Raw genomic sequence first — 57671 nt, 5'->3', positions numbered from 1 at the left:
GTTCTGGCTTTTCCAGCTTTTCATTTCCAGCACAACTTTCTTAAACTCGTTGGTATTCAGGCCACCGCAAAGACCGCGATCGGTTGAAATAATAATGTAGCCAACCCGTTTCACGTCACGCTCCGATAAATACGGATGACGATACTCGATGTTGCCCTGAGCAATATTACCGATAACTTTGCGCATACCTTCAGCGTATGGGCGTGTTGCAGCTACGCGCTCCTGCGCTTTGCGCATTTTGCTGACCGCAACTTTTTCCATAGCACTGGTGATCTTGCGAGTATTATTAATACTCCCGATCTTACTTTTTATCTCTTTACCACCGGCCATGACTGTATCTCCGTTTCATTCAACGAACGGGGTGGTCGTAACCACCCGCGTAATTTACCAAGTCTGAGTTGCTTTAAACTTCTCAATGGCCGCTTTTAGCGACGACTCGATTTGATCGTTGTAGTTACCGGTTTTCGCGATATCAGCCATCAGCTCGGCATGTTCGGCTTTCATATAGCTGATTAAAGCAGATTCAAAATCTAAGATTTTGGCTACTTCAATATCTTTCAGAAAACCTTTTTCAATAGCGAAAATTGACACACCCATTTCGCCAACGCTCATTGGGCTATACTGCAGCTGTTTCATCAGCTCAGTAACCTTCTGACCGTGCTCTAACTGGGCGCGGGTTGCTTCATCTAAGTCAGACGCGAACTGCGCGAACGCGGCAAGTTCAGAGTACTGAGCTAATGCCAGACGAATACCACCACCTAATTTCTTGATGATTTTAGTTTGCGCTGCACCACCAACCCGCGATACTGAAATACCGGCGTTAACCGCTGGGCGGATACCGGCGTTAAATAAATCAGATTCTAAGAAGATCTGACCATCAGTAATCGAGATTACGTTAGTTGGTACGAACGCAGATACGTCACCAGCCTGGGTTTCGATAATAGGCAGTGCGGTTAAAGAACCGGTTTTACCTTTTACTTCACCATTGGTTAAACGCTCAACATAGTCAGCATTAACCCGTGATGCGCGTTCCAGCAGACGTGAGTGAAGATAAAATACGTCACCCGGGTACGCTTCACGACCTGGCGGACGGCGTAACAGCAACGAGATTTGACGATAAGCAACAGCTTGCTTGGACAAATCATCGTATACAATCAGCGCATCTTCACCGCGGTCACGGAAGTATTCACCCATGGTACAGCCAGAATACGGTGCCAGGAACTGCAGGGCAGCCGCTTCAGAAGCGGAAGCAACCACGACGATGGTATTGGCCAGGGCGCCGTGTTCTTCCAGCTTGCGTACTACGTTGGCAATGGTAGAAGCTTTCTGACCAATGGCGACATAAACACATTTAATACCGGTGTTTTTCTGGTTGATAATGGCATCAATGGCTAATGCGGTTTTACCGGTCTGACGGTCACCGATTAACAATTCACGCTGGCCACGACCGATAGGGATCATGGCATCAACCGATTTATAACCGGTTTGCATTGGCTGGTCGACTGATTGACGGTCGATTACACCCGGCGCAATTTTTTCTACTGGCGCGTAGCCTGCAGCTTCAATCGGGCCTTTACCATCAATTGGCGCACCTAAGGTATTTACCACACGGCCTAACAGCTGTGGGCCTACCGGTACTTCTAAAATACGGCCGGTACTTTTTACTTTAGTGCCTTCGGTTAAGTCCGCATACGGACCCATTACTACGGCACCTACCGAGTTGCGCTCTAAGTTCAACGCGATAGCATAACGATTGCCAGGAAGCTCGATCATCTCACCTTGCATACAATCAGCAAGGCCATTAATCCGGATAATACCGTCAGTTACCTGAACAATAGTACCTTCGTTACGAGCTTCACTGACCACTTCAAACTGAGCAATACGACTTTTGATCAGTTCTGAGATTTCAGTGGAATTCAGTTGCATACTCTATTCCCCAATTACGACTGCAGCGCAGTTGCTAAACGATCCAGCTTACCGCGGACCGAGCCATCAATTACCATGTCACCTGCTTTGATCAGCATGCCGCCGACCATGTCAGGATTGACGCTACAGTTCAATTTAACTTTGCGTGCCAAACGTTGCGATAATGCAGCTATCAGCTTTTCTTGTTGAGCTTTATCCAGGGCAGTAGCAGAAATTACGTCTACGGTAATTTCCTTTTCATACGCCGCTTTATGTTCAACAAAAGCAACCAATACTTCAGGCAACGCCAACAAGCGGTGATTTTCTGCCAGTACTTTTATAAAGTTCTGGCCCTGCTCATTGAGTTGCTCACCACATACCTGAAGAAACAGGTCGGCTTGCTTTTCAGCAATACCAGAAGTACGCAGTAGTGCTGCAACCTGGTCGTTTTCTGCTACTTGCGCAGCAAACGCCAGCATTTGCAGCCAGGCATCTAACGCTTTTTGCTCTACAGCAAAATCGAAAGCCGCCTTAGCGTACGGACGAGCGATATTCGTCAAATCAGACATAGCTCATCCCCATTACAGTTCTTGTACCAGTTTTTCCAGAATGTCGCTGTGAGCAGCTTCGTCGATAGAACGTTGCAGAATACGTTCTGCACCGGCTACCGCCAAGGCAGCTACCTGCTTGCGTAAATCTTCACGTAAACGGTTTCGTTCCGCTTCAATTTCGGCTTTGGTCTGCGCCAGGATAGTATCCCGCTCAGCATTCGCTTTCTGGGCCGCTTCTTCAATCATTTTTGCTTCGCGTTTTCTCGCTTGCTCTATAATCTCAGCAGCTTGCGCTTTAGCATCTTTTAACTGATCTTTAGCTTTATCCTGGGCGAGAGCCAGGTCTTTTTCAGCCCGATCAGATGCTGCTAAACCGTCAGCAATTTTTTGCTGGCGCGCTTCGATGGCATTCATCAGTGGCGGCCATACAAACTTCATACAAAAAAGTACGAAGACGGTAAAAGCGATTAATTCACCTAACAGAGTGGCGTTTAAGTTCACGTCCGCTCCTCCTTATTTAGTTGTTCGACGATTAAAACCTTCAATTACAGAACGAACAACAATACCATCGCAATACCTACGCCAATCATAGCTACGGCATCGATAAGACCAGCAAGGATAAACATTTTAACTTGCAGTGAAGGGGCCAGTTCCGGTTGACGGGCACAAGCTTCTAAAAATTTACCACCCATGTTGCCGAAACCTACTGCAGTGCCGATAGCACCAAAACCGATTAACAGAGCAACTGCGATATATTTAAGGCCTAATACTAGTTCCATTTTTATCTCCGATATTTCTATAGTTAAAGTTAAAGTTAAAGTAAAAAATTAATGGTTGTCCGAACTGGCCATACTTAAGTACACAATGGTCAGCATCATAAACACGAACGCCTGCAACACAATGACCAGAATATGGAATACGGCCCAGACAAAGTGCAACGGCAGTTGCGCCAGACCAATCGCACCAATCAGGATGAAAATCAGCTCACCGGCATACAGGTTACCGAATAACCGCAGCGCCAGTGAAAATGGCTTAGAAACTAATGCAATAGTTTCCAACAGTAAATTAAACGGGATTAGTAAAATCTGTACAACGATATTTGATGAGTTAAAAGGGTGCAACGTCAGCTCTTTAATAAAGCCCAGTACACCTTTAATCCGGATAGAGTAACCGATCATCAAAATAAACACGCCAATAGCCAACGCTGCGGTCATATTGATATCAGTGGTGGGTACAATTTTCATGTAAACGTTGTGCGGATCCATACCAAAAAAGGTCGCGCCAACCCAACCAGCAAAAGCGGGCAGGAAATCAACCGGCACTAAGTCCATCAGGTTCATTAAAAACACCCAGACAAAAATAGTTAATGCCAGTGGTGCGATTAATTTACTTTTACCGTGGTAAGTGTCTCTGACGTTGGCCGCCACAAACTCGACCACCATTTCTACAAAGCATTGTAACTTGCCAGGTACGCCAACAGAGGCTTTTTTCGCCACACTGCGGAATATCCACAAGAATAAAATGCCAAGGCCAATAGACCACGCTAAGGTATCGACATGCCATGTCCAGAACCCGGCCTCGCTACACGCTTTATTAAAAACGACACTGCCATCGACAGTACACATTTTTGCGTTAGTAAGGTGGTGCTGAATATGGCCAGACAGTGTTAACTCTTCACCTGCAGCCATGTTTCATCCCAATAGTTTAAAGTTTAAAGAAAAACGGTGCTGTCCATTGTGTCAGCAGGGTGATCAGGAAACCAGTAATAAACGCTTCTGGTATTAAATGCTCCTGTTGTAACACTACTGCACACAATATAACAGTTAACAATACTTTTAAGCTGTGGCCGCGCATCAGCGCCGCCGATATTCTTTCAGCCTGTTCTGCGCCGCTGTAACGAAACGCAAAGAAAGCGAAAACAAAATTTGGTACCGCTGCCGCTAAGCCACCTTTAAAGGCTGATTTAGCCCCGGCACTGTCAGCCAGCAAAAAAAACGCCAGTGCAATACAACCGGCGACTATCACCTGAGCCAGCACGGCGAAATATGCTGATTTTCTGGCCTGGGTTGCGATATTTTCTGCCACTGTACCCCTCATTGTAATAGCCCATGCAGGGGTAGAAAAAACTTGCGAAAGTATACTTATTTGCCCCTGATTTGCAACAAAAAGCGGTTTTAGTCGCATGTTGTCCTTATCTTGGCGAAATAAAATGCTTAATCGTGCTCGGCTAATTGCATTTTGGCTAAAATACCATCCAGTTCCGCCAGACTGCTGTAATTAATTATCAGGTTACCTTTTCCTTTTTTGTTGTACATTATTTGCACCGGGGCGGCAAAACGTTCACTTAAACGTTGCTCTAATGCATCAACATCTGGGTCTTTAGCTTTACTTGCGGCCGGTGCTTTCGGCTCGAGAATGCGCCGCACCAGGCTTTCGGTTTCGCGCACCGTTAATTGTTTATGCGCTACCAGCCTTGCCGTTTCAGACTGGCTGTCATCGGTTAATGCCAGTAACGCCCGGGCATGACCCATTTCAATATCGCCGTGTTCCAGCAATACCTTAACATCGTCATTCAGGGCATTTAAGCGCAATAAATTGGTTACCGTAGTTCTGGATTTACCTACCGCATCCGCCACTTGCTGATGGGTCAGTTCAAATTCGGTTAGTAGTCTATCCAGTGCTACGGCTTCTTCCATTGCATTCAGATCTTCACGCTGAATGTTTTCAATCAATGCTATCGCCACTGCTGCTTCATCAGGCACATTTTTAATCAGACAGGGTACTTCGGCCAGACGAGCCAGCTGCGCCGCGCGCCAACGCCGTTCACCGGCAATAATTTCATAACTGTTATCGCTTACCAGGCGCACCACAATTGGCTGAATAACGCCCTGGGCTCTGATTGAACTGGCTAAATCTTCCAATCCATCCTGCGACATGTCCTTGCGCGGCTGATATTTACCAGGTCGTAAAAATTCAACGGGTAATTTTTGCAGTTCAGCCGACTGCTGATTGACACTGTTTTGCTCCGTCGTTTTATTCGACGTAAGTAAAGCATCTAAGCCCCGGCCTAAACCGCGTTTTTTTACCGACATGCGCAAAAATATCCTTTAGCTATGTGTGGCTATACTGAGGTTGCCTGACCACTGGTTTTTTTTTCTGAGCGGCGCAGAATTTCGCCGGCTAATGCCAGGTAAGCTTTTGCGCCGGTTGAATTTTTATCGTAATACATGACCGGCGTACCAAAACTTGGCGCTTCGGCAAGACGGACATTACGGGGGATCACAGCCCGGTACACTTTGTCACCAAAATGTTGTTTTAACTGCTCCGACACATCGTTTGCCAGGCGATTACGTGGGTCGTACATCGTTCGCAAAATACCTTCAATTTTTAAATCAGCGTTGATTACCGCCGCCAATTTATTGATGGTATCAACCAACGCCGTCAGGCCTTCCAGGGCAAAGTACTCACACTGCATCGGCACCAATACGGTATCAGCAGCGGCCATGGCGTTAACGGTTAACATATTCAGAGAAGGCGGGCAGTCGATGAAAATAAAATCATAGCTACTGCGGTAGTCTTTTAACGCGGTACGTAAACGCAGCTCCCGGGCAAATACGTCCATCAACCGCACTTCTGCGGCAGTAACGTCAGAATTAGCCGCGACCAGGTGATAACCACCAGTGGTTTCTTTAACCACGACTTCGACCAGCGGTTTTTGTTCGATCAGTAATTCGTAGGCGGTGGCATGTACTTCATACTTATCAACCCCGCTACCCATGGTCGCATTGCCTTGCGGATCCAAATCTATTAACAACACTTTTCGCTTGGTAGCCGCCATTGACGCCGCTAAGTTAACAGCGGTGGTGGTTTTTCCTACCCCACCTTTCTGATTGGCAATGGCGATTATTTTACCCACAAGGCTCCCTCATTATGGTTAAGTGCTGGTAAGGATAACCAAATGCCGGCTGGCATCAAGTTCAGGTACCTGCAATGGTATAACTGCGCTTACTTTAACAAAATCCGGCAAAGCTGCAATTTCTTCTTGCACTGCCGCGCCCTTCATTGCGTAAAAACGACCTGTTGGCGCCGGTAAATGGCGGCACCATTGCAGCATATCGGCAGTGGAAGCAAACGCCCGGCTTATTACGCCATCATAGTGCTGCGTGGGCTGGTGATCTTCAACCCGGCTTTGCAACGGCTGAATATTGGTTAAGCCAAGCTGCAATTTTACCTGATTTAAAAAACGGATCCGTTTGCCCAGACTATCAAGCAGAGTGAAGTTTTTCTGTGGGTAATAAATTGCCAGCAGCACACCAGGTAACCCCGGGCCTGTGCCAACATCAATAAAGTGATCGCCCTGCAAATGAGGGGCAATCACCAGACTATCCATCACATGCTTCACCAGCATATCTTCAGGGTCACGCACCGAGGTTAAATTATATGCACTGTTCCATTTATGCAGTAACTGTACATACTCAATACACTGTTGCAGCTGACTGACGCTTAGTTGCAAGCTGGTTTGTGCTACCAGCTGGCGCAGTTTATCAAGCATAGTGATCCTTTCAGGCTTATTTATGGCGGGTTAAGCAGATTTTCTTAGTAAACCCTGCTTTTTCAGATAAACCAACAGCAACGAAATTGCCGCCGGGGTAATGCCCGATATCCGTGATGCCTGGCCCACGGTAGCCGGCTGGTGTTGATTTAACTTCATAATGACTTCATTCGACAAGCCTTTTACCGAACTGTAATCAAATGCAGCGGGCAATTTTGTCGCTTCATTGCGCTGTTGTTTGGCAATTTCATCCTGCTGGCGGTTAATATAACCTTCGTACTTAATTTGAATTTCTACCTGTTCGGCAGCGATAGGATCCGCTAATGCTGGCCCCAAATCAGTAATATTGACCAATTGCTGATAGGTCATTTCCGGCCGGCGTACCAATTCTTCTAAACTGGCTTCGCGACTTAATGGTTTTTTAAGCAGCTGATTTACCGCCTCTAATGCGGGATGCTGCAGATTGATCCAACTTTGGCGCAAGCGTTGCCGCTCCAGCTCAATTTTTTCCATTTTTTCGTTAAACGCCTGCCAACGCTGATCATCTACTAAGCCAAACTCCCGGCCTTTTGCTGTTAATCGGGCATCAGCATTATCTTCACGCAACATTAATCGGTATTCGGCCCTGCTGGTAAACATCCGGTAGGGTTCTTTCGTGCCCTGAGTGGTTAAATCATCAACCAGTACGCCTAAATAGGCCTGATCGCGGCTTGGTGCCCAGGCTTCACGTTCAGTGGCAAATAACCCGGCATTCAGACCGGCCAGTAATCCCTGGGCGCCGGCTTCTTCGTAACCGGTAGTACCATTAATTTGACCGGCAAAAAACAGGCCTTTAATAAATTTAGTTTGTAAAGAACTGGTGAGATCCCGCGGATCAAAAAAGTCGTACTCGATAGCATAACCCGGCCGTGTTATATGGGCATTTTCCATGCCTTTGATTGAGCGAACTATTGATAACTGAACATCAAAAGGCAGACTGGTGGAAATACCGTTTGGATATAGTTCGTGCGTTGTCAGACCTTCTGGTTCAATAAAGATCTGATGTTTATCTTTGTCAGCAAAGCGCATGACTTTGTCTTCGATCGACGGGCAATATCGCGGCCCAATCCCTTCAATAACTCCGGTATACATCGGCGATCGATCCAGATTATCGCGGATAACCTGATGGGTATTCTCATTGGTATAGGTTATGTAACAAGGAATTTGCGGCGGATGATCACTATGGCGCCCTAAAAATGAAAATACCGGGGTTGGGTTATCACCAGGTTGGGCTTGCATAACTGAAAAATCAACCGTTCTGGCATCTATACGCGGTGGTGTGCCGGTTTTTAATCGGTCAACCCGAAATGGTAGTTCACGTAAACGTTTTGCTAAGGCGATTGAAGGTGGATCGCCTGCTCTGCCACCAGAAAACTGTTCTAAACCAATATGAATCTGACCACCTAAGAAGGTTCCTACCGTTAGCACCACAGATTTAGCACTAAATTTTAAGCCCATTTGAGTGACGACACCTTTCACCTGGTCGTTTTCTACTATCAGATCATCACACGCTTGTTGAAAAATCCGCAAATTAGGCTGGTTTTCCAGGGTTTGCCGAATTGCTGCCCGATATAACTGGCGATCAGCTTGTGCTCTGGTTGCACGTACCGCAGGGCCTTTTGAACTGTTCAGGGTTCGGAATTGAATACCCCCTTTGTCGGCCGCTATTGCCATTGCACCACCAAGGGCATCAATTTCTTTAACCAGGTGGCCTTTGCCAATACCACCAATTGCCGGATTACACGACATCTGTCCCAGCGTTTCAACGTTATGGGTTAATAATAATGTCTGTAACCCCATACGTGCAGCAGCTAAAGCAGCTTCGGTGCCAGCATGGCCTCCACCGACAACGATCACATCAAAGGATTCTTGATACAACATATCTGCCTCAACTCTGGCTGAAAAGCCGCTTAAAAATAGGGCACGTATTGTAGCGCGATCCGGCCATTTGTGAAACGCCTAAAACGGATCTGGATCGCACTTATATATATAAGATCTTTTTAAAGATCTTTTACTACTACTACTATTAAGCAGCCTGTTTTCAGTGGATAAGCAATTATAACGATATGGGATCAATAGCTTAATTAAGATCAGATCCTGTGATCAAGGTTGGATCAACTCTCTCTGAACAGGTGGACAACATGGCTACTTATGCACAGCGTCGGCTGATATTTTTTTTATTAAGGGTATAAGTACAGGTTAATAACCGGATAAACCTATAGTTATACACATTTTAAATTATTAATTTTAAACATTGTTGATAACATGGGGGTAAGGATCTCAGCTGAACAGGCCCAGATCTGGTTGATAACCTATTTTATCAACGCTTTATCAGGGAATTGTTAAGTCAATAACGGCATGGTGAGGTAGAGTAGCTGCTGGTTGGTTTTATTGCTGAGGTCAACCGGGAGCAGTAATAAGTTATCTGTTCTTCCTGAGATACTTGTGTTTTGGCGAGTGGTAATCACTCGCCTTTTTTTATGCTGTTAAGTAATTTCGGTAACCAGACCAGCGCCTGATCTTCAGGTAAATCAGCGGTAAGTACGTCTATTTCCAGGTTTGCCAACAAGGGTTTTGCGCCGTGTTGCTGTATCAATTGGCTTAGTGTTTTGCCCGCCTGACAAAAAGTATCGTAACTGGAGTCACCTAAAGTGATCACGGCGAAAGAAAGTGTGGTAAGATCACGCCGATCTTGTGCTAATTGATCCGCAAAGGGTTGAATATTATCAGGCAGATCTCCTGCGCCATAGGTGGATGTGATCACTAACCAGATGCAAGTCGGGTTTAGCTGATCCAAATCGGGTTGAAGATGAAGTTTAGTTTCATATCCCGCTTGTACCAGTGTTTCAGCAACTTGTTCTGCCACATATTCCGCTGCGCCCATTTGGCTGCCAACGAGGATTTCTATCATGAATGCCTCCAGGTGTTAAATGTTTGGCTATACTACTGGAATAAAATCGGGAAAAGCTATGTCTTTTGCCCGCTTTCGTGTTTTTACTGCATTGCAGGCCAGGTAAAAACAACAATAGCACTTACCAACAAGCCTGCGTGTGATTGAGGTTATAACAACGTATGTCTGAAACTTTGTCTTTTTCCCAGCTAATGCTGCCGGAACCGCTGGTGCGCGCGGTCACTGAACTTGGTTATGAAACCCCTTCGCCTATCCAGGCGGCGGCTATTCCAAAACTATTAGCTGGTGAAGACGTGTTAGGCCAGGCGCAAACGGGTACCGGTAAAACCGGTGCTTTTGCTCTGCCTTTACTTGCGCGGCTGGACCCAGCGCAAAATGATCCACAAATTCTGGTGCTGGCACCTACCCGTGAGCTGGCGATTCAGGTCGCTGAGGCCTTTCAGGCTTATGCGCGTTATATGCCAGCATTTCATGTACTGCCATTGTATGGTGGTCAGAGTTATACCAACCAGCTTAAATCGTTAAAGCGCGGCTCTCAGGTTATTGTCGGTACCCCCGGCCGGATACTTGATCACTTAGATCGTGGCACGCTGAAGCTGGATAAGCTGCGGGCTATCGTTCTGGATGAAGCTGATGAAATGTTACGCATGGGCTTTATCGACGATGTGCAAACCATTATGGATGCCACCCCTAAAGGTCGTCAGGTTGCGATGTTCTCTGCAACTATGCCAGCGCAAATTCGGGCGATTGCGCAAAAGCATTTAAAAAATGCGGAAGAAATTAAAATTGCTTCGAAAACCAGTACGGTGGAGCGGATCACCCAGCGTTATGTATTACTGGATTCAAACCAGAAGCTGGATGCGTTGACCCGCTTACTTGAAGGTGAAGAATACGATGCCAGCATTGTGTTCGTACGCACTAAAAGTGCCACAGAAGAAATTGCTGAAAAACTCGGCGCCCGTGGCTACGCAGTAGCCTGTTTAAATGGTGATATGAACCAGGCACACCGGGAACAAACCATTCGCCGGATGAAGGCCAGTCAGATTGATATCATAGTAGCAACAGATGTTGCTGCCCGTGGTCTGGATGTTGAGCGTATTAGCCTGGTGGTTAACTACGACATTCCGTACGACAGCGAAGCTTATGTACACCGGATTGGTCGTACCGGCCGTGCGGGTCGCGAAGGTAAAGCAATATTATTTGTATCCCCACGCGAACGTCGTTTATTGCGGACCATTGAGCACGCAACCAAGCAGCCTATCGAGCAAATGTCGCTACCTACCGGTCAGGTGATTGAGCAGCGTCGGATAGAATCGTTCCGTGAGCAACTGGCACAAACTATTGAAACACAGAACCTGAGTTTCTTTCAGGAGCTGGTAACCGACTGGCGTGAAAAGCTTGAAACCACCGATGTTGATCTGGCTGCCGCTTTGTTGTTTTTAGCTCAGAAAGATCAGCCATTAAATGTGGCCAAGCAATTTCCGGAATTACGTCAGCCGCACGCACGTGGTGAGCGGGAAGAGCGGCCGCGGCGTGAGCGTAGTGACCGTCCGGAACGTTCAGGTGAGCGCAATGAGCGCTCAGGCGAACGGCCAGATCGTGGGCCACGGGTACGCCGCGAAATGAAAGGTGATTACAACAATTACCGGATTGAAGTAGGCAAAGAGCACGGTGTCCGTGCGGGTGATATTGTTGGTGCTATTGCCAACGAAGCGAATATCGACAGTCAGTTTATTGGCAATATAAAGTTATTTGACCATTTCAGTACGGTTGAATTACCGGCGAACATTCCTGCTGAAATTTTTCAGCATCTGAAAAAAGTGTATGTGCGTAAGCAAAAGCTGAATATCAGTATTGATACCGGTAGTGCAGCAGGTAACGCCACGCCAAACAGTGCTGGTGAGCGTCGCAGTGGTCCTGGCCCACGGCCGGGTGCCGCACCTCGTGCACCACGCAAACCGCGCGATTAATATTCGTTAAACCGCTTTATGATCAGGCCCCGCTTTGCGGGGCTTTTTTTTGGCGACAGAATCACTGTTATACGTGCTGAACGCTGCTTGTTTAGCAGCCAGAAGTTCCTTATCGTAGTCGGCTTGTTTTTATGCGTTACATAATAAGAGAGTACCTGGTTATGCCTGCAGTCTGGTCCCGACTTTCCACACGTCGATCATCTCAACCTTCTAAATCACTATCCATAATACTGTTAGGCCTGTTAACCACGTTACTGTGCGCCCAGGTGTCTGCTAACGGTGCTATCCGCCAGACCAAAGGGGACTTTGAAGATAAGTTCCGGCAGTTAGACGAAGTGCTGCCAACACCGAATATTTATCGTAACGCAGCCGGAGAGCCAGGCCAGCAGTACTGGCAGCAGCAGGTTAATTATAAAATGGACGTGGTGCTGGATGAAGCTAAACGTCAGTTAAGCACTAAGCAGCAAATCAGCTATTTGAACAATTCACCTTATACTCTGAAGTATTTGTGGCTGCACCTTGATCAGAATATTTTTAAAAATGATTCGATGGCGGAAATGACCACCGATTTTGGTGGTGTTGGTCGCCGTGGACCGGCCACTTCTATCGGTGAAGGTGAAATTACCGCCCGTTTAAGTCTGGAGGAGTTACGCCGTCAGCAGTTTATGGCAGATAACGAACTGGGCTTTCAGATCTCCAATGTAAAAAGCAGTAACGGTAAAGCACTGCCGGTAACAATGGTCGGTACCTTGATGCGGATTGACCTGGACAAGCCGTTAAAACCAGGCCAGCAAGTCGATTTCAGTTTAGATTTTGCCTTTAATATTGTAGAAGAAGATGCCGTGTCGGCCCGTGCCGGCTATGAGCATTTCCCGGATGATGCGCGTGAAGGCGGCAATGATATTTTTTTACTGGCGCAGTGGTTTCCGCGCTTAGTGGCGTATACCGATTATGAAGCATGGACCAATAAAGAGTTTTTAGGCCGGGGAGAATTTACCCTGGAGTTTGGTGACTATGACGTTAAGTTGACGGTGCCGGCAGACCATATTGTTTCCTCGACGGGTGAGCTGCAAAACAGCAGTAAAGTATTAAACCGCGAGCAAATAAACCGGCTGGAGCAAGCGAAAACGGCGAAGCGGCCAGTATTTGTTGTAACCGAACAAGAAGCGCTGGAGAACGAGAAAGCCGGCACTGATCAAACCAAAACATGGCATTTTAAAGCCAGCAAAGTTCGGGATTTTGCCTGGGCATCATCACGTAAATTTATCTGGGATGCTAAAGGCTACCAGCAAGGTGGCAGCGAACAACCCTTTGTTATGGCAATGTCGTTTTATCCCAAAGAAGGCGGCGAGTTGTGGCAGAAGTATTCTACCGAAGCTGTGGTCCATACCATGGAAGTATATTCCCGTTTTTCATTCGATTATCCTTATCCGGTGGCGCAATCGGTTAATGGCCCGGTAGGCGGCATGGAATATCCGATGATTACCTTTAACGGCCCGCGCACCAAATTGCAGGATGATGGCAGCCGTACTTACTCGCAGGCTGAGAAGCGTTTTTTAATCGGCGTGGTAATTCATGAAGTCGGCCATATTTATTTTCCGATGATCGTGAACTCTGACGAGCGGCAATGGACCTGGATGGACGAAGGCTTAAACAGCTTTCTGGATGGCGTAGCTGGCAGGGAATGGGATCCGACGATTCCATGGGGAGTGGAGCCGCGTGACATTGTTGATTATATGAAGTCAGACGTGCAGGTTCCTATTATGACCCAGTCTGACAGTGTGCTGCGTTTGGGCCCGAATGCCTATACCAAGCCTGCTGCAGCGTTAAATATATTGCGTGAAGTCATTTTGGGCCGGGAACTGTTTGATTTCGCCTTTAAAGAATATGCCGCCCGCTGGAAGTTCAAACGGCCTACTCCTGCTGATTTTTTCCGTACCATGGAAGAAGCCAGTGGCGTTGATCTGGACTGGTTCTGGCGGGGTTGGTTTTACAGCACTGACCATGTCGATATTGCGCTGGATAAAGTATTTCAGCTGCGCTTAGATACTAAAAACCCGGATATCGACTTTCAGCGTGAACGTCAGCAGGAGCTGGATAAGCCGGTTTCGCTATTTGTTGAGCGCAATAAAGCAGAAAATAAAGTGCTGTGGGTCGATCAGAATCCGGATGTGCGCGATTTTTATGATGACAACGATCGTTTCACTGTCACCAATAAAGAGCGTAATGCGTACAACAAATTTTTGCATGAACTCGAGCCCTGGGAGCGTAAAGCCTTTGAGCGAGCCGTTGCCGAAGATAAAAACTACTATGTACTCCAGTTTAGTAACAAAGGCGGCCTGGTCATGCCTATTTTACTGCAGCTGAATTATGCCGATGGTAGCAGCGAACAGCAGTATATTCCTGCTGAGATCTGGCGTCGTAGTCCAAAGGCGGTTAATAAACTGATTGTTACGGCCAAAGACAAAGTATTGCAGGAAGTGATTGTCGATCCGAAATGGGAAACTGCCGATGTCGATATTGAAAATAACTTTTATCCACGACGGATAGTGCCATCACGGATTGAGGCTTATAAATCGGAGAAAAGTAAAGCTAAAGTCAGCCGCGATATTATGCAGGACATTAAAACCGAAGTGAAAGATCCGGCAAAAAAATCAGAGACCGATAAGTCAACAGAGCAGGGCGGCAACTAATGCGCGGCTTGCTGAGTCTGCTGTTACTGGCTTGCTGCTGTGGCCAACTGGCAGCCCACGAGCTGAAAACAGCACTGAGTAAAGTGCTGTTTAATCCACGCAGCGGCAATATTGAAGTGATGCATCGTTTTTACGTGCATGATGCTGAGCATGGGGTGAAGCAGTTGTTTGATAAAAACGCTGATTTACTCAACAGTGAGCAGACGCAGCAGTTGTTTAATGGTTATGTCAGTGACCATTTCAGTATAGCCCGGTTATCAGGTGAGCCACTGCCATTGTCGCTGGTAGGTGGCCAGTTGGATGGCCGCTTTTACTGGGTATATCAGGAAGCGGCTATTCCGGCGGAAATTGCCGGCCTGCGTATAAAGCACAATGCGTTGCAGGGACTGTGGCCAGCGCAAATTAACACTGTAAATATTGAAGGGCGCGGCGCGATTAAAACCCTTAGTTTTGACAGTAAAACCGACTGGCAGCAGGTAAGTTTTTAATTCAGGCTTTAAAAAACCCTGAACTAACGCTATATAACACGCTATACCTGTTCGCTGGAGAGTGTCATGATTGTTGCCTGCCCGAATTGTAATAGTTTGAATCGTTTGCCGGCCGACAAAACCGCACTTGAGGGACGTTGTGGCAAATGCAAACAGATGCTGTTTACTCAGCAGCCATTGGAGCTGACCTCAGTTAACTTTGCCGCCCATGCCAATAAAGCAGAACTGCCATTGGTGGTTGATTTCTGGGCCAGCTGGTGTGGGCCATGTAAAAACTTTGCGCCGGTGTTTAACCAGGCTGCTCAAGAGCTCGAGCCACAATTCCGCTTCGGTAAGATTAATACCGAACAGCAACAACAATTAGCAGCACAGTTTAATATTCGCTCTATTCCTACCATAATGTTATTTAAACAAGGCAAGGTTCTGGCGCAGCAAGCAGGGGCTATGCCCGGTCAGGCCTTTAGCCAGTGGCTATCTCAGTATAAGTGAGTATTCACAAACTAAATTTATTTATAATGGAGGCAATATGACGGAAGCACGCTTCACCCTCAGCAGCCCTGATCTGCAGGAAGGTCATTTTATGGCCAAAGATCATGAATTTGATGGCTTTGGTTGTAATGGTAATAACGTTTCACCGGCGCTTGAGTGGCAAAACCCACCACAGAACACTAAAAGTTATGCCGTTACCGTGTTTGACCCGGATGCACCGACCAGTTCAGGTTTCTGGCACTGGCTGGTCACGGATATTCCGGCCGATGCCACCGGTTTTGCTCAAGGCGTTGGCAATGGCCGTTTACCCCCTGGCTGTCGTACTTTTAAAAATGATTATGGCAGCAAAGAATTTGGCGGCGCCTGCCCGCCAGAGGGCCATGGCATGCACCGCTATCAGTTTACCGTTTGGGCCTTACCAGAAGAAACCCTGGCAGTACCGGATGATGCCAGTGCTGCGGTAGTCAGTTTTATGCTTAATGCCAATGCATTGGGTAAGGCAACACTAACAGCCACTTACGCCCGCTAGTTGCTGTTTGAACAACGACATACTCGACTAAGGCCGCATATCGCGGTCTTTTTTTCTGGGCTAAGCTAAGCGTCTGGTTCAGCTTGCAAGTAATGGATAGGTTATTCTGCTACCGTCATCACAACGCTTATATGTGCTTTTAGCCGGCTTCTTCAGTCAGTTGCTATGCCTGGGCGTAGCACGTTTTGCCTATACGCCATTATTGCCTATTATGCAGCAGCAAACCCAACTGGATGACGCCACCGGCGGCTATCTGGCCGCCACGAATTATTTGGGCTATATGGCGGGGGCGCTGTTAGCCGCCAATCTGAATAATCTGCAGCTAAAGGATTCTCTGTACCGGCTTGGCTTGCTGCTGGCGGTTATCAGCACCTTGTGTATGGCATTAACTCAAAACGTCTATCTGTGGGCATGCTGGCGCTTTGTGGCAGGCTTAAGTAGTGCCGGCTCAATGCTGATTGCTTCTGGCCTGATTATGCATTGGCTACTCAGCCATCAGCAGCGCGCTGAGTTGGGTATCCACTTTGCCGGCCTGGGTTTAGGTATCGCCATGTCGGCGCTATTGGTCGAGTTTTTGCTAACGTTCGGGCTCGATTGGCGCGCACAGTGGTACTACTTTGCCACTCTCGCTGTTGGCTTAGCCATTCCAGCCTGGCGATGGTTGCCCCGGCCTGAACTTATCAGTAAGCAGCACAAAACGGTGCCCGCCGATTCGCCACCGTCAAAACGCTTTATGCGCCTGATGCTGGCCAGCTATTTTTGTGCCGGCTACGGCTATGTGATTAGCGCTACTTTTATTGTGGCGATTGTGGAGCGCATGCCTGGCCTGGCCGGCAGCGGCAACCTGAGTTTTATTGTGCTGGGCTTAGCCGCGGCACCGGCCGTGCTGCTATGGGATATTGTTGCCCGTAAAACCGGCTACCTGAAAGCCATAGCGCTGGCGCTGCTGTTGCAAATGCTGGCCATTATATTACCGCTTTGGTTAAACTCGCTTAGTGCGGTGCTATGTAGTGCGGCGTTATTTGGTGCCACTTTTATTGGCATAGTCAGTTTGGTGCTTACCATGGCAGGGCGTTTATATCCCAGTAAACCAGCCAAACTAATGGGTAAGATGACCTTAGCTTATGGCAGTGCTCAGGTTGTTGCGCCTGCTATTACTGGTTATCTGGCAGAAGTAAGTGGTTACTACGATACAGGTTTGCTGCTAGCGGCCGGTATGGTTGGTTTGGGTGCGGTGATAATAGCCGCACTCATCATTACTGATAAAACCGCGCAGCAGCTGGATGCCAGCTATTAGCTATTTACCGATACAGAACGAGCTGAAAATTCTGCCCAGCAAATCGTCCGAGCTAAACTCACCGGTAATTTCATTTAAGTGTTGCTGGGTTAACCGCAGTTCTTCCGCCAGAATTTCACCGGCGATATAGCTGTGCAGTTGTTCCTGACCGATAGTCAGATGTTCGGCGGCGCGGTCCAGTGCATCTAAATGGCGACGGCGGGCCAGAAAGCTGCCTTCGGTACTGGCATCAAAGCCAATACATTGTTTTAGATGCTCGCGCAGGGCATCGATACCGGCACCGGTTTTCGCCGATATGCTGTAAACGGGAGTCTTGTTGCTGGTCTGCTTTACATCTGGTATCAGTACTTCGCCGGTAATATCCGCTTTATTACGAATAACGGTAACGCCTAAGCTCGCTGGCAGACGGTCAATAAAGTCGGGCCAGATATCATGAGGATCGGTAGCCTCTGTTGTAGTGCCATCCACCATAAACAGTACCCGATCGGCCTGGGCAATTTCCTGCCAGGCGCGTTCAATACCAATTTGTTCTACCTGATCAGTCGCCTCACGCAACCCTGCGGTATCAATAATATGCAGCGGCATGCCATCAATATGAATATGCTCGCGCAATACATCACGGGTGGTGCCGGCAATTTCGGTAACAATAGCGGCTTCGCGGCCGGCCAGGGCATTTAACAAGCTGGATTTACCGGCATTAGGCCGGCCAGCTATTACTACTTTCATGCCTTCGCGCAGGATACTGCCTTGCGCCGCTTGCTTAGTTACGGTTGCAAGATAATCAATTATCTCCGCTAAATCGGTAGCGACTTTGCCATCGGATAGAAAGTCGATTTCTTCATCCGGAAAGTCAATTGCCGCTTCGACATACATTCGCAGGTAAATGACTTTTTCGACCAGTTCATGGATCCGGCGCGAGAATTCGCCCTGCAGTGATTGCATGGCAGAGCGCGCTGCCTGCACACTGCTGGCGTCAATTAAATCGGCTATCGCTTCAGCCTGGGCTAAATCGAGCTTATCATTTAAAAAGGCGCGCTCGGAAAACTCACCCGGCCGTGCGATGCGCACATTTGGCTGGGCCAATACCTGTTTTAACAGCATATCAAGCAGCACCGGCCCGCCATGTCCTTGCAACTCGAGTACGTCTTCGCCGGTAAAAGAATTGGGCCCTGGGAAGTACAGCGCGATGCCCTGATCCAGCACAGCGGCATCACTATCAAAGAAGGGTAAATACTCGGCATAGCGTGCTTTAGGCAGTTTGTGCAGCATGGCTTTGGCTACGGCTTTGGTGTCGGGGCCGGAAATACGAATAATACCCACACCGGCACGGCCGGGGGCAGTGGCTAATGCGGCGATGGTGTCAGTAGTAAACATAGTTGCTCTCTTAATGGAAAAAGCCTGTCGCTTGATGCTGACAGGCTATTTTGGTTTTTGCATGTTGGCCAGGGGAAGGAAATCGTTATTTCGCCGCTTTCGACAGCACTTCGCTGCTTTTAGAAACAACGGGGCTGTCTCAACCTGCGCGACATCCTTGTCGCTGCTACATAACGACACCTTACCCATGCCTTAAATTAGACTAAGCCTTCTTGGTATGTAAGCCTTTCTTTTCCATGCCTTTGTAGATATACAGCATCTGCGCCAGTGAAATCAGGTTACTGACCAGCCAGTACAACACCAGGCCGCTTGGGAACCAGATAAAGAACACAGAGAAAGCGACCGGCATCCACATCATAATTTTCTGTTGTAGCGGATCGGTCACCTGCATCGGCGTCAATCTTTGCATGGCAAACATACTTAAACCAAACAGCACTGGCAGGATATAGAACGGATCTTTGGTCGATAAATCCGTGATCCACAGCATAAAGGGCGCGTGGCGTAGCTCCACGCTCTCGACGAATACCCAGTACAAGGCTAAGAAAATTGGCATCTGCACCAGCATCGGTAAACAGCCACCCATCGGGTTTACTTTTTCTTTGCGATACAGCTCCATCATAGCCGGCCCCATTTTCTGGCGGTCGTCTTTGTAACGGGCTTGCAGTTCTTCAATCTTAGGCTTTAAGTTACGCATCTTAGCCATAGATTCGTATTGAATCTTGGTTAGCGGGTACATCACACCTTTCACCATAATGGTGATCAGGATAATGGCCAGGCCCCAGTTAATCACAAAGCTTTGGATGGTGGTCAGTAACCAGAACAATGGCTGAGAGATAAACCACAGGAAACCATAGTCAACGGTTAAGTCCAGACCATTGGCCAGCTCTGCTAATTTGTCCTGCTGCTTCGGACCGGCATAAAAGGCGCTGCCAATAACAGTAGTCTGGCCAGGTTGCAATTCGATAATATCGCTGCGGCTGCCAATAACACCTTTATTGCCTGATACCATACTGTACAAGCGGTTTTGCTGTTGCTGATCAGGTACCCAGGCCGCGACGAAATAGTGCTCGAGCATGGCTACCCAGCCACCAGTAGTGTTTAACGCCAGATTCTTTTTGGCCATATCGTCGAAGTCGTATTTCTCATAACGCTCTTCGCTGGTGCCATAGGCTGCACCACGGTAAATCGGCATCATCATGCTGCTGCTTTCACCGTTATCAATATTTTGAGCTAAATGCTGGTAAGGTTGAAAACGTTTGCTGACATCACTTTGGTTTTCAATTAAATACTCTACCCGGACATCATATTTGCCGCGACTGAATATAAAGCGTTTTTCAATTTTTAAGCCATTAAAGTTGGTGGTGAGTGGCACGACCAATTCATCGCTATTCTCAGACAGTTGATATTGCTGCTGCTCAAACTGATAAGGCTGTCTGCTGTTGGTTTGATCATCCGGACCGTCGGCACCAATTAAGCCAGATTGTGCGGTGTACTCGAAGCCTGGCAATTTGCGCATCAGCACATAAGGTTCTTCGCTGCCTTTGGTTAACGGAAATTGCGGTAAGGTCAGACCGACAATGTCACCACGACTGGTATCAATTTCAACGTTTAATACATCAGTCGCTACGCTAACTTTCTGCGCAGTCGGCGCGGCATTGGTAATAACCTGACTGGGGGCATCATCACCGGTAAGTCTGATATCACCGTTGTTGCTGCTACCAGGCGTTATATTCTGCGACTGTTCAACAGCAGCAGGCGTGGCGATGGGTTTTGGGCCATAATCTTTTTGCCATTCCTGCCAGAGGAAAAAACTGACGATTGCCAGGGCAATTACTAAAAAACTGCGTTGTGAATCCATGGGTTAGCTTTTCTCATTATGCTTATCAGGAACGGGATCATCACCGCCCTTATGTAAGGGGTGACATTTTAATATGCGTTTGCCTGCTAACCAAGCACCTTTTACCGCGCCAAAGCGTTCAATAGCAGTAATGGCATAGTGTGAACATGTTGGATGGAAGCGACAGTGTGGCCCTAGCAGTGGGCTTACTCCCCGCTGATAGCCACGAACCAGCATTAACATCAGCTTGATTGTAAAGCGATGTACTGGCGAGCGATTTTGCTCCATAGCCGTTCCAGTTGTTGCAAAAGTTCACTATTCGGGGTGTTGCTGATATCACCCTTTACCATTAATACCAGATCGACGCCGGGCAGCTGGTGTTGATGCAAACGAAAGCTGTCACGCACACATCGTTTTATACGATTGCGTTGCACGGCCAATTTAACACGTTTTTTAGCGATAGTAAGGCCTAATCGCGGATGTGCAAGCTGATTTGGTTTTGCAAGAATGGTAAACAGGGGAGACGCAACCCGAAAAGGGTGTTGGAATACATTATCAAATTGACTGGGAGCTAACAGGCGTAACTCCCGGCCGAAGTTCAGGCTGACCACGCAGCGCTTAACAGCCGATTACGCTGATAAACGCTGACGGCCCTTAGCACGGCGACGCGCTAAAACCTGACGACCATTTTTAGTGGCCATACGTGCACGGAAACCGTGGTTGCGCTTGCGTTTTAATACGCTTGGTTGAAACGTTCTTTTACTCATAATTTCATCCGTCCGGTCGAAATATTTACTAAGATTACCTGTGTTTTAGCAAATATACCAAAACGCAGCTGACAAAAATGAGCGCGAATTTTAAGTAGTTCGGTGCCGAAAGTCAATGCGATCCTCGCTTTTATTCTGATCTGATCGTTGTTTATATCGCCAACTTAATAAGTTTTCCACAGCCACACTGATCTTACTGAATAAAATGTGAGTTATTTATTTTTTAAGCCAGAAACAGCAGCCGATTATGATTAGTATTATCAAATAGAATAAGGCTTTTAAATTGTATTAATACAAAGGCTTGTGTTATTTATAGACCTCGCTGGGTTTTTTTTGAAAAGTCAACATTGAACTTGTGGATAAGATCATAGGATAATGGCCGACTTGCGTAGGGATACCAGCCCTAACTTATCATTTTAATCAGGGCTTCAGGAGAGACGGTGTATCAATCTGTTTGGCAAAATTGTTTACAGGCTTTGCAATCTGAACTGCCAGCCCAACATTTCAGTATGTGGATCCGGCCGCTACAAGCTGACAGTTCGTCTGATTCTCTGATCCTGTATGCGCCAAACCGCTTTGTACTGGATTGGGTACGAGAGAAGTATTTAAACCGGATCCTTGAATTGATCCAGGATTATTGTGGCGATGATGCACCACGACTTAAGTTTGATGTCGGTAACAGTCAGCAACAAACAAAGCGACCCCCGGGTAATAGTCACTTACCTCAAGCAGAACCGGCGGCTAACAATTCGATACCGGCACCGCGGGAAGCCGCTGAGCCCGCTCCGAAGACTATAGTGCGCAGCAACGTCCGGGCAAATTACACCTTTACTAACTTTGTTGAGGGTAAATCGAATCAGTTAGCACGTGCCGCAGCCAGTCAGGTTGCTGATAATCCGGGTACTGCTTATAACCCCTTGTTTATTTATGGCGGCACCGGCCTGGGTAAAACCCACTTATTACACGCGGTCGGTAACGGTATTCTTGCGAAAAAGCCTGATGCCAAAGTCATTTATATGCACTCTGAACGTTTTGTTCAGGATATGGTTAAAGCATTACAAAACAATGCCATAGAAGAGTTTAAACGTTATTATCGTTCGGTAGATGCGCTACTTATCGATGACATTCAGTTTTTTGCTAATAAAGAGCGGTCACAAGAAGAGTTCTTTCATACGTTTAATGCCTTGCTTGAAGGCAACCAGCAAATTATTTTAACCAGCGACCGTTATCCCAAAGAAATTGACGGCGTGGAAGATCGTTTAAAGTCTCGCTTCGGTTGGGGCCTGACCATTGCCATAGAGCCTCCTGAGTTGGAAACCCGGGTAGCAATTCTGATGCGTAAGGCGCAGGAGAACCAAATCCGCCTGCCGGAAGAAGTTGCCTTTTTCGTGGCAAAGCGATTGCGTTCAAACGTGCGGGAATTAGAAGGGGCGTTAAATCGGGTTATTGCTAATGCTAACTTCACCGGCCGGCCTATTACCATTGATTTCGTGCGGGAAGCATTACGAGATTTACTGGCGTTGCAAGATAAACTGGTTACTATTGAAAACATTCAGAAAACAGTGGCCGAGTATTATAAAATCCGCGTTGCCGATTTATTGTCGAAACGGCGCTCTCGCTCGGTAGCGCGGCCGCGACAAATGGCCATGGCATTATCAAAAGAATTAACCAACCACAGCTTGCCAGAAATTGGCGATGCCTTTGGTGGCCGCGACCATACCACGGTATTACATGCCTGTCGCAAGATTGAATCTTTAAAGGAAGAAACCCACGAAATTAAAGAGGATTTTCAAAACCTCATTCGCACGTTATCTTCATAGCCGGTTTTAACAGGGACATCCTAACTAAGGTTAAGCTATGCAATTTGTGATCAACAGAGACGCCTTACTCAAGCCACTGCAAATGGTCTCGGGCGCCATTGAACGACGCCACACCTTACCTATTTTATCCAATGTGTTGATAGAAGTAAGTGAGCAACAGCTAGCGCTGACCGGTACCGATTTAGAAGTTGAACTAGTGGCTACTACTGATGCGGTGCAGGTGCAGCAGGTTGGCAGGGTTACCGTGCCGGCTAAAAAGTTGCTGGATATTTGTCGCAGCTTGCCAGAAAACAGTGATATTAAAGTAGTACTGCAAGCCGAGAGCTGTATCTTAACTTGTGGTAAAACCAAGTTTACGTTGTCTACGCTTAGTGCGGCAGAATACCCTAATCTGGAAAGTTGGCAGGGCGAAGTTGATATCAGTATCAGCCGTCAGCAATTGCGTAAGTTATTGGATGACACAGCCTTTTCAATGGCCAACCAGGACGTAAGATACTATTTAAACGGCTTGTTGTTTGAAGTCGACAACGGTAGCCTGACCGCAGTAGGCACGGATGGTCATCGGCTGGCACTAAGTAAACTGGCGTTGCCTGGAGTTAATTTGCAGCAAAAGCAAATTATTATCCCGCGTAAGGGCGTACTGGAAATTATGCGCTTACTGGCCAATGACGACCAGATTATCCAGTTAAGTCTGGGCCAGAATCATATCCGCTTATCCGATCAGGGCTTTACCTTCAGCAGCAAGCTTATCGATGGTCGGTTCCCTGACTATCGCCGGGTACTACCACGCAATAGCACCAAGTTAGTTACAGCGCATCGGCCGGTAATTAAAGACGCCTGTACCAGAGCGTCTATTTTATCCAACGAAAAATATCGTGGCGTGCGCTTTACCTTAAGTAACGATGAACTGCAAATCATGGCGAATAACCCCGAGCATGAGCAAGCTGAAGAAGTTATTGAGGTTGAATATCAGGGGGATCCACTGGAGATTGGGTTTAACGTCGGCTATATGCTGGATGTGCTTAACACCCTTAATACCGACCTGGTCATTTTGCATTTAAATGATGCTAACTCCAGCACCATGATTGAGGGCGTTGGTAATGAAGGCGCCAGCTACGTTGTTATGCCAATGCGATTATAAGTAATGGCGTTACTGTCGTTGCAACTTAGCCAGTTTCGCAATATAGCGGCGCTGGCTTTTACTGCCCACCCTGAGTTTAATCTTATTTATGGTGAAAATGGTAGCGGCAAAACCAGTTTGCTCGAGGCGATTTATTACCTGGCACATGGGCGGTCATTTCGTAGCCGGGCGCATCAACGGCTGATTAAAGACGACAGCGAACAGTTTATCCTGCACGCTAAGGTCAGTAATAATCAGCAAGAATACAGTTTGGGTTTGCAACGAAACCGCTCGGCTGAACTGTTGCTGCGCCTCAATGGTGCTAATGTGCAAAGGTTGGCGGAGTTTGCCAGCTTATTGCCGGTACAGCTACTTACCCCTGATAGCTTTCGCCTGTTCTTTGGCGGCCCGAAAGAGCGCCGGCAATTTTTTGATATGGGTGTGTTCCACGTGGAACCTGGTTTCTTCCCGGTATGGTTGCAGTTTAGTCGGGTGCTAAAACAACGCAATGCTTTATTAAAGCAGCGTCGTCGCTACGACGATGAATTCGCATACTGGGATCAGCAGTTCGCTAACCTCGCCTGGCAGCTACACGCTCATCGTCAGCATTACATCGATCAGTTAAGTGAGGCGTATCGACAATTAGTATCAGCGAATCCCTTGTTAGCTGATGTCAGCATGCAGTTGCAAAGCGGTTGGCCAGAAAGAATAGATAGTGAAAAAGCGTTATTGGATCTACTGCAACACAGTTTTGATCAAGATTGCCGGCAGGGCTTTAGTCAGTATGGTCCACAAAAAGCCGATTTAAAATTAAAAAAAGCTCAGTTGCCAGTGGAAGAAGTATTATCCCGTGGCCAACTAAAAGTGTTATTATTTGCACTTAAAATCGCCCAAAACAATGTAATCAGTAATAGTGGTAATAAGCAGCCACTGTTACTAATTGATGATTTGGCGTCTGAACTGGATGCCAGTTCAACCCAACTTGTTTTTGAGTATTTAACCCAGATTAATTCACAGGTATTTATTACTGCAATTAATGCTGATCAGGTTTCACCTTATATTGCTGCCGAGCGTAGCAAGATGTTTCACGTGGAACACGGTCAGATAACAGCACGGACAGACGAAGATGGCCGAACAACATAATTACGATTCCTCAAGTATTAAAGTATTAAAAGGGCTGGATGCCGTTCGTAAAAGACCAGGCATGTACATCGGTGACACCGACGACGGCACCGGCTTACATCATATGGTGTTCGAGGTAGTCGATAACTCAATCGATGAAACGCTCGCTGGCTATTGCACTGATATCTGGGTAACGATTCACAGCGATGGCTCGGTGTCCGTTCGCGATAACGGCCGCGGTGTACCTACCGAAATGCACGAAGAGGGTGTATCAGCTGCTGAAGTTATTATGACCGTGCTGCACGCCGGTGGTAAGTTTGACGAAAACTCTTATAAGGTGTCAGGCGGTTTGCACGGCGTGGGTATTTCCGTGGTAAATGCGTTGTCCGACAAATTAGAACTGACTATCCGTCGGAAAGGTCAGGTACATAACCAGATTTACCATTTAGGCGTGCCCCAGGCACCTTTGGGGGTAATTGGTGAAACCGACGATACCGGTACCGCTATCCGCTTCTGGCCAAGCCCAACCGTATTTAGCGATATCGATTATCACTACGATATTCTGGCAAAACGTTTACGTGAACTGTCATTTCTTAACTCTGGGGTCAGTATTATTCTGACGGACGAGCGTAATGACAAAAAAGACCACTTTAAATATGAAGGTGGTATTGAAGCCTTTGTGCAGTATTTAAACCGCAGCAAAACCAGCGTTCACCCTAAAGCGTTTTATTTTTCTGATCAGCGTGAAGATGGCATTTCAGTAGAAGTGGCCATGCAGTGGAACGACAGTTATCAGGAAAATGTGTTTTGTTTTACCAATAATATTCCACAGCGCGATGGCGGAGCTCACTTAGCCGGTTTTCGTGGGGCATTAACCCGGGTGTTAAATAACTATATTGAACACGAAGGTTACGCCAAAAAAATGAAAGTGCAGGCGTCAGGTGACGATGCCCGCGAAGGTTTAACGGCCGTAGTCAGTGTTAAAGTACCAGACCCGAAATTCAGCTCGCAAACCAAAGATAAGCTGGTATCCAGCGAAGTCCGCTCTGCCGTTGAAGGTGTGATGGGCGAGAAGTTAAACGAATACCTGTTAGAAAACCCAGGCGATGCCAAAATCATCGTTGGTAAAATTGTTGATGCGGCCAGAGCCCGCGATGCAGCGCGTAAAGCTCGGGAAATGACCCGGCGCAAAGGCGCTTTAGACATTGCTGGCTTGCCTGGAAAATTGGCAGACTGTCAGGAAAAAGACCCGGCGTTCTCAGAACTGTACATCGTAGAGGGTGACTCTGCGGGTGGGTCTGCCAAGCAGGGCCGTAACCGCAAAAATCAGGCAATATTACCGCTGAAAGGTAAAATTCTGAACGTTGAAAAAGCCCGCTTTGACAAAATGTTGTCATCGCAGGAAGTCGGAACCTTAATAACCGCCTTAGGTTGTGGTATCGGCCGCGAAGAATATAACCCTGATAAAACCCGTTACCACAGTATCGTATTAATGACCGATGCCGACGTCGACGGCTCGCACATCCGCACCTTATTACTGACCTTTTTCTACCGGCAAATGCCTGAATTAATTGAGCGTGGTTATATTTATATTGCCCAGCCGCCCTTATTTAAAGTGAAAAAAGGCAAGCAAGAACAATATATTAAAGATGAACCCTCGTTAGTTGAACACTTAACGACGTTGGCGCTGGATGAAGCAACCTTACATGTAAACGCTGACGCACCGGGTATCGGTGGCGAGCACCTGGAAAAACTGGTGCGTTTGTATCACAAGGTTACTGCTATTATTAACCGCTTAAGCCGGAAAATACCTTACAACCTGTTAAATGAGCTTATTTATGTCACAGGCTTAAGCCCGGAAAATGTTAAAGATAAAACCGTAGTGGAAGCCTGGGTTAAAACTCTGGCTAAACGACTGGATGATAAAGAAGGTGATGGTTCCAGCTACAAGTATGACGTGATTGAAGATCGGGAACGTCATTTATTCCAGCCTAAAATCATTATTCGTCAACACGGTATCGATAACGAATATGCACTGCACTACGATTTTATTACCTCGCGTGATTATCAGAATATTGTTGCCCTGGGTGACGAAATTCGAGATCTGATTGAAGAAGGTGGTTTTATTCGTCGCGGTGAGAAAGTAAAAGCCGTTGAAACCTTTGTTGAAGCACTCGACTGGCTAATGGCGGAGTCTAAGCGCGGCCTGTACATTCAGCGCTATAAAGGACTGGGCGAGATGAACCCGGATCAACTGTGGGAAACCACCATGGACCCACAAAACCGGCGCATGTTGCAGGTTACTATTGAAGATGCCGTCGGCGCTGACCAACTGTTTGCTACCCTGATGGGTGACCATGTTGAGCCGCGACGGGCCTTTATTGAAGAGAACGCGTTGTACGTTGCCAATTTAGACGTATAGTTTTTTTACCAGATAACAAGACAGGGGCTGCGGCCCCTCAGTCATTTTAGCGAGTTAGCAGCGCATGCATAATTACGATATAAAAACCTTTCAGGGCCTGATATTAGCCCTGCAAGATTACTGGGCACGTCAGGGCTGCGTTCTGGTGCAGCCACTGGATTTAGAAGTGGGCGCCGGCACCTTTCACCCCATGACGTTTTTACGTTCCTTAGGGCCAGAGCCTACCAACGTGGCTTATGTGCAGCCATGTCGGCGGCCAACTGATGGCCGTTATGGTGAAAACCCCAACCGGTTGCAGCATTACTACCAGTTTCAGGTGATTTTAAAGCCGTCACCAGACAATATTCAGGAGCTGTACCTGGGCTCATTGCGTGAGTTAGGTATTGATACCCTGGTGCATGATATTCGTTTTGTTGAAGACAACTGGGAGTCACCAACCTTAGGCGCCTGGGGCCTGGGCTGGGAAGTGTGGTTAAACGGCATGGAAGTGACGCAGTTTACTTATTTCCAGCAGGTAGGAGGCTTAGAATGCCGGCCGGTAACCGGGGAAATTACCTATGGTTTAGAGCGTCTGGCCATGTACATTCAGGGTGTTGACTCAATTTATGACTTAGTCTGGACTGACGGGCCGTTAGGCCGGGTAAGCTATGGTGATGTATTTCACCAGAATGAAGTAGAGCAATCTACTTATAATTTTGAGCATGCTGATGTACCGGCGTTGTTTGCCCAGTTTGACCAATGTGAAAAAGAAAGCCATTACCTGATTGAACAAGGCTTAGCCTTGCCCGCTTATGAAAAGGTAATGAAAGCCTCCCATGCGTTTAATATGCTGGATGCGCGACATGCAATATCAGTGACTGAGCGGCAGCGTTATATTCTGCGGGTTCGTACCTTGGCCAAAGCCTGTGCCGAAGCTTATTTTGCCAGTCGCGAAAAACTGGGTTTTCCGCTTTGTAAAAATGGCACGCAAAACCAGCAGGAGGCAAAATGAGCGCACAGGATTTTCTGGTAGAAATTGGTACTGAAGAGCTGCCACCCAAGGCGCTTAAAACACTGGCGACAGCCTTTGCTGATAATATTAGCGCAGAGCTGGCCAAACAAGAGTTAAGCCATGGCGACATTGTCTGGTACGCTGCGCCCCGTCGTTTAGCCGTGCGGGTAAATGGGCTGGCAGCAAGCCAGAGCGATAAAGTAATAGAAAAGCGTGGCCCAGCCATTGCCGCCGCATTTGATGCTGACGGTAAGCCAACTAAGGCCGCTGCTGGTTGGGCGGCAGGTTGTGGCATTAGTGTGGAGCAAGCCGAACGACTGGAAACCGATAAAGGTGCCTGGTTATTGCATAAGCAATTACAAAAAGGCCAGAGCACTGTTGCGTTGTTAGCAGATGTGATTAAAACGGCGCTGGCGAAGTTACCGATAGCCCGGCCTATGCGTTGGGGCAACTCCAATGCTGAATTTATCCGGCCGGTGCATACCATCATTATGTTGTTTGGTAACGAAGTGGTACCCGCGACCATTCTGGGGCGTGACAGCAGTAATAAAAGCTATGGTCATCGTTTTCATGCGCCAGCTCTGGTTGAGATTGCTAATGCCGATGCTTATTTAGCAACGCTAAAGCAGGCCTATGTAGTAGCCGATTACAACGAACGTAAAGATACTATTGCCAGGCAGGTCAAAGCAACAGTTGACAGTTTGGGCGCTGTAGCGCAGATGGATGATGCTTTGCTGGAAGAAGTGGCTTCATTAGTGGAGTGGCCTGTGGTGCTGGTGGGCAGCTTTGAGCAGAGTTTCCTGCAGGTACCAGCCGAGCCGTTAATTTCAACAATGAAAGATAATCAGAAATACTTCCCGTTGCTGGATAAGCAGGGCAAGTTAATCAATAAGTTTATCTTCGTCACCAATATTGAAAGTAAGGATCCAGCGCAGATAATCAGCGGTAATGAAAAAGTCGTGCGGCCACGGTTGGCTGATGCTGAGTTTTTCTTTAAAACGGATCGTAAAACCAAGCTTATTGAGCGGTTGGACAGTCTGAAGACTGTGTTGTTTCAGAAGCAGCTGGGCACGCTGGCAGAAAAGTCAGAGCGGATAAGTTCTGTTGCTGGTTTTGTTGCGGCAAAAATTGGTGCGGAAGCGGCCGCGGCTAAACGCGCAGGTTTATTATCTAAAACCGATTTAATGACCAATATGGTCGGTGAATTCCCTGAAGTGCAGGGCATTATGGGTATGCACTATGCAAGGCTTGATGGTGAAGACGAAGCGGTAGCGCTGGCGCTAAACGAGCAGTATATGCCACGCTTTGCCGGTGATCAGTTACCAAGCCGGTTGGAAGGTGCTGCAGTAGCGATTGCCGATAAGCTGGATACCTTAGTGGGTATTTTCGGCATTGGCCAGATACCAAAAGGCGATAAAGACCCGTTCGCTCTGCGCCGGGCGGCGATAGGTGCGCTGCGTATTATGGTGGAGAAACAGTTACCGCTGGATCTGGTAGAACTGATTGCCTTTAGCCAGCAAACCTTTGGCAATAAGTTAACGAATACCAAGGTTGCTGATGAGGTACTAGACTTTATGCTGGGCCGCTTCCGTGCCTGGTATCAGGACGAAGGCTACTCTGTTGATGTTATTCAGGCGGTGTTAGCACGCCGGCCAACCAGCCCAAGTGATTTTCACCGACGGGTAAGTGCAGTGGCTGCATTCAGTAAGCTGGAAGCGGCAGCAGCGCTGGCAGCAGCGAACAAGCGGGTTGCCAATATTCTGGCTAAAGTCACCGAGACTATTCCGTCAGAAGTAAGCACTAACTTACTGCAGGAGTCAGCAGAGAAAGCGCTATATGAGGCAATAACGGTTGAACAAGCTTTTCAGAGCGAAGGGCACAATTATAGCGACAGCCTGGCGCATCTTGCCGGTATGCGTGAGGTTATCGACACCTTTTTTGACCAGGTTATGGTAAATGCCGATGATAACGCCGTGCGTGTTAATCGCCTGGCATTACTGCAGCAGCTTCGAGAACTGTTTCTGCAAGTCGCTGATATTTCAGTGTTGCAGTAACCGCGTTATAGTTTCTAATATTTAAAAAGCCGGCTTAACCGCTGGCTTTTTTTGTTTGTGGAAAAGAATAAATAGCGCCAGCAGTTAAACTAAAGCAAAAATAAATATTAATATACGTGAACCCGGTAACCCTTAGCGTCGTCTTTTAATAGCAACAACAATATTAAGGACACTAATGCAGCAGGCACAACTCGATTTACTGGTGCTGGCGATGCAAGACGGCGATAAGCGAGCTTTTGGCTTGCTGTATCGGCATTATCATCGGGACTTACGCCGCTTTGCTGCATATTTACTGACAGACCCGGCGCTAGCTGAAGATGTAGTGCAGAACGTCTGGTTGAAAGTAGGCAAGCGAATAGCCCGCCTAAATGACCCTGCGGTATTCACCAGTTGGTTGTACCGGGCGGTGCGCTGGGAGGTGCTGGATTATCAGAAGCAAGCAGAAAATTGTAAACAGCAGACAATCGATATTGAGGCTTTAGCAGCCCAGCTTAGCCCAGCTAACAGCCAGCAGCAAGCTTACGATAGCGGTGATCTAAGCAAAGCGCTGGCGTTACTGGCAGCAGAGGAGCGGCTGGTATTGCAGCTGCATTATCTGCATGAGTTAGAGCTTAGCCAGATAGCTTTGATAGTCGACATACCGCTAGGTACCGTTAAGTCACGATTGCATCGGGCACGACAGCAGTTACAACAAAAACTGCAATAGTATTTTGGTTTAGCGTTTTTACCCCACCCAATAAGGAGCAGGCTATGACAACCGATCACGACATTAAGATACATTTGGCCAAACAGGCCGCAGAGCTGGATAAATTAATGCGCGAAGAGCAGGGACTGGAGAAGGTATTAGCCTCTGGTTTTAAGGGCGGACTTGGCGGAATTATGATAATTGCCTACATACTGGCAACGGCATTGGCAGTAGCGATTTTTTATTGTGGCTATCATTTCTTCACGGTGGCGCCGGAGCAACAATTATTCTGGGGCGTGTCTTTATTGTTAGTATTTCAGGCCCAGGTTGCGACTAAACTATGGATCTGGATGGAAACCAACCGTAGTTCAACTTTGCGTGAATTAAAACGCTTGGAGCTGGCGGTAGCACAACTGACAAAATAGGATGAAACCAGACGCTAAATTAAAGCGGCTGGTTTTTCAACGCGAAGCAAACTAAAAGTAGCACTATTTGTTAGCGTCCTGTTGTTTTGCCTGCTCTACCATGTTCCTGACATCACTTAACAGCTGCTGCGCGTCATACACAATGCCGTCTTTAATGGTGTAACGAACGCCTTTGGTGCGAATCGCTTCATTATCAGCATTAAGCCGGTAATGACCGGTACCGTATAACACTTTAAAATTAGCCAGTGGGTTTTCGGCAACAATAACCAAATCGGCTTTTTTACCTGGTACCACGCTACCAATCTGCTCGTCCAACCCCAGGGCAATAGCGCCGTTAAGTGTAGCTGCCTGCACCACTTCTAATGCGTTAAAACCGGCTTCGCGCAATAGCTCAAGTTCCTGAATAAAAGCAAAACCGTAAATTTTATAAATGTAGCCGGCATCAGATCCCACCGTAATACGGCCGCCATGGTTTTTATAGTCATTTAAAAACTGCATCCAGATCCGGTAATTGTCACGCCAGGTAATTTCATTGTCGGTGGTCCAGTCAAACCAGTAAGAGCCATGAGCGTAGCGACTGGGAGTAAAAAACTTAGTCAGGGTTGGCAGGGTATAATGCTGGTGCCACTGTGCATTACGCTGGGCAGCAGCATCGCGGCTGGCTTCATAAATAGTCAGGGTGGGGTTAATGGTAAAATCGAGTGCTATCAGCTCATCTCTTACCGCATTCCATTTGTCTGAGCCAGGCTTCGCTGCCTGACGCCACAGCTCACCGGCGGCACTAAAGCGATCCTGTTCGTTCTGGTAATTGTAATCAGCAGGGTAGTCTTGAATAGTCTGGCCGCTAAACAGCGCTTCAGGTAAGCCATACCAGTGCTCCATCGAGCCTAACCCCAGCCGGGCACTGTCCAGTACATTAGTGCGGGCGACATTCAACTGGGCGTGGTGCATCATAGTGCCTAACTGCTGCTTGGTTGCTTCATCCAAAGCAGCGGCCATTATGGCCGGTGTTGCACCAAAAAATTTAATACCCTCGCCACCGGCCTTTTTAATATCGCGTACCCACTTGCGAGCCTGCTCAGGGTTAAATACAGGTTGTGGTAAGCCTTGACCAAAACCAACATAAGGCACTATCCGCGGCGCGACAATTTTATTTTCAGCCGAAGCCTTTACATGTTTTAAGGTCCAGGCCAGGCCATTAAAGCTACCCGGCTCCCGCACTGTGGTAATGCCGTGCGCCAGCCACAGCTTAAATACGTACTCAGCGGGGATGCCAGCGGCTGAGCCACCAATATGACCATGCATGTCAACAAAGCCGGGCAAAATATACATGCCGCTGATATCCATTTCGGTATCAGCAGGGCCTGCTTTTAGCCGGCCTTCTGTAAGCACGGGTACATCGGGATAGCCGACTACGTTTACCTGAGTGATACGGTCGTTTTCAATCACAATATCCACCGGGCCAATCGCCGGTGCGCCTTCACCACTAATCAGGGTGCCGCCACGTAAAATTAAGCGTTTATAAGGGCCATCTCCCTGACTACGCTCAGGTGCCGACGGGGTGCGTTCGGTCTCATTGGCGAGCACAGGCAAACAGGAGGTGCTGATAACCAGCAATAGGGTGCTAAACAGCAGACGCATGGCAAGTCCTTTCAGATTAAAAGAGATAGCGGATAAGCGTCAGTGTGCCAAGCCTTTAGCTGCAGCGCCAGTGCAACGCGGCAAAATGCCTTAACTAAAGCGTGAACGGTAAATATCAGCTACCGCTAAAATGAAGGCGACGTCCTCCTCTGTCCAGCGTTTTATTGTGACTGTTTGCTCGCAGCAAATAATGCCAGTAAGTTTATCCCCCTGATAAATGGGAACGTCGAGTAATGATTTAACATTAAGTGGTTTTAGAAATAATTCGGTTAAATCTTTAGTTGCCGGATCATGCATGGCATCGCTGGCCTTGATGACCCGCCTTTTATCCAGCGCAGCAAAGTAGCCCGGGAAACTCCAGCGATCAAGCAGCAGGGCCTCCTGACTGAAACCACCATTTTTATCCAGCAATAATTCACAGCGCAGTAAATCATCATCGGTATATTGCCACAAACCAACCTGCTGAATATTAAGACCGTCAAGGCAGCACCTTAGTACATGCTGACGAGCGTCGTCTTCACTGATATCAGGGTTATAAATAGTTTTATGAAGTTGATCAATTTGGGCGGAATACTGCGACGTCATAATAGTGCGGTGTCCAAATCAGAAATAAGGTAATCACAACCATAGCAAAAGGAATCGGCGCCGCCACTGTATTGTAAAATTAGTTTTTAAACACCAGTGAATCTATCTTTAAAAATGGTTGGTCAATTGTTATTTTAAAGTATATTTTATGGGTGTTTTTAACTTCCGGATAATGAGACTCAAATGGAATTTGAATGGAACGAAGATAAACGTAAGAAGACCTTGTTTGAAAGAGGTATCGACTTCATGGACGCTGCCTTAGTTTGGGATGACCCGTTACGACAACAACGAACTGATACCCGAAATGATTACGGCGAGGTGAGGTACCAAACAATAGGTCGTGGCCCTTTTGGGATCTTGTTTGTGGTATACACTATACGCGTATATGAGCAAGGTAAGATGGTTAACCGAATAATCAGCGCTCGGCGTGCGAAAAAGGCTGAAATCACACAGTACGAAACAAGAGTATTTGCCCAGGGGTTACAAAAATGAGTGAAAACATTACACGTTTATCGTTAGCACAAATCCGTAAACTACGTAGCTTAACGAATGCTAAGAGATTCAACGAAACGACAGATGAAGACATCGCTAAACAAATTGCAGCAGACCCTGACTTGTATGAGCTAACAGATGAAGAACTAGCGGAATTTGATTTAGTGAGGAAAAAATAATGAAAACTGAAAATGGGAAAACACGTGTCTCTCTCGCAGAGTTAAAAAAAATGAAAGGCCGTTCCGACTTGCCGCGCTTGGTAGAAGAACAGAAGAAGGAAAAACTTACGCCAGATAAAGCAATTCAGAAGTGATCACTGCGGCTATCTCATTACATATTAAAGCCATTAGCACGTTGAAGCGTAATTCAGTTTTATTAGAGGTGTAGGCGGGCGCCTTATTTCGTTTACTGCAAAAGTATTCCATCTGCCATTATTAAATGTGCGAGTCAGGTAAGAGCATATGCCCAGCTTTAAACGTTGGTCTAAGCCGGTCAACTTAAATAGTCATTGCCGTTCCCTGTTTTATAAACTAAGTTAGAACCTGAAAATCACCTGAGAGCGACAATGGATTCATAACAGGGAAGCCGCCTTTGAAAAAACTGCTACTAATAGCGCTGATTGCCTTCGGTGCCTGGAATTACTATCAAAAACAAAGCACGCCTAAGCCAATTGCTGAGCCAGCGCCACGGGTGCTACCTGACTACACTGTACCCATCCAAAAAGCCCGCGACGTTGTTGCTAAACAGAATTTTCGCTGCGACGGTCGTCAGCACTGTAGCCAGATGAACTCCCGCGCCGAAGCGGAGTACTTCTTACGAAATTGTCCGGATACCAAAATGGACGGTGATAGGGATGGTATACCTTGTGAAAACGACTCAAGGTGGTAACGTCGCTTTTTAATCGCCTTTACGCGCTAATCTTCTTTACCAGATAACGATACGGCAACTCAGTAGTATCACTGGCCAGTAACTCGTGATCCATAAAACGGCAGAATGCCGGGATATCGCGGGTGGTGGCCGGGTCGTCGGCGATAATTAATAAAGTGTCGCCGACCTGCATTTTACGCATTTGTAGCCGCACCATCATTACCGGCTCGGGGCAGCGCAGGCCCAGGGCGTCCAGTGTTTGGGTGGCGCTATTAAAATGCGGGTCCATCGTTACTCCGATAATCTTATTCAAAAACTTAGTTTACTGGCTTACGCAATGTGCACTATCCAGGCAACGGCTATAGGTTACAACACCCACTGTGCTCGCCACAGCAACTCCCTCGGGCTAGCGCCCTCACTCAGACACTCTGTGGCTGCGCAAGTGGGGTTCCAACCATCGCCTTGGTTTAACGAAACCTTCTGTTCAATTAAACAAAAAATAAGGGCCGTAAAAACGGCCCTTATTCTATGCGATTGTGCTGGTCGCTACCAGTCTGTTGCTGTCAGCTTACGGCCGCTCAAACTATGGTCTTTCAAATACCGTAGCGATGCCCTGACCTAAACCAATACACATGGTCGCCAGACCAAACTTACCGCCTTTATCTTCCATTACGTTAAGCAGGGTGGTGCTAATGCGTGAACCTGAACAACCCAGTGGGTGGCCCAGGGCGATAGCGCCGCCGTTCAGGTTTACTTTCTGATCTTTTACTTCAAGCAGACCTAAGTCTTTCATTACCGGCAGTGCCTGGGCAGCGAACGCTTCGTTCAGCTCAGCGTAATCGATATCATCAATGGTTAGGCCAGCCATCTTCAGCGCCTTTTTCGACGCCGGTACCGGGCCATAACCCATAATGGACGGGTCGCAGCCTGCTACACCCATGCCACGCACGTAAGCGCGGATAGGTAAGCCCAGCGCTTTGGCTTTTTCTTCACTCATAACCAGCATGCCAGAGGCTCCGTCTGATAACGCTGATGAGGTACCTGCGGTTACTGTGCCGTTGGCCGGGTCGAATACCGGGCGCAGTTGGCCCAGTGCTTCTACTGTGGTTTCCGGACGAATAACTTCGTCGTAGTCCATCAGCTTTAACACGCCATCAGCATCGTGGCCTTCAGTTGGGATAATTTCATTTTTAAAGCGACCTTGCTCGCTGGCCTCTTGTGCTAAGCGGTGCGAGCGGGCGCCAAATTCGTCTTGCTGTGCCCGGCTGATGCCGTGCATTTTACCCAGCAGTTCAGCCGTTAAACCCATCATACCGGCAGCTTTGGCAATGGAAGTGGATAAGCCCGGGTGAAAATCGACACCGTGAGTCATCGGCACATGGCCCATATGCTCCACGCCACCAATTAAATACACCTCACCCATGCCGGTTTGAATTGATCGCACCGCATCGTGCAGTGCCTGCATTGACGAGCCGCATAAACGGTTAACGGTAACGGCTGGCACCGAGTGCGGAATGCCGGCTAACAGTGAAGCGTTACGCGCCACGTTAAAGCCTTGCTCCAGGGTTTGCTGCACGCAGCCCCAAATAATGTCATCGATATCACTGGGGTTTAACGCCGGGTTACGCTCCAGTAGTGACGCCATAACATGTGCTGACAGTTGCTCAGCGCGGACATTACGATACATACCATTTTTCGAGCGTCCCATCGGGGTACGGATACAATCTACAATAACTGCATTTTTCATTATTCTGCTCCTGCGCTTAAACCGGGAAGAAACGCTGGCCATTGTCGGCCATAGCGCGGGTTTTATCTGTAACCTGATAAATTTCGCCTAAGTGGGCGTATTTATCGGCCAGGGCGACAAAGTTGCTTAAGCCTATGGTATCAACGTAACGTAGCGGACCACCACGGAACGGTGGGAAACCCAGACCAAACACCAGGCCCATATCGGCTTCGGCAGCTGTTTGTACTATGCCTTCCTCCAGACAGCGAATGGTCTCGTTAATCATTGGCACCATCACCCGGGCAATAATTTCATCCGCGCTGAAATCTTGCTTGTCGCTGGCAATCCCGGCCAGTATTTCAACACTTTTCGGATCAATGTCTTTTTTCGGCTTGCCCTTGGCATCTTTACTGTAGGCATAGAAACCCAGGCCGTTTTTCTGGCCGTAACGCTCGCTTTTATACATGGCAGCAACCGGGTCATTCTCCAGTTTTGCCATCCGGCTCGGGAAGCCATCGGCCATCACGTCAGTACAATGGAAGGCAGTGTCTAAACCGACCACATCCAGCAAGTAAGCCGGGCCCATTGGCCAGCCAAACTGCTTCTCCATTACTTTATCAACCTGAGCAAAATCGGCGCCGTCCAGCACCAGCTTGCTAAAGCCAGCAAAATACGGGAACAGTACCCGGTTAACAAAGAAACCCGGGCAGTCGTTCACTACAATAGGCGATTTTCCCATTCTGGCAGCATAGGCCACCACGGCAGCGACCGTTTCATCGCTGGTGTATTCGCCACGAATCACTTCAACCAACGGCATGCGGTGGACCGGGTTAAAAAAGTGCATACCACAGAAATTTTGTGGCCGGCTTAAGTTTTTCGCCAGGGCATTAATTGAAATGGTTGAGGTGTTAGAGGTTAAAATAGCGTCATCGCTGATTAAGCCTTCCACTTCTTTTAATACAGTGCCCTTAATTTTCGGGTTTTCAACAACCGCTTCCACCACGATATCAACGTCTTTAACCAGCTCGTTACTAAGGGTTGGGGTAATGCTGGCGATGACTTTCGCCATACCGGCAACGTCAAGCTTTTTGCGCTCTACCTGCTTGCCTAATAACTTAGTCGCTTCACCCATGCCCAGTGCCAACGCTTTATCGGCAATGTCTTTCATGACTACCGGCACGCCTTTTAACGCGGATTGATAAGCAATACCACCGCCCATAATGCCAGCACCTAAAACAGCCGCTTTTTTAACCGCTTTAGTAGCCACTTTACCGGCTTTTTTAGCTTTGCTTTTTATTAGCTGGTCATTTAAAAACAGGCCAACCTGCGCGGTTGCCGCATCGGTTTTGGCTAGTTTAGCAAAGCCGGCGTTTTCCAGCGCCATGGCACCGGCACGGTCTAAGGTGGCGGCCGCTTCAATAGTTTGAACTGCGGCCATCGGCGCCGGATAATGTTTACCTGCCGAGGCGAATACCATGCCTTTAGCGGTACTGAAGCTCATGGTGGCTTCGGTTTTATTAAGTTTTAACGGCTGCAATTTAACCGTGCGCTTTTTCTGCCAGTTCAGGCTGCCGGCAATGGCATCTTCCAGCACGCTAAGTGCTGCAGCTTCCAGTTTTTCTGGCGCCACTACCGCATCAATTAAGCCGGCTTTTTGCGCCTGATCAGCGCTGTGGTCTTTACCGGTAGTGATCCATTCCATAGCATTGTCAGCACCAATAATCCGTGGCAGGCGAACCGTACCACCAAAACCGGGCATTAAGCCCAGTTTTACTTCTGGCAAGCCAATGCGGGTGCTGGTGTCCGCTACCCGGTAATCGCAGGCCAGCGTCCACTCACAACCACCACCTAACGCGAAACCTTTTATCGCCGCCACGGTCGGAACGGGCAGGTCTTCACATAAATCGAAAATATCAGAGGCTTGCTTAATCCACGGTACCAGTTCTGCTTCCGGACGCTGGAAAGTACTTAAGAATTCAGTGATGTCTGCGCCAACAATAAAGGTGTCTTTGCTACTGGTAAAGATCACACCTTTCAGGTTACTGTCAGCGTGCAGCTTATCTAAAGCTGCCTTACAATCAGTCAGGGTTTGTTGGTCAAACTTATTAACAGAGCCTGCAGCAGCAAAAGTAAACCGGGCAATACCAGGTTTAGTATATTCAACACTGATAGTGTCACTCTGGTAAATCATAAATATGCTCCTTGGTCGCGTTAAGGGGTGGTTGTCGCAACTGGTACGATGAGGTTAACAGGTTCAGTGTGTCGTGCTTTACTAAAAATTTCAACCGTTATTTAAACAGGCGTTTGAAAAAGCCCTTCAAACCAAGCCAGACGGTGCCAATAACTATAGCTGTTTTTCTATTTTTCGCTGAATTCAGAGGTAAGACGTGAGAACTTTTCGTTTCGCATTCGCTGTCACCGCTTTCACCAGTGCGGTGCTTTCCTGCGCATTTACAGCCCACACGGCTGAACAGGACAAATTACATCAGCAACGACAGCGTTTTGTCGCGCTGGAACATAATATTGACAAGGTGAGTCGCAAACAAGCGGAAGCATGGTATGCAGAGCTTGCCGATTATCCACTACAGCCCTACCTGCAGCAGAAGCGGCTGCAGAACTTTTTAAATGCCCATGACGCCATAGAAGAATTTCTTAGCGAGTATCAGGGTACGCCGATGGATTGGCCTCTGCGCAAGCCCTGGTTACTGCGTTTGGCTGAGCAAGACCAGGCCGAGCGGTTTCTGGCTAATTTCCCAGGCTCGACTGATGCCGAGCTGCAATGCCTGGCTTTGCGTTTTCAATTAAAAACCAAGGCATTGCCGGAGTCCGACATCTGGCAACAGACTGAGCAGCTGTGGACTGAGGGCAAATCGCAGCCAAAAGCCTGCGACCCGTTATTTACAGCCTGGCGCAACAGTAAGCCACTGCAAAGTGAAACCGTACACCACCGCATGCAGCAAGCGGCAGAGGGCGGTCAGTCTCAGCTTATTCCTTACTTAAAAACCTTGCTTCCGGCCAGTGAGCAATATCTGGCGGATTTATGGCAGCAAGCCCGACGTAACCCTGCTGTGATTGCCCGGGCAAAGTTTTTCCCCGGTAAGCATATTATCGAGCGTGATGTACTGGCCTATGGCTTAAAGCGTCTGGTCTGGCGCTCGCCTGATCAGGCACTGGCGACCTGGCAACGCCATGTCAATGACCCTTATTTTACTAAGGCGCAACGCTTAGATGTGCAGCGCCAGTTCGCCATTGCTCTGGCCAGTAAAGGTGACAGCCGGGCCGACAACTGGCTGACCACCTTACCAGCTGAATTATTTGACGCGAATCTCGCCCAGTGGCAGGTTGCCCATGCCTTGCGCGAACTGGACTGGCCCAAAGTACAGCAAGTTGTGGAGCAGTTGCCGACAGAATTACAAGGTGATATTAACTGGCGGTATTGGCGAGCCAGAGCATTGGAAGAACAAGGCAACACCGAACTGGCCAATGCCGAATTTACCGCGTTAGCCGGCCAGCGCCACTATTACGGTTTTATGGCGGCGGCCAGAGTTGGTTTACCGCCGAGCCTGGCGCATAACCCGGTCAAAGTGAGTGACGAAGAGATCGCGCAGCTGCTACAGCATCCGGCGGTGCAGCGTGCCCAGCAATTTCTGGCGCTGGGCCGATTAACCGAAGCCCGCAGAGAATGGAATCATTTGCAGGATACCTCCAACGAACAGCAGAAACTGACCTCAGCCAAGCTGGCCAGCCAGCTGCAATGGCATGAGCGAGCGATCTTTTCGCTGGCTGATGTCGGCTATTGGGATGACGTGGAACTGCGTTTTCCGTTGGCCTATCAGCAGGAAATGCAGCTGTCTGCCGATAAATTTAAAATTGATTCTGGCTGGAGCATGGCGATAGCCAGACGCGAAAGCTCGTTTATGGCCGATGCATACTCACCGGCTGGGGCCCGCGGCCTGATGCAGATTATGCCGGGTACCGCCAATGAAATTGCCAAGAAACAGGTGCAAATTCGCCAGCTTTATAACCCGGTAACCAATATTGATTATGGTACCGATTATCTTAATTATTTAAAACAGCGCAATGATGGCAACCTGTTAAAGGCAACGGCTTCTTACAACGCTGGCTATAGCCGCGTAAGGCAGTGGATCCCGCAGGATTATGCCTTGCCGGCAGACGTCTGGGTAGAGACGATTCCTTACCGGGAAACCCGCGAATACGTAAAAGCAGTAATGGCCTACTATCAGATATATAATCTTCGGATGAATGTGCCGCAGGACGTTTTTAAACCGCTGGTGGCTATGAAGATTGGGGTGGTAGTGGAATAGTGCTATTATTGCGTTTATCAGCATAATCAACAATAAAAGGTCGATATGAACTCAGGTTATCAGGCGTTATATCAGGCACATATTGCCGAACTTCAGCAGCGCACATCTCAGGTGCTGGCTCGCGAAAATTTGGACGGATTAGTCATTCATTCCGGCCAGGCCAAGCGCAAGTTTCTGGATGATATGGATTACCCTTTTAAAGCGAACCCGCATTTTAAAGCCTGGTTACCGGTAATCGATAATCCGCACTGCTGGTTATTAGTGGATGGCGTAAATAAACCTAAACTGATTTTTTACCGGCCAAAAGACTTCTGGCACAAAGTACCCGATGAGCCTGCCGATTTTTGGGCAGAGCATTTTGATATTCAGCTATTGGATAAAGCCAATAAAGTAGAAACATTGCTGCCTTACGATAAAGCGCGGCTGGCCTATATTGGTGAATATCTGGAAGTTGCCCGGGCACTGGGTTTTACTGAAATTAATCCAGAGCCGGTACTCAGTTATTTGCACTTTTACCGGGCCTACAAAACCGGTTATGAACTGGCATGTCTGCGCCAGGCTAATCAACTGGCGGTAGCAGGGCATCGAGCGGCAAAAGCGGCATTTTATGCCGGTGGCAGTGAGTTTGATATTCAAATGGCGTATCTGGCCGCAGTAGGTCAGACCGAAAATGAAGTGCCTTATGGCAATATTGTTGGTTTAAATCAGAACGCGGCTATTTTACATTACACCGCGTTAGAGCGGAAAAAACCGGCAGCGCATCACTCGTTTTTAATTGATGCTGGCGCCGAGTTTAATGGCTACGCTGCAGACATTACCCGCACATACAGTTTTAAACAGAATGATGAGTTCGGCGAATTGATTACGGCAGTCAATCAACTGGAGCTAATTCTGGTCGATGGTTTAAAACCCGGGATTAACTACACAGACTTACACTTACAATGCCATCAGGGTATTGCCCAAATTTTGCATGATTTCGATTTTGTCCGGCTTGACCCTGCGGCAATAGTAGAGCGTGAAATCAGCCGCACTTTCTTCCCGCATGGCCTGGGCCATCACTTAGGGTTACAGGTGCATGATGTCGGCGGCTTTATGCTGGACGAGCGCGGCACCCACATTGCGCCGCCAGATAGCCATCCGTTTTTACGCTGCACCCGGCTGATTGAGCCCGATATGGTGTTTACCATTGAACCGGGCTTGTACTTTATTGACAGCCTGCTTGCAGATTTAAAGCAAACAGATGCGGCTTCGAGCGTTAACTGGGATAAAATTGCCGCATTCCGCCAGTTCGGTGGCATCCGGATGGAGGATGATATTATTGTCCATCGTGATCGGAATGAAAATATGACCCGGGATTTGCAGCTCGCCTGACAAGGCGTTAAGGGACGCTATGCAATATCGCTCTATTATTCGGATCTTGGGGCTGCTGATCGCTATTTTCAGCATCACCATGATCCCACCGGCACTGGTCGCATACTTCTATAAAGACGGCGCTGGTGTACCTTTTATTTTATCGTTTTTTCTGTGTCTGGCTATGGGGTTCGCCATTTGGTATCCCAATCGGGGCAAACGATCCGAGCTAAAAGTCAGAGACGGCTTTTTAATCGTGGTGTTATTCTGGACCGTACTGGGCGCGGTAGGTGCTATTCCTTTATTGTTTGCCAGCAACCCTGAGCTAGGTTTTGCCGATGCTTTTTTTGAAGCATTTTCGGGCCTGACCACGACCGGTGCTACGGTACTGACCGGAATAGAGACCTTACCTAAAGCGATATTATATTATCGCCAGCAGCTGCAATGGCTTGGTGGCATGGGAATAATTGTGTTAGCTGTGGCCATTTTACCTTTGTTAGGGGTGGGGGGCATGCAGTTGTACCGCGCAGAAACGCCTGGCCCGGTAAAAGATAATAAAATGACGCCACGTATTGCCGATACCGCCAAGCATTTGTGGTACATCTATCTGGCAATCACCATTGCCTGCGCGCTGGCCTTTCATCTGGCAGGCATGTCAGTGTTTGACGCCATTTGTCATGCCTTTTCGACGGTAGCTATTGGCGGTTTTTCAACGTATGACGCCAGTATGGGGTACTTTAACAGCGCCACTATTAATATAATCTGCGTGGTGTTTTTGCTGATTAGTGCGGTTAATTTCCCGCTGCATTTTGCGGCAATTCGCGGTAAAAGTGTCTCAACCTATTTTCGGGATCCAGAATTTAAAGTATTTTTAGGCATTCAGGCCAGCCTGGTGCTGATATGCTTTCTGGTGTTATTAAATACCAACGTGTACGCCAGTGGTGGCGAAGCCCTTAACCACGCCGCGTTTCAGGCAGTGTCAATCTCTACCACGGCCGGCTTTACCACGGATGGGTTCTCTACCTGGCCGTTGTTTTTACCTATTTTATTAATTTTCTCCAGTTTTATTGGTGGCTGTGCCGGCTCTACCGGCGGCGGTATGAAAGTGGTTCGGGTGCTGTTGCTGTTTTTACAAGGGCGACGTGAACTGAATCGGCTGGTACACCCCAGGGCGGTTTATGCCATTAAACTGGGTCGCCGCCCGGTAGAAGATCGGATTGTTGAGGCGGTGTGGGGCTTTTTTGCAGCGTATGCTGTGGTCTTTGTGGTCATCATGTTGTCGCTGATATTAACTGGTATGGATAACATCAGCGCGTTTACGGCGACAGCCGCCTGCCTGAACAACCTTGGCCCTGGTCTGGGTGAAGTGGCGGCGAATTTTGGTGGTATTCCCGATGCCAGTAAGTGGATACTGGTGGTCGCGATGGTGTTTGGCCGCTTGGAAATTTTCACCTTGCTGGTGCTGTTTACGCCGGCATTCTGGCGCGATTAAGCTGTTATTTAGTGGCCAATTAAGCAGGGGAGTTTTTACTGCTTAATTGGCCTATCTAATATCAGATAAAAAAATATCAGATAAAAATTGCGCTGACCTGAAACAGCTTTTCTACTTCGACAATATGCTTTTTGTTTACCATAAACAGAATAACGTGATCGTCGGTTTCAATAACCGTTGTATCGTGCGCAATTAACACCTCATCACCGCGGACAATGGCGCCGATAGTGGTACCCGGCGGCAATTTTAAGTTGCCAATGGTTTTACCCGCTACTTTGCTGGTACTACTATCGCCCCTTACCACGGCTTCAATTGCTTCTGCTGCACCACGGCGCAATGAGTAAACGTTTACAATGTCGCCGCGGCGGATATGAGTCAGTAATGCCGAAATAGTGGCTTGCTGTGGCGATATGGCAATATCAATCTCGCCACCTTGTAGCAAATCAACGTAGGCACCGCGTTTGATCAGCACCATGGTTTTCTGGGCGCCCATTCTTTTTGCCAGCATGGCTGACATAATATTGGCTTCATCGTCATTGGTAACAGCGATAAACACATCAATTTGTTCAACGCTTTCTTCTTCCAGTAATTCCGGATCAGAAATATCGCCTACATACACCAGAGTGGAGTCGAGACTGGAGGCCAGAAACTCTGCGCGCTCTTTACTGCGTTCAATCAGCTTTACGCTGTGGGTTTTTTCCAGTGCCCTGGCCAGACCAAAACCGACGTTGCCACCCCCTGCAATCATGATCCGGCGATAACTACGTTCCAGTTTTTGCAGCTCGCTCATCACCGCCCGGATATGTTTAGTGGCAGCAACGAAAAACACTTCGTCATCGGCCTCAATGATGGTGGTGCCTAATGGCTTAATTGCGTTGCCCCGGCGGTAAATGGCGGCCACCCGGGTTTCAATATTCGGCATATGTTCTTTTAACGCAGATAGCGCATGGCCCACCAGCAGGCCGCCATAATAGGCTTTAACGGCCACCAGACTGACTTTGCCTTCCGCAAACTCAACGACCTGTAAGGCGCCAGGGTAATCAATTAAGCGCCGGATATAATTAGTTACCAGTGCCTCTGGTGCAATAAAGTGGTCTACCGGCATGTCGTCTTTGTGAAACAGCTCATCGCGATATTTTAAATATTGATTAGTACGAATACGGGCTATTTTCAACGGGGTATTAAAAATACTGTAAGCAACCTGACAGGCAACAATATTAACTTCATCACTGTTGGTTACCGCTACAATCATGTCAGCATCTTCAGCGCCGGCTTTTTTCAGAATGTCGGGATGCGAGCCATGGCCATGTACCACCTGCAGATCGAATCTGTCTTGCAGGGCGCGAAGTTTATCTAGGTTGGTATCAACCAGAGTGATGTCGTTTTGCTCACCCACCAGGTTTTCAGCTAAGGTGGCGCCTACCTGGCCAGACCCTAAAATAATAATTTTCATGCTGCGTGGTTATCCTGTGGCGCCTTTTGCAGCAGCGCATAATAAAAGCCATCGCGGTTTAGCTGGCCGGGTAATAATTGCCAGCCAGGCTGAGCGTTAACGTCAGTTTCAAGCAGGTCAGCTTCAAGGGTAACAGGCTGTAAACGGGCATCCTTATTAGCAGTAAGGAACTGGCTGATCTGCTGCTGGTTTTCTACCGGTAATATACTGCAGGTAGCGTAGAGCAACATGCCGCCGGGTGCCAGTAAAGGCCAGCATTGTTGTAAAATATGTTGTTGCAGTTCTGCCAGGGGGGCAATGTCGCTTTTTTTCCGTAGCCAGCGGATATCGGGATGGCGACGAATAACCCCGGTTGCGGAGCAGGGGACGTCCAGTAAAATTTTGTCGAATAACTCGCCATCCCACCAGCTGGCCGGATTTGCCGCATCAGCTGCCAATACCGTTGCCGTTAACCCCAGCCTTTGCAAGTTTTCCTTAACCCGCACTAAGCGGGCAGGATCTTTGTCTAAAGCGGTAAGCCTGGCGTTAGGAGCAAGTTCCAACAGATGGCAGGTTTTACCGCCGGGCGCACAACAGGCATCGAGAATACGCTCGCCATCTGCCGGGGCCACTATGCCTGCAGCATACTGAGCCGCCGCATCCTGCACAGAGAACCAGCCCTGATGATAACCGGGTAATTCCGTTACATCACAAGCGGTATCCAGCAATATTGCGCTGGGTAACGCTGCAATTGGCTGACTGAAACCAATATCTTCTTCAGTCAGGGCAATACAAAATTGCTCAGAACTAATTTGCTGAATATTGACGCGCAACCAGAGGGGAGCTTTGTGCTGACTGGCCTCAAGTATATGCTGCCAGTCGTCAGGGTAGGCGTGTTGTAAGCTGCTAATTAACCAGCCAGGATGGTTAAACTTTACCGCGTCACTCGCCTGACTGAAATCAAATAATTGCGGTTGGCGCTGCACATTGCGCAGTACGCCATTAATTAATTTGGTCAGGGACTGGCCTCTTAATTCACGGGCCGCTTCTACCGTCGCATTAATAGCCGCATGATCGGGCACCCGCATAAAGTGCAGCTGATAAATGCCGACATAGATCAGAAACTGCAATACCCGGAAGTTTTTCACTAAAGGCTTTTGCATCAGCTGTGCGCAAACTTGCTCTAATTGTGGCAATGTACGCATTACACCAAAACATATTTCCTGCAATAACGCTTTATCCAGCGGGTTAGTGATTTGCTGCTGCGCTTTGGGCAGCACATCTGATAGCGAACGGCCCTGGTCTATCACCTGATAACAGCACTGGGCTGCAAGTGCCCGGCAATCCCGGCTCATGCGTTCGTCAACGTAGTGGTGGCTAACAATGTTGAGGCTTGTAAAATGCTGCCAGCCTCAAACCAGTCAGCCCGGCCATTCAAGAAGTCGGATACTGCCATTGGCTTTTTGCCAGGCGGCTGCAACTTAGTAAGTACTAACACACCTTCTGAGCAGGCTATTTCGATGCCTATTTTTGACGCGGTTAAAACCTGTCCTGCCTTCGCCTGAGACGGTGTATCCAGCCAGTCAGCCTGCCATACTTTTACCGTACCCTGTGGCAGTTGCAGATAGCTGGCTGGCCAGGGATTAAATGCCCGGATCTCCCGGCTAAGTGCTTGTGCGCTTTTGCTAAAATCGAGCAGACCTTCTTCTTTTTGAAGCTTTTGGGCATAACAGGCCTGTTGGTCATTTTGCGCCTCAGCGCTTTGCTGCAATGCGGGTAATTGCGCCAATGCATCGAGCAAAGCCGCAGGCCCAAGCTCGGCTAAGGTGTTATACAAGCTGGCACTGGTATCGGTCGATGTGATCGGACAGGTTACTTTGCTTAACATGGCACCGGTGTCGAGCCCTTCATCCATTTGCATGATGGTAATGCCGGTTTGTTGATCGCCAGCCCAGATAGCGCGTTGAATTGGCGCTGCGCCGCGCCAGCGTGGTAACAGAGAGCCATGAACGTTAATACAACCTAGCGCAGGACTTTGCAGTACGGCTAACGGTAAAATAAGTCCGTAGGCGACGACAATCATCACATCGGCATTTAATGCTGCAAGTTCAGCCTGGGCTGCCGCTTTTTTTAACGACTTAGGCTGATAGACCGGTAGCTGATGTTGCAAGGCCAGTTGCTTAACTGCACTGGGTTGCAACTTCTGGCCCCGTCCAGCTGGCCGATCAGGTTGGCTGTATACTGCTACAACCTGATGATCACTGTTAATCAGTGCCTGCAAATGGCGGGCGGCGAAATCGGGCGTACCGGCAAATATAATACGTAAAGGCTGAGTCACGTTTTGTCCTGTGTTACAGCGCGTGGCGCTGGGCCATTTTGGCTTCTTTTTCCAGTTTTTTGCGAATGCGGTCACGTTTTAATGGCGACAGATAGTCGATAAACAGCTTGCCTACCAAATGGTCCAGTTCATGTTGCAGACAAATGGCCAGTAAACCGTCGGCCGCCAGTTCAAAAGGATCGCCATTGCGGTCAAGTGCTTTTACCGTCACTGTTTCCGCCCGCTCTACCGAGGCATAGTTCTGCGGTACCGATAAGCAGCCTTCTTCATAACTGGTATTGCCATCACGTTGGATAATTTCCGGATTAATAAGCACCAAAGGTTCATCACGCTGCTCCGATAAATCAATGACAACCACCCGTAAATGAACATCTACCTGCGTGGCCGCCAGGCCAATGCCATTTTCATCGTACATGGTATCCAGCATATCGCCGACTAACTGCTTAATTTCCGGCGTAACCGAGGCTACAGGTTTAGCAACAGTGCGCAAACGATCGTCCGGGAAATGTAAAACTTTTAAAACTGCCATAACACCTACAAAATTATGCTTTATTTCAATGGTTGTGGTATGTTTTAATTTTAGCCATTAATCCGCTGTAATAACAGCATAGTGTGCAATAATTAAAACAAGAATCAGTTCAAGGAAGCAGGCATGCTGAAAAAAATTGCAATATCTGTCATCGCGCTGTTTTGTTGGTTGTCTTTCAGCCTGCAAGCAGATGTGCTGCAAATCCGTGAGGATGCTCCCGCTTCCTATGTCGTTAAAAAAGGTGACACCCTGTGGGATATTTCCGCATTGTACCTGAATGAACCCTGGTTGTGGCCGCAATTATGGCAAATGAACCCTCAGGTTGATAACCCGCATCTGATCTATCCGGGCGACACGCTCACCCTGACGTATGACAGTATGGGCAGACCGCGTCTTGGGGTAAACGATAATGTGAAACGTTTATCACCCGAGACCCGCAAAACCATGAAAGGCGACGGCGCTATCACTACATTACCGCTGAGCATGATCCGGCCGTTTCTGACATACGAGCAAGCGCTTAGTGAAGAACAGATAGAAGCAATGCCATATATTCTGGGCACTAACACCGCCACTAAAATGGCGGCAGAAACCCATACCGTTTATGTTAAGGGCATATTGCAGCCCGGCACTTCCTATGGGGTTTACCGCAAAGGAAAGCCGTATGTTGACCCTGAATCCGGCTCGGTGCTGGGCTATGAAACCAGTTTAATAGCCACCGCCCGTGCGTTCCGTCCAGGTCGTGAAGCAACAGAAGATAGCCCGCTTGAGGCTGCTTCTATGCAAGTGCTGAGCGTTAAGCGTGAAATAAAACAGGGTGATCGGGTAATGCCGGCGCTTGAGGGGCAATCGCTGCCGGCCTTTTTCCTGATTAGCAAACCTGATTTCGAGGTTGACGGGACCATTATTGATACGACTTCGCAACTGCGCGAGTTCTCCAAAATGGATATCGTGGTGCTGAACCGAGGCTTGATCAATGATATGCAAGCAGGCCAGATGCTGGGAATATACCGCCAGTCTCCGGCAGTAATTGATGGCAAAAACGGCCCTGTTTATGTGGAAGATGCCAATAAACTACAGAAAATGTTCCGCAACTTTGGTGAAAACAGCATTAGTATGCCAAGGGAAAAAGTAGGCGAGTTAATGGTGTTCAAAGTAGCAGAGCGGGTGAGTTTCGCCATTGTTACCAGCACCCGCCGTCCAATCCGGGTTGGAGATACCATCGCTAACCTGTAATTAATCTGATGGAGCCAGTTTGCCGTGGATGATCTTCGCAACTGGCTCGCTTTAGCCTCTGTGCATGGCCTGGATGGCCTGAAGTTCCAACGTCTAAGCGAGCATATTTCACTGGCCGACCTGGTCAGCTTACCTATGAGTACCCTGCGTAATATTGGTCTGACCGCCCGTCAGGCCGAGTTACTTACTGTGCACGGTCAACGCCGGGCCGATTTGGCGCTGGAATGGCTGGCGCAATCTGCTTCGCATCATGCAGTCACTTACCATGACCCCCGTTATCCGCCACTGTTAAAACAAATTAAACACCCGCCGCTGCTGCTGTTTGTGAAAGGCCAGGCTGAGTTATTGCCGCGCCAGCAACTGGCCATGGTCGGTACCCGCCAGCCAACGCCAACCGGCCGTAAGGTTGCGCAGAACTTTGCCGCTGAATTGGTGCAGCAAGGATACATGATCACAAGTGGTATGGCTCGGGGCATCGATAGTGAAAGCCATAAAGGGGCATTGCAGGGCGGTGGTTTTACTATTGCCGTGTTGGGGCATGGCTTGCAGCAAATTTATCCGGCCAGCAATAAAGCACTAGCCGAACAGATAGTTGAAAATGGTGCTTTAGTCAGTGAGTTCTTCCCCGATATCCAGCCCCGGGCTGAGTTTTTTCCGCAGCGTAATCGCATCGTTGTCGGAATGAGCTCAGCAACCATAGTGGTTGAAGCGGCCCTGAAGAGTGGTTCACTGATCAGTGCCAATCTGGCGGCCGAATACAGTCGGGATGTTTTTGCCGTACCGGGTTCGGTTTACAGCCGGCAATCAGCGGGATGTCACTGGTTAATTCAACAAGGGGCTAAACTTGTTACCGGTGTGGCCGATATCCTGGAAGAGTGGCAGTTTTTTGCCCAGAATGGCTTAAGTACTTTAGCTTCAGATGAAAAAAAGTCTGCGCCGGACTTGTTTGCGCAGCAGTTGTTGGCTAACGTAGGAGATGACGCTACTGCAATAGATATTATTGCAAAGCGGTCCAACATGTCAGTGACAGACGTATCCATAACCTTGCTACAGCTTGAAATAGCGGGTGAGGTAGCAGCAGTACCCGGTGGTTACATTAGAGTGAGGAGTGCCTGATTATGTTTGATATCCTCGTTTATCTGTTTGAAAACTATATCCATAATGAATCTGATATTTATGTGAACCACGCGGACCTGACAAAAGAGCTCAGCCGTGCAGGCTTTCATGATGACGATATTTTTAAAGCCTTAAAATGGCTGGACAGCTTATCTGCGTTGCAGGAAAGCCATGTTAAGCCCTATTTAACCAAAGGTAATTCTACCGCCGTTCGCATCTATACTCTCGAAGAGCAACGTAAACTGGACGTGACCGATCAGGGATTTCTGTTATTTCTGGAACAAATTAACGTTCTGGATGCGAACACCCGTGAGATGGTTATCGACCGGGCGATGGATCTCGACAGCACTGCGCTCAGTCTGGAAGACTTAAAATGGGTAGTGCTGATGGTGCTGTTTAATGTGCCGGGGCGCGAAACCGCTTACGCTCAAATGGAAGATTTAATTTTTGATGAACCCGATGGGCCCCTGCATTAAGCAGCTTTTAATATTATGACTGATGACACTCCGTTATTTAAGCTGCCGCACCAGCAGCAGCTTTGTCCACTTTGCCAGAACACGCTACAGATAAAATCGTCAAAAAATGGCCCCTTTCTGGGCTGCAGTGCTTATCCGGATTGTCATTATATTAAACCGTTGCAGCAGCACGATCACGCCATTGTTAAAGTGCTGCCCACTGAAGCGTGCCCGCAGTGTGGTGCAATACTTGCTGTAAAGAATGGTCGTTATGGTATGTTTATTGGCTGTACCGCTTATCCTGAATGTGATTTTGTGGTCGATCAGCACGAAGAAAGCAAAGACAGTATAGAAATTGACTGCCCTAAGTGTAAAAAGGGTCAGTTAGCTGAACGGATCAATAAATTTGGTAAACATTTTTATGGCTGCAATCGCTATCCGGATTGCCGTTTTCTGTTAAATGACAAACCACAGCCAGGCCCATGTCACTACTGTCACTATCCATTGTTGCTGCAGAAAAAGTCAGAACTTTATTGTGCTAAAAAAGGTTGTGAGAAAAAGCAGCCAGCCAGTAAGGCTGGCTAACAGCTTAATCGGCAATTTGGTTCAGCATTTGCTCCAGTTCTGGAAACGCCGTTGCTGGTAACAAATCAATAAGTTTCGCAAAATGAGCTTTAAGCTCAGCCAGAGAGTCGGCTGACAAGTTGATATGGCCCATTTTTCTGCCCGGCCTTTTAGTTTTACCGTACCAATGCAGGTGTAACCCGGCTAAACCGAGTATAGCGGCTGGGGTAGTGTCTTCACCCAGAATATTAATCATCAGGGTAGGGCGCAGCAACGCCGTGTTACCAAGTGGTAATCCGGTCACGGCGCGTAAATGTTGCTCAAACTGACATACGTCAGCGCCTTGTTGGGTCCAGTGCCCTGAGTTATGTACCCTGGGCGCAATTTCATTTACCATTAGTGTGCCATCAACGTCAAAGAACTCTATTGCCAACACGCCGACATAGTTAAGTTCTTCGGCAATAGCGCTAAACATCTGCTCTGCCTGAGCCTGCAGTGTGCTACTAACCGGCCGCGCCAGTGATACGCTAAGTACACCATTAACATGATGATTTTCAGTCAGCGGGTATGCTTTTACTTCACCGTTGCTTGCTCTTGCCGCAACCAGCGAAAGCTCACGGTTAAAACCAATAAACTGTTCGGCAACAATAGCTTGTTTTGCATCGGTAGCCAGAAAATCTGCCATTTGCTGCCAGAGCATATCAGCCTGCGCCGGGTCTTTTAAGCGCCACTGTCCCTTGCCGTCATAACCTTCCAGCGCACTTTTAAAAATAAGTGGTAAACCAAGGCTGGTAATAGCTTGTTTAAAGTCTGCTTCGTTGTTAATCACCTTGTAACCGGCACTGGCCACACTGCAACGGGCAAGCAGTGCTTTTTCCAGCCTGCGATCTCCTCCGGCCTGAATAGCGTCGCTGCCAGGTAAGAATTTGCCACTTTGCTGGCATTGTTCCAATATGGCTACAGGAATATGTTCAAACTCAGCGGTAATAACGTCAGCGTCAGCAATAGCATTTGCCAGGCCGGTGCCCAGTTTATGCTGGGTTAACGGATGGACAATGGCATCGGTATTAACGTCATAGGCGCTAATGCTGATATTAAGGGGGGCGCCAGCGAGGGACATCATACGGGCCAGTTGGCCAGCACCTAATACTAATACCTTCATATGGCCACCTGAGACGGGTCTGGCTGGCTAAGCACGGTATCGGTTTGTGCCTGGCGAAAAGCGTCGATTTTGCTCAACAGTTCCGGGTTGCTAGTTGCCAATATTTGAGCGGCCAGTAGGCCAGCATTGGCTGCACCGGCCTCGCCGATGGCCAGAGTGCCCACTGCCACACCTTTGGGCATTTGCACGATAGATAACAAAGAATCTAAGCCTTTCAGGGCTTTAGACTGCACCGGTACCCCTAGCACCGGTAAGCTGGTAAAGGCGGCGGCCATACCAGGCAAATGCGCCGCACCACCGGCGCCCGCTATAATAACTTTTAAACCGCGGCTGGCAGCACTGCTGGCATAGTCTGCCAGTAATTGTGGGGTACGATGCGCAGATACCACCCGGGTTTCATAGCTTATGCCAAAAGAATCGAGCATATCTGCTGCCAGCTTCATGGTCGGCCAGTCTGAGGTCGAACCCATTATAATACCCACTTGCATGCCGCTTTCCTTCTGAACTTAATGAACTGAAATGACTAAGGCGCTATTATAGCGGCAACTGAGTCTGATTAAAATTCTTACTGTATACAGAGGTAAATTGATGAAAGGGTGCAACATAGCCACAGCGGTTGAGTTGTTAAAGCAGGGCGAGGTTATCAGCTATCCCACCGAGGCAGTTTTTGGCCTTGGCTGTGATCCGGATAACGAGGCTGCGGTGCTAAACATTCTGACGATTAAGCAAAGGCCAGTAGAAAAGGGCCTGATTCTGATCGCCGCCACCTATTCTCAACTATTGCCTTACGTTGACGATAAGGCTATTCCACTGGAAAAGCGTTATCAGATATTTTCCAGCTGGCCCGGCCATATCAGTTGGGTGTTACCCGCCAGTAAAACTGCGCCTAAGTGGATTACCGGCAAGTTTGACACTATTGCGGTAAGGGTAAGTGCGCATCCGGTAGTACAACAGTTGTGTCAGGCCTATGGTAAACCGCTGGTGTCGACCAGTGCCAATCTGGCCGGTGAGCCGTCTATTACTGATTATCAGCATTTACTAACGACTATGGGCTTAAAAGTAGCCGGCATAGTAGAAGGTGAGCTGGGTGGCGCAGCTCAGGCCAGTCAAATCCGGGATGCAATAAGCGGACAGATCGTAAGGGGTTAATATGGCGGGGAGTAACAGCGAAAAGCTGCATCAGGTGCAACAGTTTTTAATGGCATTACAAGATACTGTTTGTCAGGCCTTGCAGCAGGCTGATGGTAAAGGCCAGTTTATCGAGGATGCCTGGCAACGACCGGAGGGGGGTGGCGGCCGCAGTCGGGTGCTGACAAATGGCACCGTGTTTGAGCAGGCTGGTGTTAATTACTCGCACGTATTTGGAGCGCAAATGCCGGCATCGGCAACCGCCCACCGACCTGAGTTAGCCGGTCGTAGTTTTCATGCCTGCGGCGTATCCTTAGTATTGCATCCACATAACCCGCACTTGCCGACAACCCATGCCAATGTGCGGTTTTTTATTGCCGAAAAAGACGGCGAAGCACCGGTTTGGTGGTTTGGCGGCGGTTTTGATTTAACACCTTATTATCCTTATGAAGAGGATGTCGTTCACTGGCACCACACTGCGAAGTCAGCGGTTGAGCCTTTTGGTGACGACTACTATCCAAATTATAAAAAATGGTGTGATGAGTATTTTTACTTAAAACACCGCAATGAAACCCGCGGTGTGGGTGGCTTATTTTTTGATGATTTAAACGAGCTGGGATTCGAACAAAGCTTTAGCCTGATGCGCGCGGTGGGCGAGGCGTTTTTACCCGCTTATCTGCCGCTGGTTGAGCGGCGCAAAAACATCGCTTATGGCGATCACGAACGGCAGTTCCAGTTATACCGCCGTGGTCGCTATGTTGAATTTAATCTGGTGTATGACAGAGGCACGTTGTTTGGCTTGCAAAGCGGGGGCCGAACTGAGTCAATTTTAATGTCGATGCCGCCACTGGTGCGCTGGCAGTACGGTTACCAACCTGAGCCAGGAAGCGCTGAGGCGCTGTTATATAAGCGCTACTTAAAGCCTCAGGATTGGCTCGGCATCAACAATTAATCATATGGCTTGCCAGTTGGCTAACTGACTGATGGATGCCTTGGCGCAGCATCTTGTTTTCCACCACGTCGTCCAGCGCCTGCTCCATACAAAACATCCATTGATTGCGTAGCTTTTCATCTACCTGAAAGGGCAGGTGGCGGGCTCGTAACCGTGGATGGCCGTACTTTTGTTCAAACAACGCCGGGCCGCCAAGCCAGCCGGATAAAAATTCAAAAAACTTCTGGCGGATACTATCAAGGGGTAGCGGATGGATGGCGTACAGATCAGCTGCTTCAGGCGCCGTCTCCATAATATCGTAAAAGCGGTTAGCCAGCGCCTTTACTTTTGGCTCGCCACCCATTAACTGGTATGGGGTTTGCTCTGGCGTGGGGTAAGGCTTGCTATTTGCGGGGTTTTTATTAAAAATCATCTGTATTAACTTCTTGATGGACATATGTTGTGGACCGTTATGCTGTATTTGGTAATCCGATAGGCCAGTCTAAGTCACCTTTTATTCATAGCCAGTTCGCCGTGCAATGTGCGCAGCAAATGCAATATGACGCCATTCTAGCACCGGTCGATGGCTTTGCCGACTGTTGGCACAACTTTGTCGCCAGTGGTGGCAAGGGTGCAAATGTTACTATGCCATTTAAAGAGCAGGCATATCAGCTGGCTGAAACGTTGTCGGCGCGGGCACAATTAGCAGGAGCGGTAAATACGCTATATATAGACAGCACCGGTAAGGTATGTGGAGATAACACTGACGGTGTTGGACTGGTAGCAGATTTAATTCGGTTAGGTGTAAACCTGGCTGGCTGTGAGGTGTTGCTGCTTGGTGCTGGCGGAGCGAGTCGAGGCGTAATTGGGCCGCTGCTTGAAGCTGGCGTTAGCCAAATCGTATTAGCCAATCGTTCTATCGATAAAGCACAGGCCATAGCGGCTAACTTTGATCGCCGGGTGCTCGCCTGCGGTTTAACCGATATTCCGCAGCAAGCGTATCTGCTTATTATAAATGCTACGTCATCTGGTTTAACCGGGGGCAGGCCTGATATCAGTGCGCAACACCTAAAACATTGTCAGTTGGCTTATGACATGGTGTATGGCGCCCAGCCCACAACCTTTATGTCGTGGGCTAAGCAACAAGGCGTAGCCCGGCAGGCCGATGGCTTGGGTATGTTATTGTCTCAGGCGGCAGCCGCTTTTACTATCTGGCGCGGCGTCACTCCCGATATAGCAACAGTCATGACTGCGTTAAGACTTCAGCTGACAGAATGAACCAACAAATTATTTTTAATAATGATGTGTACTATGACGAACTTCGCCAAGCAGTTGGTTTTAGCTGTCTGGTAGCAGGGCTTAAAGTAAATTGCTTTATCGCCTGTCCGCCGAATACAGAGGCTACTGTTTTTGTCACTAAGATAAAAGCAGAAATATTTAACTGGGAAGATTGCGCCGAGCAGGCTATTGCTGACGACGCTTTTAACAATGCGGGCGAAATCTGGCTTTAACTGCTGCCTTCTGCCAGATACTCATTCTTCAGGGTGACGTAATTCGCGGCAGACTCCGGTAAAAATGCTTTCTCAGCCTCGTTTAACGGCCTGGCCTGTTTAACCGGGCTGCCGACATATAAAAAGCCGCTTTGTAAACGCTTGCCAGGTGGCACCAGGCTACCAGCTCCGATAATCACATCATCTTCTACGATGGCATCATCCATCACGATAGCTCCCATGCCAACCAGAATACGGTTACCCAGGGTACAACCATGCAGCATCACTTTATGGCCAACGGTGACATCCTCACCAATTATCAAAGCACAGCCATTGGGTTTACCACTGCTTGGTCTGGACAAATGCAATACCGAACCATCCTGTATATTGGTACGCGCCCCTATCCGGATTAAATTAACATCACCGCGCGCTGCTACTAATGGCCAGATACTGACGTCAGTAGCCAGTTCAATATCGCCTATCAATACGCTGGATGCATCGACATAAACTCCAGTTGCCAATTTTGGCATTACACCTCTATACGATCTAATCGACATTATTATCTCCAAATCGACCTAACTGCTAAGTTATTGTGCAGTAAATGCTGCTAAAAAGCACTGTTCGTTGAAACTTTGTCCGAACGAACAGTAAAATCATATTTTATTGCCTTTTAAGCTTGCAGCTCTGTAAAAACGCCCTATAATGCGCGCCATGCCACGGGGTCCTGCGTTAAGCAGGCTTCGGGTGAGGTAAGCCGGGTTGCAAAAATCTTTC

Annotated in this window: 59 protein-coding genes (1 of these 59 running past the window's edge); 29 read left to right on the top strand and 30 right to left on the bottom strand. The window is 48.2% G+C overall.

Annotated features, from left to right (window positions below):
• The 12 genes from atpG to mioC form a co-directional block, all read right to left on the bottom strand.
• On the bottom strand, positions 1-330 hold the 5' portion of the coding sequence (atpG, locus tag B2X65_RS08605) for a F0F1 ATP synthase subunit gamma (protein ID WP_290611984.1). 534 nt of this gene lie to the left of the window's left edge; only the first 330 of its 864 coding nucleotides appear in the window; it begins with the start codon at positions 328-330; the stop codon falls past the left edge of the window.
• A 54-nt stretch (positions 331-384) separates the two neighbouring features.
• Entirely contained in the window at positions 385-1926 is a 1542-nt protein-coding gene (gene atpA, locus B2X65_RS08600) for a F0F1 ATP synthase subunit alpha (protein WP_290611983.1), read from the bottom strand.
• 14 nt (positions 1927-1940) lie between these two features.
• On the bottom strand, positions 1941-2474 hold the full coding sequence (gene atpH / locus B2X65_RS08595; protein WP_290611981.1) for a F0F1 ATP synthase subunit delta: 534 nt from the start codon (positions 2472-2474) through the stop codon (positions 1941-1943).
• Positions 2475-2486: 12 nt separating this feature from the next.
• A complete protein-coding gene (atpF, locus tag B2X65_RS08590) occupies positions 2487-2957 on the bottom strand; it encodes a F0F1 ATP synthase subunit B (protein WP_290611980.1) in 471 nt (156 codons plus the stop codon).
• A gap of 44 nt (positions 2958-3001) precedes the next feature.
• Positions 3002-3235, bottom strand: a complete 234-nt coding sequence (gene atpE, locus B2X65_RS08585) for a F0F1 ATP synthase subunit C (RefSeq protein ID WP_011329631.1) — start codon at positions 3233-3235, stop codon at positions 3002-3004.
• A gap of 48 nt (positions 3236-3283) precedes the next feature.
• Entirely contained in the window at positions 3284-4144 is an 861-nt protein-coding gene (gene atpB, locus B2X65_RS08580) for a F0F1 ATP synthase subunit A (protein WP_290611976.1), read from the bottom strand.
• Between the two features lie 16 nt (positions 4145-4160).
• Positions 4161-4541 carry an ATP synthase subunit I gene (locus B2X65_RS08575; protein WP_290611975.1) on the bottom strand — a complete coding sequence of 127 codons (381 nt, stop codon included), beginning with the start codon at positions 4539-4541 and terminating at the stop codon, positions 4161-4163.
• 128 nt (positions 4542-4669) lie between these two features.
• Positions 4670-5548 carry a ParB/RepB/Spo0J family partition protein gene (locus B2X65_RS08570; RefSeq protein ID WP_290611974.1) on the bottom strand — a complete coding sequence of 293 codons (879 nt, stop codon included), beginning with the start codon at positions 5546-5548 and terminating at the stop codon, positions 4670-4672.
• 29 nt (positions 5549-5577) lie between these two features.
• The gene (locus B2X65_RS08565) at positions 5578-6372 is read right to left on the bottom strand and encodes a ParA family protein (protein ID WP_290611972.1); all 795 of its coding nucleotides are present in this window, start codon (positions 6370-6372) and stop codon (positions 5578-5580) included.
• An 18-nt stretch (positions 6373-6390) separates the two neighbouring features.
• Positions 6391-7008: a 16S rRNA (guanine(527)-N(7))-methyltransferase RsmG gene (rsmG, locus tag B2X65_RS08560; protein ID WP_290611971.1), complete on the bottom strand. Its 618-nt coding sequence runs from the start codon at positions 7006-7008 to the stop codon at positions 6391-6393.
• Between the two features lie 30 nt (positions 7009-7038).
• Positions 7039-8928: a tRNA uridine-5-carboxymethylaminomethyl(34) synthesis enzyme MnmG gene (gene mnmG, locus B2X65_RS08555; protein WP_290611969.1), complete on the bottom strand. Its 1890-nt coding sequence runs from the start codon at positions 8926-8928 to the stop codon at positions 7039-7041.
• A gap of 583 nt (positions 8929-9511) precedes the next feature.
• Positions 9512-9958, bottom strand: a complete 447-nt coding sequence (gene mioC / locus B2X65_RS08550) for an FMN-binding protein MioC (RefSeq protein WP_290611967.1) — start codon at positions 9956-9958, stop codon at positions 9512-9514.
• Positions 9959-10119: 161 nt separating this feature from the next.
• On the opposite strand from mioC, the gene B2X65_RS08545 reads away from it, so the two are divergent.
• The 6 genes from B2X65_RS08545 to B2X65_RS08520 all read left to right on the top strand — a co-directional run bounded on the left by B2X65_RS08545 (position 10120) and on the right by B2X65_RS08520 (position 17424).
• A complete protein-coding gene (locus tag B2X65_RS08545; protein ID WP_290611966.1) occupies positions 10120-11928 on the top strand; it encodes a DEAD/DEAH box helicase in 1809 nt (602 codons plus the stop codon).
• Positions 11929-12194: 266 nt separating this feature from the next.
• A complete protein-coding gene (locus B2X65_RS08540; RefSeq protein WP_290611964.1) occupies positions 12195-14621 on the top strand; it encodes a M1 family metallopeptidase in 2427 nt (808 codons plus the stop codon).
• Positions 14621-15109, top strand: coding sequence for a DUF6702 family protein (locus B2X65_RS08535; RefSeq protein WP_290611962.1), 489 nt, complete (start codon positions 14621-14623; stop codon positions 15107-15109). Before B2X65_RS08540 ends, B2X65_RS08535 begins: the two co-directional genes overlap by 1 nt.
• A 66-nt stretch (positions 15110-15175) precedes the next feature.
• On the top strand, positions 15176-15598 hold the full coding sequence (gene trxC / locus B2X65_RS08530; protein ID WP_414631417.1) for a thioredoxin TrxC: 423 nt from the start codon (positions 15176-15178) through the stop codon (positions 15596-15598).
• A gap of 37 nt (positions 15599-15635) precedes the next feature.
• Positions 15636-16127 (top strand): YbhB/YbcL family Raf kinase inhibitor-like protein, encoded by a 492-nt coding sequence (locus tag B2X65_RS08525; protein ID WP_290611960.1) that lies wholly within the window; start codon positions 15636-15638, stop codon positions 16125-16127.
• A 133-nt stretch (positions 16128-16260) separates the two neighbouring features.
• Positions 16261-17424 (top strand): YbfB/YjiJ family MFS transporter, encoded by a 1164-nt coding sequence (locus B2X65_RS08520; protein ID WP_290611958.1) that lies wholly within the window; start codon positions 16261-16263, stop codon positions 17422-17424.
• Here B2X65_RS08520 and mnmE read toward each other — a convergent pair whose 3' ends face one another.
• The 5 genes from mnmE to rpmH form a co-directional block, all read right to left on the bottom strand.
• On the bottom strand, positions 17425-18798 hold the full coding sequence (mnmE, locus tag B2X65_RS08515; RefSeq protein WP_290611957.1) for a tRNA uridine-5-carboxymethylaminomethyl(34) synthesis GTPase MnmE: 1374 nt from the start codon (positions 18796-18798) through the stop codon (positions 17425-17427).
• Positions 18799-19000: 202 nt separating this feature from the next.
• A complete protein-coding gene (gene yidC, locus B2X65_RS08510; protein ID WP_290611955.1) occupies positions 19001-20656 on the bottom strand; it encodes a membrane protein insertase YidC in 1656 nt (551 codons plus the stop codon).
• 3 nt (positions 20657-20659) lie between these two features.
• Positions 20660-20923: a membrane protein insertion efficiency factor YidD gene (gene yidD / locus B2X65_RS08505; protein WP_290611954.1), complete on the bottom strand. Its 264-nt coding sequence runs from the start codon at positions 20921-20923 to the stop codon at positions 20660-20662.
• Positions 20878-21246, bottom strand: a complete 369-nt coding sequence (gene rnpA, locus B2X65_RS08500) for a ribonuclease P protein component (protein WP_290611952.1) — start codon at positions 21244-21246, stop codon at positions 20878-20880. Before rnpA ends, yidD begins: the two co-directional genes overlap by 46 nt.
• A gap of 18 nt (positions 21247-21264) precedes the next feature.
• The gene (gene rpmH, locus B2X65_RS08495; RefSeq protein ID WP_083923053.1) at positions 21265-21402 is read right to left on the bottom strand and encodes a 50S ribosomal protein L34; all 138 of its coding nucleotides are present in this window, start codon (positions 21400-21402) and stop codon (positions 21265-21267) included.
• A gap of 440 nt (positions 21403-21842) precedes the next feature.
• On the opposite strand from rpmH, the gene dnaA reads away from it, so the two are divergent.
• From dnaA to B2X65_RS08455, 8 genes are all read left to right on the top strand, one after another.
• Positions 21843-23222, top strand: coding sequence for a chromosomal replication initiator protein DnaA (gene dnaA, locus B2X65_RS08490; protein WP_290611948.1), 1380 nt, complete (start codon positions 21843-21845; stop codon positions 23220-23222).
• A 37-nt stretch (positions 23223-23259) separates the two neighbouring features.
• The gene (dnaN, locus tag B2X65_RS08485) at positions 23260-24363 is read left to right on the top strand and encodes a DNA polymerase III subunit beta (RefSeq protein WP_290611946.1); all 1104 of its coding nucleotides are present in this window, start codon (positions 23260-23262) and stop codon (positions 24361-24363) included.
• 3 nt (positions 24364-24366) lie between these two features.
• Positions 24367-25485, top strand: coding sequence for a DNA replication/repair protein RecF (gene recF / locus B2X65_RS08480; RefSeq protein WP_290611944.1), 1119 nt, complete (start codon positions 24367-24369; stop codon positions 25483-25485).
• Entirely contained in the window at positions 25469-27886 is a 2418-nt protein-coding gene (gene gyrB, locus B2X65_RS08475; RefSeq protein ID WP_290611942.1) for a DNA topoisomerase (ATP-hydrolyzing) subunit B, read from the top strand. Before recF ends, gyrB begins: the two co-directional genes overlap by 17 nt.
• A gap of 64 nt (positions 27887-27950) precedes the next feature.
• On the top strand, positions 27951-28877 hold the full coding sequence (gene glyQ, locus B2X65_RS08470; protein ID WP_290611941.1) for a glycine--tRNA ligase subunit alpha: 927 nt from the start codon (positions 27951-27953) through the stop codon (positions 28875-28877).
• Positions 28874-30931 carry a glycine--tRNA ligase subunit beta gene (gene glyS / locus B2X65_RS08465; RefSeq protein ID WP_290611939.1) on the top strand — a complete coding sequence of 686 codons (2058 nt, stop codon included), beginning with the start codon at positions 28874-28876 and terminating at the stop codon, positions 30929-30931. Before glyQ ends, glyS begins: the two co-directional genes overlap by 4 nt.
• A 175-nt stretch (positions 30932-31106) precedes the next feature.
• Entirely contained in the window at positions 31107-31637 is a 531-nt protein-coding gene (locus B2X65_RS08460; RefSeq protein WP_290611937.1) for an RNA polymerase sigma factor, read from the top strand.
• 44 nt (positions 31638-31681) lie between these two features.
• On the top strand, positions 31682-32041 hold the full coding sequence (locus B2X65_RS08455; protein WP_290611936.1) for a DUF6768 family protein: 360 nt from the start codon (positions 31682-31684) through the stop codon (positions 32039-32041).
• A 63-nt stretch (positions 32042-32104) separates the two neighbouring features.
• Here B2X65_RS08455 and B2X65_RS08450 read toward each other — a convergent pair whose 3' ends face one another.
• The gene (locus tag B2X65_RS08450; RefSeq protein ID WP_290611934.1) at positions 32105-33682 is read right to left on the bottom strand and encodes an amidohydrolase family protein; all 1578 of its coding nucleotides are present in this window, start codon (positions 33680-33682) and stop codon (positions 32105-32107) included.
• A gap of 90 nt (positions 33683-33772) precedes the next feature.
• Positions 33773-34267: a GAF domain-containing protein gene (locus B2X65_RS08445; protein WP_290611933.1), complete on the bottom strand. Its 495-nt coding sequence runs from the start codon at positions 34265-34267 to the stop codon at positions 33773-33775.
• A gap of 183 nt (positions 34268-34450) precedes the next feature.
• Between B2X65_RS08445 and B2X65_RS08440 the strand changes: the two genes are divergently transcribed.
• From B2X65_RS08440 to B2X65_RS08425, 4 genes are all read left to right on the top strand, one after another.
• Complete coding sequence (locus B2X65_RS08440) at positions 34451-34759, top strand: BrnT family toxin (RefSeq protein ID WP_290611932.1); 309 nt, start codon at positions 34451-34453, stop codon at positions 34757-34759.
• Entirely contained in the window at positions 34756-34938 is a 183-nt protein-coding gene (locus tag B2X65_RS08435) for a hypothetical protein (RefSeq protein WP_290611931.1), read from the top strand. The genes B2X65_RS08440 and B2X65_RS08435 overlap by 4 nt, the downstream gene beginning before the upstream one ends.
• A complete protein-coding gene (locus B2X65_RS08430) occupies positions 34938-35072 on the top strand; it encodes a hypothetical protein (RefSeq protein WP_290611930.1) in 135 nt (44 codons plus the stop codon). The genes B2X65_RS08435 and B2X65_RS08430 overlap by 1 nt, the downstream gene beginning before the upstream one ends.
• Positions 35073-35350: 278 nt before the next feature.
• Positions 35351-35647 carry an excalibur calcium-binding domain-containing protein gene (locus tag B2X65_RS08425; protein ID WP_290611929.1) on the top strand — a complete coding sequence of 99 codons (297 nt, stop codon included), beginning with the start codon at positions 35351-35353 and terminating at the stop codon, positions 35645-35647.
• 19 nt (positions 35648-35666) lie between these two features.
• On the opposite strand, the gene tusA is transcribed toward B2X65_RS08425, so the two are convergent.
• The 3 genes from tusA to fadB all read right to left on the bottom strand — a co-directional run bounded on the left by tusA (position 35667) and on the right by fadB (position 39543).
• Complete coding sequence (tusA, locus tag B2X65_RS08420; protein WP_290611927.1) at positions 35667-35915, bottom strand: sulfurtransferase TusA; 249 nt, start codon at positions 35913-35915, stop codon at positions 35667-35669.
• 294 nt (positions 35916-36209) lie between these two features.
• On the bottom strand, positions 36210-37373 hold the full coding sequence (gene fadA / locus B2X65_RS08415; protein ID WP_290611926.1) for an acetyl-CoA C-acyltransferase FadA: 1164 nt from the start codon (positions 37371-37373) through the stop codon (positions 36210-36212).
• A gap of 16 nt (positions 37374-37389) precedes the next feature.
• Positions 37390-39543, bottom strand: coding sequence for a fatty acid oxidation complex subunit alpha FadB (gene fadB / locus B2X65_RS08410; RefSeq protein ID WP_290611925.1), 2154 nt, complete (start codon positions 39541-39543; stop codon positions 37390-37392).
• A 196-nt stretch (positions 39544-39739) separates the two neighbouring features.
• Here fadB and B2X65_RS08405 point away from each other — a divergent pair, with 196 nt between their 5' ends.
• The 3 genes from B2X65_RS08405 to B2X65_RS08395 are packed head-to-tail and all read left to right on the top strand — an operon-like array spanning position 39740 to position 44519.
• Complete coding sequence (locus B2X65_RS08405) at positions 39740-41677, top strand: transglycosylase SLT domain-containing protein (RefSeq protein ID WP_290611924.1); 1938 nt, start codon at positions 39740-39742, stop codon at positions 41675-41677.
• Positions 41678-41722: 45 nt separating this feature from the next.
• A complete protein-coding gene (gene pepQ / locus B2X65_RS08400; RefSeq protein WP_290611922.1) occupies positions 41723-43048 on the top strand; it encodes a Xaa-Pro dipeptidase in 1326 nt (441 codons plus the stop codon).
• A 19-nt stretch (positions 43049-43067) separates the two neighbouring features.
• Positions 43068-44519 (top strand): TrkH family potassium uptake protein, encoded by a 1452-nt coding sequence (locus B2X65_RS08395; RefSeq protein ID WP_290611921.1) that lies wholly within the window; start codon positions 43068-43070, stop codon positions 44517-44519.
• Between the two features lie 76 nt (positions 44520-44595).
• Here B2X65_RS08395 and trkA read toward each other — a convergent pair whose 3' ends face one another.
• The 4 genes from trkA to def are packed head-to-tail and all read right to left on the bottom strand — an operon-like array spanning position 44596 to position 48818.
• Positions 44596-45972, bottom strand: coding sequence for a Trk system potassium transporter TrkA (trkA, locus tag B2X65_RS08390; protein WP_290611919.1), 1377 nt, complete (start codon positions 45970-45972; stop codon positions 44596-44598).
• Entirely contained in the window at positions 45969-47306 is a 1338-nt protein-coding gene (rsmB, locus tag B2X65_RS08385; protein ID WP_290611918.1) for a 16S rRNA (cytosine(967)-C(5))-methyltransferase RsmB, read from the bottom strand. The genes trkA and rsmB overlap by 4 nt, the downstream gene beginning before the upstream one ends.
• Entirely contained in the window at positions 47303-48289 is a 987-nt protein-coding gene (fmt, locus tag B2X65_RS08380; protein ID WP_290611916.1) for a methionyl-tRNA formyltransferase, read from the bottom strand. The genes rsmB and fmt overlap by 4 nt, the downstream gene beginning before the upstream one ends.
• Positions 48290-48302: 13 nt before the next feature.
• Positions 48303-48818: a peptide deformylase gene (def, locus tag B2X65_RS08375; RefSeq protein ID WP_290611914.1), complete on the bottom strand. Its 516-nt coding sequence runs from the start codon at positions 48816-48818 to the stop codon at positions 48303-48305.
• Positions 48819-48941: 123 nt separating this feature from the next.
• On the opposite strand from def, the gene B2X65_RS08370 reads away from it, so the two are divergent.
• Genes B2X65_RS08370 through B2X65_RS08355 form a run of 4 tightly spaced genes read left to right on the top strand, consistent with a single transcriptional unit; the run spans position 48942 to position 52207 of the window.
• On the top strand, positions 48942-50051 hold the full coding sequence (locus tag B2X65_RS08370) for a LysM peptidoglycan-binding domain-containing protein (protein ID WP_290611912.1): 1110 nt from the start codon (positions 48942-48944) through the stop codon (positions 50049-50051).
• Between the two features lie 24 nt (positions 50052-50075).
• Positions 50076-51167, top strand: a complete 1092-nt coding sequence (dprA, locus tag B2X65_RS08365; protein ID WP_290611910.1) for a DNA-processing protein DprA — start codon at positions 50076-50078, stop codon at positions 51165-51167.
• 2 nt (positions 51168-51169) lie between these two features.
• A complete protein-coding gene (locus tag B2X65_RS08360) occupies positions 51170-51643 on the top strand; it encodes a DUF494 family protein (protein WP_290611908.1) in 474 nt (157 codons plus the stop codon).
• 15 nt (positions 51644-51658) lie between these two features.
• Positions 51659-52207, top strand: a complete 549-nt coding sequence (locus tag B2X65_RS08355; protein WP_290611907.1) for a DNA topoisomerase family protein — start codon at positions 51659-51661, stop codon at positions 52205-52207.
• Between the two features lie 4 nt (positions 52208-52211).
• Here the strand turns inward: B2X65_RS08355 and B2X65_RS08350 are convergent, their stop codons facing one another.
• Positions 52212-53348 carry a 5-(carboxyamino)imidazole ribonucleotide synthase gene (locus B2X65_RS08350; protein ID WP_290611905.1) on the bottom strand — a complete coding sequence of 379 codons (1137 nt, stop codon included), beginning with the start codon at positions 53346-53348 and terminating at the stop codon, positions 52212-52214.
• A complete protein-coding gene (gene purE / locus B2X65_RS08345) occupies positions 53345-53836 on the bottom strand; it encodes a 5-(carboxyamino)imidazole ribonucleotide mutase (RefSeq protein ID WP_290611903.1) in 492 nt (163 codons plus the stop codon). The genes B2X65_RS08350 and purE overlap by 4 nt, the downstream gene beginning before the upstream one ends.
• Positions 53837-53936: 100 nt before the next feature.
• Here purE and B2X65_RS08340 point away from each other — a divergent pair, with 100 nt between their 5' ends.
• Positions 53937-54497: an L-threonylcarbamoyladenylate synthase gene (locus B2X65_RS08340; protein WP_290611901.1), complete on the top strand. Its 561-nt coding sequence runs from the start codon at positions 53937-53939 to the stop codon at positions 54495-54497.
• Between the two features lies 1 nt (position 54498).
• Positions 54499-55428 carry an oxygen-dependent coproporphyrinogen oxidase gene (hemF, locus tag B2X65_RS08335; protein ID WP_290611900.1) on the top strand — a complete coding sequence of 310 codons (930 nt, stop codon included), beginning with the start codon at positions 54499-54501 and terminating at the stop codon, positions 55426-55428.
• Here the strand turns inward: hemF and B2X65_RS08330 are convergent.
• Entirely contained in the window at positions 55418-55840 is a 423-nt protein-coding gene (locus B2X65_RS08330) for a group II truncated hemoglobin (protein ID WP_290611898.1), read from the bottom strand. The genes hemF and B2X65_RS08330 overlap by 11 nt on opposite strands.
• A gap of 29 nt (positions 55841-55869) precedes the next feature.
• On the opposite strand from B2X65_RS08330, the gene aroE reads away from it, so the two are divergent.
• Together aroE and B2X65_RS08320 are read left to right on the top strand one after the other, a co-directional pair.
• Entirely contained in the window at positions 55870-56685 is an 816-nt protein-coding gene (aroE, locus tag B2X65_RS08325) for a shikimate dehydrogenase (protein WP_290611897.1), read from the top strand.
• Positions 56682-56918 carry a DUF1488 family protein gene (locus B2X65_RS08320; RefSeq protein WP_290611896.1) on the top strand — a complete coding sequence of 79 codons (237 nt, stop codon included), beginning with the start codon at positions 56682-56684 and terminating at the stop codon, positions 56916-56918. The genes aroE and B2X65_RS08320 overlap by 4 nt, the downstream gene beginning before the upstream one ends.
• Here the strand turns inward: B2X65_RS08320 and B2X65_RS08315 are convergent.
• Positions 56915-57454: a gamma carbonic anhydrase family protein gene (locus B2X65_RS08315; RefSeq protein ID WP_290611894.1), complete on the bottom strand. Its 540-nt coding sequence runs from the start codon at positions 57452-57454 to the stop codon at positions 56915-56917. The two genes, B2X65_RS08320 and B2X65_RS08315, sit on opposite strands and share 4 nt — an antisense overlap.
• Between the last annotated feature and the right edge of the window lie 217 nt (positions 57455-57671).

It is taken from the genome of Arsukibacterium sp. UBA3155 (assembly GCA_002364615.1).
Lineage (GTDB): Bacteria > Pseudomonadota > Gammaproteobacteria > Enterobacterales > Alteromonadaceae > Alishewanella.
This window is presented reverse-complemented; position numbering and strand designations above follow the sequence as displayed.

Bases quoted from the DNA above. Each gene is read 5' to 3' on its own strand.
- def (WP_290611914.1), bottom strand. From the start codon at position 48,818: ATGGCAGTTTTAAAAGTTTTACATTTCCCGGACGATCGTTTGCGCACT.
- mnmE (WP_290611957.1), bottom strand. From the start codon at position 18,798: ATGTTTACTACTGACACCATCGCCGCATTAGCCACTGCCCCCGGCCGT.
- atpB (WP_290611976.1), bottom strand. From the start codon at position 4,144: ATGGCTGCAGGTGAAGAGTTAACACTGTCTGGCCATATTCAGCACCAC.
- mioC (WP_290611967.1), bottom strand. From the start codon at position 9,958: ATGATAGAAATCCTCGTTGGCAGCCAAATGGGCGCAGCGGAATATGTG.
- rsmG (WP_290611971.1), bottom strand. From the start codon at position 7,008: ATGCTTGATAAACTGCGCCAGCTGGTAGCACAAACCAGCTTGCAACTA.
- B2X65_RS08350 (WP_290611905.1), bottom strand. From the start codon at position 53,348: ATGAAGGTATTAGTATTAGGTGCTGGCCAACTGGCCCGTATGATGTCC.
- B2X65_RS08525 (WP_290611960.1), top strand. From the start codon at position 15,636: ATGACGGAAGCACGCTTCACCCTCAGCAGCCCTGATCTGCAGGAAGGT.
- hemF (WP_290611900.1), top strand. From the start codon at position 54,499: ATGGCGGGGAGTAACAGCGAAAAGCTGCATCAGGTGCAACAGTTTTTA.
- B2X65_RS08460 (WP_290611937.1), top strand. From the start codon at position 31,107: ATGCAGCAGGCACAACTCGATTTACTGGTGCTGGCGATGCAAGACGGC.
- B2X65_RS08330 (WP_290611898.1), bottom strand. From the start codon at position 55,840: ATGATTTTTAATAAAAACCCCGCAAATAGCAAGCCTTACCCCACGCCA.
- tusA (WP_290611927.1), bottom strand. From the start codon at position 35,915: ATGGACCCGCATTTTAATAGCGCCACCCAAACACTGGACGCCCTGGGC.
- trkA (WP_290611919.1), bottom strand. From the start codon at position 45,972: ATGAAAATTATTATTTTAGGGTCTGGCCAGGTAGGCGCCACCTTAGCT.
- pepQ (WP_290611922.1), top strand. From the start codon at position 41,723: ATGAACTCAGGTTATCAGGCGTTATATCAGGCACATATTGCCGAACTT.
- B2X65_RS08440 (WP_290611932.1), top strand. From the start codon at position 34,451: ATGGAATTTGAATGGAACGAAGATAAACGTAAGAAGACCTTGTTTGAA.
- B2X65_RS08570 (WP_290611974.1), bottom strand. From the start codon at position 5,548: ATGTCGGTAAAAAAACGCGGTTTAGGCCGGGGCTTAGATGCTTTACTT.
- atpE (WP_011329631.1), bottom strand. From the start codon at position 3,235: ATGGAACTAGTATTAGGCCTTAAATATATCGCAGTTGCTCTGTTAATC.
- B2X65_RS08445 (WP_290611933.1), bottom strand. From the start codon at position 34,267: ATGACGTCGCAGTATTCCGCCCAAATTGATCAACTTCATAAAACTATT.
- fadA (WP_290611926.1), bottom strand. From the start codon at position 37,373: ATGAAAAATGCAGTTATTGTAGATTGTATCCGTACCCCGATGGGACGC.
- yidC (WP_290611955.1), bottom strand. From the start codon at position 20,656: ATGGATTCACAACGCAGTTTTTTAGTAATTGCCCTGGCAATCGTCAGT.
- B2X65_RS08450 (WP_290611934.1), bottom strand. From the start codon at position 33,682: ATGCGTCTGCTGTTTAGCACCCTATTGCTGGTTATCAGCACCTCCTGT.
- B2X65_RS08355 (WP_290611907.1), top strand. From the start codon at position 51,659: ATGACTGATGACACTCCGTTATTTAAGCTGCCGCACCAGCAGCAGCTT.
- B2X65_RS08360 (WP_290611908.1), top strand. From the start codon at position 51,170: ATGTTTGATATCCTCGTTTATCTGTTTGAAAACTATATCCATAATGAA.
- recF (WP_290611944.1), top strand. From the start codon at position 24,367: ATGGCGTTACTGTCGTTGCAACTTAGCCAGTTTCGCAATATAGCGGCG.
- B2X65_RS08395 (WP_290611921.1), top strand. From the start codon at position 43,068: ATGCAATATCGCTCTATTATTCGGATCTTGGGGCTGCTGATCGCTATT.
- B2X65_RS08340 (WP_290611901.1), top strand. From the start codon at position 53,937: ATGAAAGGGTGCAACATAGCCACAGCGGTTGAGTTGTTAAAGCAGGGC.
- B2X65_RS08320 (WP_290611896.1), top strand. From the start codon at position 56,682: ATGAACCAACAAATTATTTTTAATAATGATGTGTACTATGACGAACTT.
- B2X65_RS08455 (WP_290611936.1), top strand. From the start codon at position 31,682: ATGACAACCGATCACGACATTAAGATACATTTGGCCAAACAGGCCGCA.
- B2X65_RS08535 (WP_290611962.1), top strand. From the start codon at position 14,621: ATGCGCGGCTTGCTGAGTCTGCTGTTACTGGCTTGCTGCTGTGGCCAA.
- yidD (WP_290611954.1), bottom strand. From the start codon at position 20,923: ATGGAGCAAAATCGCTCGCCAGTACATCGCTTTACAATCAAGCTGATG.
- purE (WP_290611903.1), bottom strand. From the start codon at position 53,836: ATGCAAGTGGGTATTATAATGGGTTCGACCTCAGACTGGCCGACCATG.
- atpA (WP_290611983.1), bottom strand. From the start codon at position 1,926: ATGCAACTGAATTCCACTGAAATCTCAGAACTGATCAAAAGTCGTATT.
- glyS (WP_290611939.1), top strand. From the start codon at position 28,874: ATGAGCGCACAGGATTTTCTGGTAGAAATTGGTACTGAAGAGCTGCCA.
- trxC (WP_414631417.1), top strand. From the start codon at position 15,176: ATGATTGTTGCCTGCCCGAATTGTAATAGTTTGAATCGTTTGCCGGCC.
- mnmG (WP_290611969.1), bottom strand. From the start codon at position 8,928: ATGTTGTATCAAGAATCCTTTGATGTGATCGTTGTCGGTGGAGGCCAT.
- fadB (WP_290611925.1), bottom strand. From the start codon at position 39,543: ATGATTTACCAGAGTGACACTATCAGTGTTGAATATACTAAACCTGGT.
- B2X65_RS08370 (WP_290611912.1), top strand. From the start codon at position 48,942: ATGCTGAAAAAAATTGCAATATCTGTCATCGCGCTGTTTTGTTGGTTG.
- gyrB (WP_290611942.1), top strand. From the start codon at position 25,469: ATGGCCGAACAACATAATTACGATTCCTCAAGTATTAAAGTATTAAAA.
- glyQ (WP_290611941.1), top strand. From the start codon at position 27,951: ATGCATAATTACGATATAAAAACCTTTCAGGGCCTGATATTAGCCCTG.
- B2X65_RS08430 (WP_290611930.1), top strand. From the start codon at position 34,938: ATGAAAACTGAAAATGGGAAAACACGTGTCTCTCTCGCAGAGTTAAAA.
- B2X65_RS08315 (WP_290611894.1), bottom strand. From the start codon at position 57,454: ATGTCGATTAGATCGTATAGAGGTGTAATGCCAAAATTGGCAACTGGA.
- B2X65_RS08545 (WP_290611966.1), top strand. From the start codon at position 10,120: ATGTCTGAAACTTTGTCTTTTTCCCAGCTAATGCTGCCGGAACCGCTG.
- B2X65_RS08435 (WP_290611931.1), top strand. From the start codon at position 34,756: ATGAGTGAAAACATTACACGTTTATCGTTAGCACAAATCCGTAAACTA.
- rsmB (WP_290611918.1), bottom strand. From the start codon at position 47,306: ATGAGCCGGGATTGCCGGGCACTTGCAGCCCAGTGCTGTTATCAGGTG.
- rpmH (WP_083923053.1), bottom strand. From the start codon at position 21,402: ATGAGTAAAAGAACGTTTCAACCAAGCGTATTAAAACGCAAGCGCAAC.
- atpH (WP_290611981.1), bottom strand. From the start codon at position 2,474: ATGTCTGATTTGACGAATATCGCTCGTCCGTACGCTAAGGCGGCTTTC.
- dnaN (WP_290611946.1), top strand. From the start codon at position 23,260: ATGCAATTTGTGATCAACAGAGACGCCTTACTCAAGCCACTGCAAATG.